Below are 57,671 nucleotides of genomic sequence, written 5' to 3'. Positions count from 1 at the left end.
GCGGTAGTCGATGCGTGCGATTTCAGCGTAGGCGCCGCCGCCTACCACGCCCATGACCCGATCCCCGATGCGGTAGCCGACCACGTCGGCACCGGTGGCGATGACTTCGCCGGCGATCTCGAGGCCGATGATCGGCGAGTCGCCAAAGTCAGGCCGGCCGTAACCGCCGGTGCGGTGCGTGAGGTCGGCGCGGTTCACGCCCGCCGCATGCACGCGTACCAATAGATCGGTGGGGCGAACGTGTGGGGTGGGAACCTCGCCCAATTGCATGACGTCGGGGTTGCCGAAGGTGTCGAGAGTGATGGCTTTCATGGGTATATGTCCTTAAACCTGGCTGATGAATTTGTTCGTCAAGTAATGCTCGATGCCTTCAATGCCGCCCTCGGAACCGTGGCCGCTTTCCTTCATGCCGCCGAAGGGCAATTCGGTGGCGACGATGCGGTACTGGTTGATCCCGATCATGCCGGCTTCGAAACCGTCGGCCACATCGATGGCGGTGCGTGCATTGGAGGTGAACGCGTAGGCCGAGAGCGCGTAGGGCAGGCGATTGGCCTCCTTGAGGCCGTCGGCCAGGCCGTTGAATGGCATCAACACGGCGATGGGGCCAAAGGGTTCTTCATGCATGACCCGGGCATGCATCGGTACATCCACCAGCACCGTGGGGGCGAAAAAGTACCCCTGGCCCGGCAGGCGTTCGCCACCGGTCAGCACCCGCGCGCCTTTGTCGACGGCGTCGGCCACCAGTTCTTCCATCTTGGCCAACTGCCGTGGGTTGGCGAGCGGTCCGACCTGGGTGTGCGGGTGCAGCCCATTGCCGATGCGCAGGGCCTGGGTGGCGGCGACAAACTGCGTCACGAAGGCGTCGTAGACGCCGCGTTGGATCAGAAAGCGGGTGGACGAAATGCACACCTGGCCCGTGCCCCTGAAGCGGTTTGCGGCGCCCTCTACCGCAGCTTTCTCGACATCACCGTCGTCAAACACCAGCACCGGCCCGTGCCCGCCCAGTTCCAGGGTGATGGGTTTGACGCCCTCGGCTGCACGCGCTGAAAGCAACCGTCCAATCGGGACCGAACCGGTAAAGGTCACTTTGCGAATGATCGGCGAGGCAATGAGGTGACTGGAGACTTGGTCCGGTACACCGAACACCACCTGCAGCACACCTTTTGGCAGGCCCGCATCATCCAGCGCACGGGCCAGCGCCAGGGCGGTGGAGGGGCTCTCTTCGCCAGGCTTGAGAATCACGCTGCAGCCTGCCGCCAGTGCGGCCGAGAGCTTGCGCGCCGGGGTAATCGCAGGGAAATTCCACGGTGTAAAGGCCGCCACCGGGCCGATCGCCTGGCGCTTGACCAGTTGCAGCACGCCCGGACGGTTGGCTGGCACCACGCGCCCGTCGATACGCCGTGCGCTTTCGGCAAACCACTCGAAATATTCAGCGGCGCGGCACACTTCATCGAGGCTTTCACCCAGGGGCTTGCCTTCTTCCAGGGTCATTTGCGCGGCAATCTGCGGGGCGCGCTCCAGGATCAGGTCGGCGGCACGCTTGAGGATCTTGGCGCGCTGGTCCGGCACGGTGCGCCGCCAGGTGTCGAATGCCACGTGTGCAACGCCGAGGGCGTGATCAAGGTCGGCGGCGGTGGCCAGGGGCACCCGGCCGAGTTCACGTTCGGTGGCCGGGTTGACCACGGCGGCGGTGGCACGCCCTTCAGCGCTGATCCATTCGCCTGCGATGACAGGTAAAGCGGATCGTAGGAAACATTCATGGGTAAGGCCCTCGTAGCGTTTAAGGAAGTGGCTGAACCGGGGCCAAGTCTAGGGAGGGCAGGGCGATTGATTTAGCCGCACGCGAGGGAATGATTGTTGTGTGGGACAGCAAAATCCCTGGCTTGCGCGCACTGCCGGCAGCGGCGATCATGCGACCTGCTTTGGCTCAGGCCTTATGGACGGTAGTGATGGATAAACTTTCGAACATGTCGGTGTACGTGCGAGTCGTGGAGATGGGCAGTTTCACGGCAGTCGCCAACCATCTCGATTCAACCGTCGGCAACGTTTCCCGGGCCGTCTCCGCCCTTGAAAAAAACCTCGATGCGCGCTTGCTCCAGCGCTCTACCCGGCGGCTGTCGGTGACTGACGCGGGTCGGCGTTTTTACGAGCGCTGCAAGACCATCCTGGCTGACCTGGAAAGCGCCGAAGCCGAGGCCAGCGACGCACTGCTGGCGCCGCGCGGCACGTTGCGCGTGCATTGCGTTCCCGGCCTGGCACGCCAGTTGGTGACCTGCGCCGTGCTTGAGTACCGCCGGCAATTCCCGGACGTCACCGTGGACCTGATGCTGTCCCAGCGCATGCCGAACCTGCTCGAAGACCAGTTGGACGTGTCGATCCTGATTGCCAGGACCCTGCCGGATTCAGCCTATGTCAGCCAGAAAATCGGTGTCAGCCATTGTGTGCTGGTCGCCTCCCCGGAGTACCTTGCACAACACGCCGCACCGTTGGAGCCCGAGGACCTGCGCGACCATCAGTGCCTGTTGCTGGGCACGGTCGATTACGTTCGGGATGAGTGGCAGCTCAAAAGCGCCAAAGGCGATGCCACCTTTGTGCCGACGGGTCCGAGTTTCAGCGTGAATGACATGGAGGCCATGGCCGTGGCGATCAAGGCAGGCGCCGGTATCGGCCTGCTCGCCGGGTTCTCGGCGCTCGACGACCTGCGCTGCGGCAAGCTGGTGCGAGTGTTGCCGGACTATCACACCTACGAGCGCAACGTGTACGCGGTGTACACGTCGCGCCAGTTTGTCGATGCCAAGATCACGCGCTTCATCGACACCCTGAAGGCGCAGGTGGGCAGCCAGTTGGAAGCGACTGCCCGGGAGCTGATCAGCGGTTGAACCGCTCCACCAGCGCGTACTGCGTCGACGCCGTGTTGGTCAGTTCCTTGCTCAGGTCGGTGGACTGGTGGGCCTGCAGGGACGTTTGATCGGCCAGCTCGGCGATGGTGGTGATGTTGCGGCTGATCTCCTCGGCGACCGCGCTTTGCTCCTCGGTGGCGGCGGCGATCTGGGTGGTCATGTCGGTGATATGGGACACGGCCTCGCTGATGCCCACCAATGCCTGGTCGGCTTCCAGCACCCAGGCCACGCCTTCCTGCGCCTGGCGCTGGCCATGTTCCATGCTGTGCACGGCGTTGGTGCTGGAGGCTTGCAGTTTGGTGATCAGCGCGTGGATCTGGGTGGTGGACTGGGAGGTGCGCTGGGCCAACTGGCGGACTTCGTCGGCGACTACCGCAAAGCCCCGGCCTTGTTCGCCGGCTCGCGCGGCTTCGATGGCGGCGTTTAGGGCGAGGAGGTTGGTCTGGTCGGCGATGCCTTTGATCACGTCGACCACGCTGCCGATTTCGTCGCTGTCGCGGGCGAGTTGGGCCACGGTGACCCCGGTCTCCCCGACGACTGCCGACAGACGCTCGATTGCTTCACGCGTGTCCCGCGCCACTTCACGGCCCCGGCCGGTCAGCACGTTGGCCTGCTGCGTGGCGTCGGCGGTGCGTTGTACGTGGCTGGCGACCTCCTGGGTGGTGGCGGCCATCTGATTGACGGCGGCCGAGACCTGCTCGGTTTCGACACGCTGGCGGTCCAGGCCCTTGGAGCTGGCGGTGGCCAACTGATCGGACTGGCCAGCCAGCGTACTCAGCTGTTCGGCGCTGTCCTGCAGGCGCGTAAGGCACGTCTTGAGGCGCGCGGCCTGACTGACGAACGCGGTTTCCAGGCGCGCCTGGGGGCCCTTGGCATCGCTGTACATCTGGGCGATCAAGGCGTCGGATGTCGACGGTTCCACCCCGGCGAGCAAGCGCAGGGTGTTGCCCTGGCGCAGGCGGGCGCACAGCAGGCCGACGGGAATCGCCACTGCCACAGCCACCGCAAGGGCTGCCGGTGCGCTGAGTGCCAGCCCGGCAAGGCTGCCGGCCACGCCGGTGGCTACGTATGGCACGCAGCTGAGCACGGCAGGCAGCCACGCATCCTGGCGCGGCACCGCCGGTTTGCCTTGGCTGATGCGTCGGTACAACGCCTCGGCGCGACGGATCTCATCGGCCGTGGGCTTGACCCGCACGGACTCGAAGCCCACTACCTGGCTGCCGTCGAAAATCGGCGTGACGTAGGCGTTGACCCAATAATGGTCGCCATTTTTCGAGCGGTTCTTGACGATGCCCATCCACGGCAGGCCTTGCTTCAAGGCGCTCCACATATGGGCAAACACGGCGGGAGGCACATCGGGGTGACGCACGATGTTCTGCGGCGCACCGATCAAGTCAGCGCGGTTGAAACCGCTGATCTCCACGAAGGCGTCGTTACAGTAGGTAATCACGCCCCGGGTATCGGTGGCGGAAATAAGTTTTTGCTGAGGCGCGAGGGAAATCTCGCGCTGTGTTACAGGCTGGTTGTTGCGCATTCCGACTACTCCCTGGTTGCACTCAGTCCATCGGCCCCAACTGCCAAAAGGTTAATGCACATTGGCCATTTCGCCAGCCGCTGGTCAAAAGCCTGAAACTTCGCGATGAAACCCCTCATAATGGCGGCCATTTTTGTTTAGCCGTCTTCTGGTGTACCCGCATGGAAATCAAGGTCAACTTTCTCGACAACCTTCGACTTGAAGCCAAGTTCGACGACTTCACGGTGATCGCCGACCAGCCCATCCGCTACAAGGGCGATGGTTCGGCGCCGGGGCCGTTCGATTACTTCCTGGCGTCGTCGGCGTTGTGTGCGGCGTACTTTGTGAAGCTGTACTGCCAGACGCGCAACATTCCCACGGACAATATCCGTCTGTCGCAGAACAACATCGTCGACCCGGAGAACCGCTACAACCAGATCTTCAAGATCCAGGTGGAGTTGCCGGCGGACATTTCCGACAAAGACCGCCAGGGCATCCTGCGCTCCATCGACCGCTGCACCGTGAAGAAAGTGGTGCAGGCCGGGCCGGAATTCGTCATTGAAGAAGTCGAGAACCTGGACGCGGATGCCCAGGCGCTGTTGATGCCCAGCTCGATGTCCGACGGCGGTACCTACATCGCGGGCAAGGACCTGCCGCTGGAGCAGACCATCGCCAACATGTCCGGGATTCTTGCGCGCCTGGGCATGAAGATCGAGATCGCGTCGTGGCGCAATATCGTGCCCAACGTGTGGTCGTTGCACATCCGCGATGCCCATTCGCCGATGTGCTTCACCAACGGCAAGGGCGCAACCAAGGAAGGCGCGCTGGCGTCGGCGTTGGGCGAGTTCATCGAGCGGCTCAATTGCAACTTCTTCTACAACGACCAGTTCTGGGGCGAGGAGCTGGCCAATGCGCCGTTCGTGCATTACCCGGATGAGCGTTGGTTCCAGCCGGGCCCGAACGACGAATTGCCGAGCGAGATCCTGGACGCCTACTGCCTCAAGGTCTACAACCGCGAGGGCGAACTGCGCGGCTCGCACCTGTTCGACACCAACTCCGGCAACGAAGAGCGCGGCATCGTTTCGCTGCCGTTCGTGCGCCAGTCCGATGGCGAGGTGGTGTATTTCCCGTCCAACCTGATCGAAAACCTCTACCTGAGCAACGGCATGAGCGCCGGCAACACCCTGGCGGAAGCGCAGGTGCAGTGCCTGTCGGAAATCTTCGAGCGGGCGGTGAAGCGCGAGATCATCGAAGGCGAATTCGCCTTGCCGGATGTACCCGCCGAAGTCATCGCCAAATACCCAGGCATTCTCGCCGGTATTCAGGGCCTGGAAGCCCAGGGTTTCCCGGTGCTGGTGAAGGATGCGTCCCTGGGCGGTGAATTCCCGGTGATGTGCGTGACCCTGATGAACCCCCGCACTGGTGGCGTGTTCGCGTCGTTCGGCGCCCACCCGAGCCTGGAAGTGGCGTTGGAGCGCAGCCTGACCGAACTGCTGCAAGGCCGCAGCTTCGAAGGCCTCAACGACCTGCCGCAGCCGACCTTCGAAGCCCAGGCGGTGACCGAGCCGAACAACTTCGTCGAGCACTTCATCGACTCCAGCGGCGTGGTGTCGTGGCGCTTCTTCAGTGCCCAGTCGGACTACGACTTTGTCGAATGGGACTTCAGTGGCGAAGGCGAAGACTCCAACGCCCAGGAGGCCGCGACGTTATTCGCTATCCTGGAAGGCATGGGCAAAGAGTCCTACATGGCGGTGTACGAACACCTGGGCGCCACGGCGTGCCGCATCCTGGTGCCGGACTACTCGGAAATCTACCCGGTGGATGACCTGATCTGGGACAACACCAACAAGGCGCTGTTCTTCCGCGAAGACATCCTCAACCTGCACAGCCTCGACGAAGAAGCGCTGCAGGCGTTGCTTGAGCGCCTGATCGAAAGCGAGTTGGACGACTACACCGACATCACCACCCTGATCGGCATCGAGTTCGACGACAACACGGCCTGGGGCCAGTTGACCATCCTCGAGCTGAAGCTGCTGATCTTCCTGGCCCTGAAGCAATATGAAGAGGCCAAGGAGTGTGTAGAGATGTTCCTGCAGTACAACGACAACACTGCCGACCGTGGCCTGTTCTATCAGGCGATGAACGCGGTGCTGGAAATGGAACTGGACGAGGACCTGGAACTGGCCGATTACGAAGCCAACTTCCGCCGCATGTTCGGCAATGAACGGATGGATGCGGTGATGGGTTCGGTGAATGGCGACGTGCGTTTCCATGGCCTGACCCCGACCAGCATGAAGCTCGAAGGCCTGGACCGGCATTTGCGCTTGATCGACAGCTACAAGAAGCTGCATGCGGCGCGGGCCACCATCACCTCCGCCTGATACTAACGACTGTGGGAGTGGGCGTGCCTGCGAAAGCGGTGGGTCAGTCGATCAATGAATGACTGATACACCGCCTTCGCGGGCAAGCCAGCGCCCACATTTGATCGATTTCTGTCGTTAGATCTTCGCCAGGGCGTTTGCCAAATCCGCCCTCAGGTCCTCCACGTCCTCAACCCCTACCGACAACCGCACCAACCCATCCCCAATCCCCAGCTGCGCACGCGTGGCTGCCGGGATGCTGGCGTGGGTCATGATGGCTGGGTGTTCGATCAGGCTCTCCACACCGCCGAGGCTTTCGGCGAGCGCGAAGATCTCCACGTTTTCCAGGAAGCGCCGGGCCCCGGCGAGGTCGCTGTTCAGGTCGATTGAAATCATCCCGCCAAACCCGTGCATCTGCCGTCGGGCCAGTGCATGTTGCGGATGGGACGGGAGCCCTGGGTAATACACCCGCGCCACTTGCGGTTGTTGCTCCAGCCAAGTGGCCAGGTCCAGGGCGTTGCTGCAATGGCGCTCCATGCGCAAGGCCAGGGTTTTGACGCCGCGCAGGGTGAGGAACGCGTCGAACGGCCCGGCGATCGCGCCCACCGAGTTTTGCAGGAAACCCAGGCGCTCCGCCAATGCCGGGTTGTCGCCGACTATGGCAATCCCGCCGATCACATCCGAGTGCCCATTGAGGTATTTGGTCGTGGAATGCACCACCACATCAAAGCCCAGCTCCAGCGGCCGCTGGATCCACGGGCTGGCGAAGGTGTTATCGGCCACGCAGAGGATCCCGCGAGCCTTGCACAGGCGGGCGATGGCGCTCAGGTCGGTGAGGCTCAGCAGCGGATTGCTCGGCGTTTCGACCCAGACCATCCGCGTGTCATCTTGCAAGCTCGCTTCAAACGCCGACAGGTCACTCAAGTCCACAAAGCTGAACCGATGCCCTGCGCTGCGTTGGCGCACCTTGTCGAACAGCCTGAACGTGCCGCCATACAAGTCATTGCCGGAGACGACATGCGCGCCCGCGTCCAACAACTCCAGCACGGTCGAAATCGCTGCCAGCCCTGATGCAAAGGCAAATGCCTGGCTGCCACCTTCCAGGTCTGCGACGCAACGCTCCAGGGCGAAGCGCGTGGGGTTGTGGGAGCGGCCGTAGTCGAAACCCTTGTGCACGCCGGGGCTGTCTTGCAGGTAAGTGGAGTTGGCGTAGATCGGCGGCATCAGCGCGCCGGTGGTTGGGTCGGGGGATTGCCCGGCGTGGATCACACGGGTGGCGAAGGCGCTTTTATCGGGCTGACTCATGCAAGGGATCTCCGTAGGTGATTGAGCAGGTCGACGCGGGTGATCAAGCCGTAGAAGCCAGTGGCGTCGGCGATGATGGCCACCAGGCCGCGATCGAGTTCTTCCTGCAACTCCGCGAGGCTGGCGCTGGGCGCCAGGGTTTCCAGGCTATCGGTCATGGCACTCGCCACCACCATCTGGAAATCCGCAGCGTCATGGTGCAGGCCCAGCAGGATGTCGGATTCGTCGATCACGCCCACCAGTTCACGGCCGTCCACCAGCACCGGCAGTTGGGAGACATCGGCCAGGCGCATGCGCTTGAACGCGGTGAGCAGGGTGTCGTCGGGGCTCACGCTGATCACACGGCCGTCCTCGAAGCGACGGGCGATCAGGTCGCGCAGGTCGCCGTAGTGTTTGTAGTGGAGCAGGCCGGCATCGTTCATCCATTGGTCGTTGTAGATCTTCGACAGGTAGCGCGTACCGGTGTCGCAGACGAAGGTGACCACGCGTTTGGGCACCGTCTGTTCACGGCAGTAGCGCAAGGCGGCGGCGAGCAGGGTGCCGGTGGATGAGCCGCCCAGAATGCCTTCGGCCTTGAGCAACTGGCGCGCGTGGTCGAAGCTTTCCTCGTCGCTGATGGAATAGGCGTGGCGCACGCTGGAAAGGTCGGTGATCGACGGTATGAAGTCTTCGCCGATGCCTTCCACTGCCCACGAGCCCGGTGTGCCCAGCACGCCGCTGCGGCTGTATTCGGCCATCACTGAGCCCACCGGATCCGCCAGCACCATCGCCAGTTCGGGTTGCACGCGCTGAAAGAACCGCGTCAGGCCAGTGAGGGTGCCGGCCGAGCCGACGCCCACCACAATGGCGTCCACATCGTGCTGGGTTTGCGCCCAGATTTCCGGCGCGGTGCTGGTCTCGTGGGCGAGGGGGTTGGCGGGGTTGTTGAACTGGTCGGCGAAGAATGAACCGGGAATGTCCCTGGCCAGGCGGGCGGCCACGTCCTGGTAGTACTCGGGATGGCCCTTGCCCACGTCGGAACGGGTGATATGCACCTCGGCGCCCATGGCCTTGAGGTGCAGCACTTTTTCCGTGGACATCTTGTCGGGCACCACCAGCACCACCCGATAGCCTTTGGCCCGGCCGACCAGCGCCAGGCCCAGGCCAGTATTGCCGGCGGTGGCTTCGACAATGGTACCGCCGGCCTGCAGGCGGCCATCGCGCTCGGCGGCGTCGATCATCGCCAGGCCGATGCGGTCCTTGATGGAGCCGCCGGGGTTCTGGCATTCAAGTTTGAGGAACAGCGTGCAGAGGCCGGTATCGAAACGGCTGACCTTGACCAGCGGCGTATTGCCGATCAGTTCAAGCACGGCGGGGCGAGATTGTGCGGGCATGTCGTCACCTGTAGTCGAGGGGGGACAGCAAAATGCAGGGCATGGTTTGGACCATAGGCCGGGATCGGGCCGGTCGCAACCGCACGGTCCGATGAATGTCATTTTTTGGCGCATGGACGCAGGGGCGCGTGGCCACCTGCAGGCGCCACCCACCCCCTGTGGGAGAGGTCGAGCTTCAGCGAGGCTTCGAAGACGCCAGCGTTGTTGCCAGGCGGCCCACCAGGTCCGGGCTGGCCGACTGCATCGGCGCCCTCAGCTCGCTGCCGATCAACCCTTGCAGCGCCAACGCGGCTTTGACTGGCGCGGGATTGGGCTCCATGAACAGCGTATTGATCAACGGCACCAGTTGAAAAAACGTCTCGCGAGCCTCCGCCAACTGGTTAGCGCGCACCTGTTGCCACAGCGCCACAAAGCGCTCGGTGTGCACGTGGGCCGAGGCCGCAATCGCCCCGGATGCGCCCAGGCACAGCGCGTTGAACAGTTGCAGGTCCTCGCCGCACAACACGTCGACTTCGCCACTGGCCAGCAGCGCCAGGGTGTTGCCCAGGTTGCCGCCACAGTCCTTGACCGCCAGGATGCGCTCATGGGCGACGATGTTCAGCAGGGTGGCCTGTTCGAAGGTCGCGCCGGTACGGTAGGGAATGTCATACAGAATGATCGGCACGCTGGAGGCATCGGCGACGGTCCGGAAGAACGCCTCAAGGCCGGCCTGGGACGGGCGGATGTAACTCGGCGCCGGCACCAGCAGCCCGGCGACCGGGCGTTGCAGCACGTCGCGCTGGAATTGCAGCAATTCAATCTGGTTGCCGCCCGCCAGGCCCATCACCACGCGGTTCGCGGGGACCCACTGCAGCACCGCATCCAGCACCGCCAGTTGCTCCGCACGGCTCAGCGCAGAAGCCTCACCAGTGGTGGTGCAGACCATGATCCCGGCCACGTGGTTTGCCAGCAGATGTTCGATGAGCCGACGCAGGCCGACACAATCAATGGCACCGTCCTGAAACGGTGTGACCACGGGAACCCAGATACCTTGAAACGCTGACATGCACTTTCTCCTGATGATTGACCGCTTGAGTCACCGTCAGAAGGCCAGGGGAGATTGTGCAAAGGGGGGAGACCGTCGCGCTCAATGTCCTGTCAGCTCATCTGACGGGACAGCGCGCCCCGGTCACATGAGCGACTGTTTCTTCGATTTGAGGGCGTGCGCAACGCGGCCTTGCGCCTTGGCAATCAAGCCAATGGTGCGAAGGTTGACGGAGGCGCTTGTGGACATACGTTGACACACCCTGAATAAGGCCCCCATCTTCATGGAAGATGGCGAGCTGTGTCAACGGCGTCGTCAGACGCTGTACTTGGGCTGGCGTAGACTGAGTGATCGTCGTCGAGAGTCGACTCAGGATACTGATAAATAAACTGATGCCCGATGATGTAAGAGCCAATCCTGTTGGTGCGCGCCGTCACCCGGACAGCAGTCATGCCTCGCTGTATCTGACGGTCCAGGTCAGCTTTGTTTGTGCACAGTTGAAGGCGTCGCCCAGTGTTTGGATCCTCGATCCACAGGCCCGCTTCGCAACGGCTGGTTCTACCGAGGGCGGGTCCTGGGTAGGTGATTTCATACGTGGAATCGTATTCAACCGTTTCGCCAGGCAGCAGGTAGGCGCCCACGTCATAGCTATTCAAGACGCAAACGAAACCGATGCACAGGCCGCTTGAAAAAGCACTGGCAATGCGTTTGAGGGTTCTTTCGACCGGGAGACGGCACAGCGCCCTGCCCGCAAAGATGAGCCCGAACAGAATGCTGACTGCAATGTAGGTGGTCCACGCCGGGATGTAGGGCATCAAAATGGTCTGCCTGGCAATGCCGGCGGCCCATTGCAGGTAGAACATGAGTGCTCCAATCACTGAAAGCGCAGTGATCACAATGGCTGCTTTTTTCAGTGTGCCCTTGGGGTGAGTGAACGTCATGAGGTGCGGGCTCTGAAGGTGGTTGGCGATGTTTCGCCGGCAGACCGGCTGCTACAGTGTGGGTATTGCTCGATTACAAGGAACGGTATGTTACGGAAAACCCAGCTCATTGCCTTCCCCGGCCTCATCGCATCGGTACTGTTACTCACCGGTTGCCCGCCGCCCGCTGAGTTCACGCAGTGGCAACGCACGGCCACTTCGGTGGACGGTGTGAAGTTGGCGATGGCCGAATGTGGCGAACCCGTGGGAGGTTCGCTGACCCGCTATCCGATCAACGTCCGGGTGCTTCATTTCCAATGCATGCAACGGCTTGGATTCAAACGTAAAGACCGGTTCAAATTTTGCGAAGTCATGAAGAATGTTCCAGCCTGCGTCGAAGAACGCCAGGGTCATCCACTCAGCCTGTCCCAACTGGAAGCCTTGCCGTTTACTGCCGATGACGGTTTCTATCCGATCAAGCCAAATTCGGGTCGGTTTGAGAGCATGCAGGTCTCCTGGCGCAAAGTGGGCGCGTCAAAGCATTTCTCCGTGCAGATCGCCAACGACCACGAAGCGCTGCCGGTCATGTACGCCTGCGGCTATCCGAAGCCACTGGGGTCCAATCTTGAGATCGGCAGCATCGGCGCTACCGCCAAGGCGCAACGCTGCATGATTGATCATGGCTTTGAACCCAAGAACGCGTTGATGCTGGTGTGCCTGCCTTATCCAACCGTGACCGGCTGCCAAGGCACGGTTGCGGAAACTAAAGGGGCTGCGACCTCCACATCAGCAGCTCCTCCTCCAGCCCCAAGAGATCGTTGATATCGCGCAACGGCGCCTGTTCACGCACGCTGGCCAATTCGATGCGGCTGACCTTTTGGTGCCCCAGTTTCTTTGGGGGGGATCCCACTTCGTAAACGTTCCGGCCGTGCTTGTCGAAGAAGTAATAGCGCAACTGCGGGGCATTTTTGTTCTTGAAGTTGATCAACACGTAGACGAATTCAGCCTTCACCTCACCCAGCCTTGGTTCCAACGGTGCCGCGGCAACTTTGCCCCAGCACAGGCGCTGGAACAGCTGTTCGGGTTTGACTAGCTGGTGCTTGATCACGCTGAGCGAGGGGGCTTGGAACAGTTGCTGGGACAGGGCTTTGAAGGCTGTGAGGCAATCGTAGGGTTGTGCCCGTTTGTTGAGGCTGTTGGCCGAACGCATGCGATGCAGGGGGGTGAGGCTTTGCGGTGTCAGATTTTGCGCGACCTGCAGGGGGTCGACCGCAGGGGCGTCGAACCATTGGGTGGTGAAGCCTTCAAGGTCTTTGAAGGGCGCAAGCGTGGTGGGATTATCGCTGACGATGGTGCAGGTGATGACGTGATCCGGAAACAACTGGCGCAAGAGCGCATGTTTTTTCAAGGCTTCGGTCTTGAGTGTGCGCAGGTTTTCGGGTCGTTGCGTGAGCGTGCATTCGAAGAACTGCAAGCTGCGGTCGCAGAGCGTCATGGCGTCGAACTCGGCAATCGAGAAGCCATGGCTGTTGTAGATGCACCGACCTTTGCCATCACAGAAAAAACCGTCCTGTAGGAATGTATTGGTTTTAGGGGTGTAGATGCCTTTGGCGACCAGCGTCAGGCGCGGGTTGGCGTGCTCGGCAATAGTGGCCGCCCACTGTTCGTAGAAGGCCGCTTCGTAGAGTTCGCCACGAAAATTCGATAAGCGCACGTGACTGTTCTGCTGCTTCAGGAAGCTGGCAGCGTGGCTGTAGCGGTATTTATGGAGATTTTCCCGGCAGTCGGTGGCTGTGGGCAGGGCGTGCTGATTCTGCAGCGGCATGATTACGTCCTTGTAAGCGCGCGGGTGGCATGTAAAGGGCACAACGGCGCCAATCCGCGATGCTGGCAATATAGCATTGCTGATGGCGCCAGGATGTAATCAACAGCGGCTGCCCGTAGGGCAGCCGCATGGGCCTTGTCGTTTAGAAGCTGTACTTGGCCGTCAGCATCATGTTGCGTGGGTTGCCGTAGGCGTCACCGCCGTAGCTGGCGGAGTTGGCAATGGAAGAGTAGTAGCGACGGTCGAAGATGTTGTTGGCGTTGAGCTGCAGGTCCAAGTGCTGGTTGACCTTGTAGCCGGCCATCAGGTCGGTGACTGCGTATGCGCCTTGTTGCAGGCGATAGGTGCTGCCGTTGGTCAACGCAATGTCGTTGTACATGCGGCTCTGCCAGGAGAGGTTACCGCCCACTCGCAGTTTTTCCAGCGGGCCCTGGAAGTTATAGCGGGTGGTGACCTTGAACAGGCGCTCCGGGGTGTCGGTGTCGTATTGCTTGTTGACCTTGGCCGGGCTGGCCGGGTCTTTCACGGTGTGGGTGCGCGCGTAGGTAAAGCCACCGCCGACCTGCCAGTTTTCGGTGAGCGCACCTTGCAGTTCGAAGTCGATGCCCTGGCTGCGGATCTCGCCCGACGCTTCGTAGCAGGAGGTCTGCGGGCAATTTTGGACGTAGACCTGGGAGGCACGGTTTTCCTGGTCGACGCGGAACAGTGCCACGCTGGCATTCAGCGCGCCGTCCAGGTATTCACCCTTGATGCCCACCTCGTAGTTCTTGCCGACAATCGGCTTGACCGGCGTACCCGAGACATCCTTGGAGCTTTGCGGGGTGAAGATGTCGCTGTAGCTGACGTAGACCGAGTGATGGTCGTCCAGCTCGTAGATCAGGCCGGCGTAGCGCGTGAGGTTGCGGGTGACCTTGTAGTCGCCATCGCTGCTGTCATGGGCATCGTAGTCATACCAGTCCAGGCGCGCGCCGAGGATCAATTTCAACGGGTCGGCCAGGCTCAGGCGCGAGGTCAGGTAGAAACCATCCTGGGTGGTGACTTCGCGGGTGTCGGTGGTGTTGACGAAATTCGGCTTGCCCGCCGTCAACGGCCAGTTGGTGTTGTAGGGGCTGTAGTCGTGGGAGTTCATGTCGTAGATGCGTCGGCTGGCGCCCACGACCAGTTCGTGGGTACGCCCGAACGCTTCGAAGGGGCCGCTGGCGAAGGCGTCGATACCGGCCTGGTTTTCGTCGTAGGCGGCCTGGTACACGGTGCGCGCCGGGGTGTTGGCGGTCCAGCGGGACTGGTAGGAACCCGAGAACAGCGCGTTCTGTTCGGCGTAGTTGGCGTTGACCTGCAGGTTCCAGTCATACCCCAGGCGCTGGCGCAGTTCGGCGAATACCGTGTTGATCTCCTGGTCCTTGTTTTCCCAGTCGGTACCGGGGTTGTAGGAGCGGGGCAGGTTCAAGTGGTGGCCGTCCTGGCCGACCATCGACGAACCCCAGAAGTAGTTGGTCTTGTCCTTCTGGTTCGAGAAGCCCAGGGTCAGGGTCGTGTCTTCGCTCAGGTCGGCTTCGGTGACCGCGTAGAACAGGCCGTGGTATTCCTCGGCATTGTCGATGAAGCTGTTGGCATCGCGATAAGAGGTGACGACCCGGCCACGCCAGGTGCCGCTGTCGTTGAGCGGGCTGGAGGCGTCCAGTTCGCCACGGTAGTCGTCCCAGCTGCCGGCGGCGCCGGTGAGGGTGACTTTCTGCTCGTCGAGCGGGCGCTTGCGGATCATGTTGATGGCCGCCGACGGGTTGCCTGAGCCGGTCACCAGGCCGGTGGCGCCGCGAACGACTTCAACGCGATCGAACATTGCCAGGTTCGGCTGGGCGCCTACGGATACACCGTTGTAACCGCTCGGAATGCCGTCATACATGAGGTTGTCGATGTCGAAACCCCGGGATGTGTAGGACTGTCGACCAGGGCCGTTGGAGAAGTTGAGGAACAACCCCGGCGTGTTCCTGACCACGTCGTTGATGCTGGTCATGGCCTGGTCATCCATGCGCTGGCGTGTAATCACGGTGACGGCTTGCGGGGTTTCACGCAGGGTGAGGGGGAGTTTGGTAGCCGTCGACATCGAGCCTGTGGTGTAGGACTCAGAACCTTCGGTGGTCGCGCCCAGCACCGGCTGCTGGCCGGAAATCTCGGTGGCCCCCAGTTCCAGGGTTGTCGCAGGTGCTTCTGCCTCAGCTGCAAACGCCACCTGGGACGTCGCAAGACAGATCGCCATGGCCATCAGACTGGGTGAAAAACCTTTGCCGCCGTGTTGTTGCACAGACATGGAACGTACTCTCCCCGAGTCGCCGTCCCTAGCGAATAATAAAAGTGTTGATAATTATTCGCATCAGTGTGACAGAACATTTCATTACAAAAAAGCCTTTGGGAATAATTGGTTAACGAAACTTTCACATCCTCAATGATGGCTTTTCGCCAAGATCCTGGCGGGGCGCACGTCGTTATTGGCTCTCGCGCCCGCCAGACCGTCGTCGGTATTTCAAAGATGATCCGCGTCAATCACCGCCTTGGCGAAGGCCTCGGGTGCTTCCTGTGGCAAGTTGTGACCGATACCGCCGCTGATCAGCCGGAACGCGTAAGGGCCAGTGAAACGCTTGGCATAATCCTCGGCTGCCGGGTGCGGTGCGCCGTTGGCATCGCCTTCCAACGTGATGGTGGGTACACCAATGGAAGGGTTTTGGGCGGCAAGGGCTGTTGGCCTGCTGCCTGGTTGCCGATCAGGTAGCCACTGACCGACACCAGCGCCTTGACTCGCTCAGGCCACAATGCCGCGACAATATCCGCCCAGCGCGCGCCCCAGTCGTAGCCGCCCAGTACCGCTTGCTGAATGTGCAACGCATCCATGAAGTCGATGACGTCGCTGGCCAGTGCCGCAGGCTGGGCTTGAGGGCACCCAGCGTCGATTGACTGAAGGTTACGGAAGGGTTGAGCACGGCTGGCCTGTTTCAGGAAACCTGCGGGAGTAAACGCTGTGTATCGCAGGGGCCTTTGGACACACTGCGATACACGGCGGCGGTCAGAAATCCAACCTCGCGCCGACCGTGAGTTGACGACCGTTGAACGCGTTGCTGTCCAGGCTGCGCCCGTAACCCAGTTCGCTGTACACACTGAGGTCATCGGCGATACGCAATGAGGCGCCCATGCTCAGGTCCATCGTGGTGGATTTCTTCTCAGTGTCGATGTCGTACACACCGTTGAAGACCACGGTGTCGCGGCCTGCATTGTTGTGCCACACGTTGACCCTGGCATAGGGCTCGAAAGGCATGCCTTGAACCAGATAGTCGCCGCGTACACGGACACCCAAGCGCGTGGTGAGGTTGGTCGGTGACTTGAATGTCACGTCCGAAACCCCATCATTCTGGCGGTCCAGCTTGGTCTTGCTGACGATCAGCTGGACTTGAGGTTCCACCACCCAATTACGGGCCAGTTGCAGGGGGACGCCGGCCTCAGCCGACGCGGTCACGTCATGACCCCGGGCATCCATCTTGCCCCCTCGGTACGATTCATTATTGCCGTTGAAGCGGGTGCCCATCAGCACCAGGTCCAGGTAAGCCTGGTTTGCGCCGATGAGTGTCCAGTAGACCCCCAGGCTGTCGCTGCGCAGGGTTGTCTTGCCCGCTTCCTTGTCTTGCCAGCCGCCGTTGAAACCCTTCACGTCGCCTTTGAGCCGGCTGTGCCCGACAAACACGCCCGCACGCTGGGTGGTGCCATCGGCATCGGTACTGGCAACCACATCCGTGCCGACCTGAAAGCCCCTGACCGAGCTGTCCAGCGTCGGGTTGACCGTGCCCTCGAAACGCTGACGGCTGCTGCTGCCGTAGACACGTCCCCAGCCGGCCGGCAGTGTGCCGAGTTGCCGTTGTTGGGTCTGCTCGCCCATGCGCTGATGGAAGGTGCCAAGCATGCCGCGGACCAATTGCCGGGTGGCGGGAAAGAGCGCGGCATGCAGCGATACCTCGGGGCGATAGAGGGGGATTTCCTTGTCGCCCGGCTCAGGCAGCGGATCGCCGGGGCCGGGTGTTGGCAGCGGCGCAATGATCACCGGTCCAGGGTCCACGACCGGAATGGTCGAGCGCAAGTAGTAGTTGTCTGCTGTACCGGCCGTCACGCCACCTTTGAACAGACGATAGTCAAACGCGCCGGCGGAAATCGCGCCGCCCTGGGTGAAGGCCGTGCCTGCACCGGTAGCACCATTGAGGGCTTCCACCACCAGGATACCGTTCTGTTGCGTGGCCGCACCGGCGCCATTCAGGTTGGTGACAAACAGGCTGGTGGTGCCCTGGAGCGCACCGGCGCTAACCACCAGTTTGTCGCTGGCGGAGCTGTCGTCGCCCAATACCGATTGCAGCTTGAGTTGGCCGCCGGTGCCGTTGTAGTTGCCATTGATTCTGAGGGTGTCGGTAGCGGTGGTGCTGTTGGTGATCATGTCAATCACCCCGCGATTGTTCAACGTCACCCGTTGGGCCGGATCAAAGGATGTAATCACCCCGGTGCTGACCAACAGTGAACTGCTGCCATTGAGGTTCATGACACCGGTGCCCGTGCCGGAATCTCCAAGCGTGAAGGTGCCGCCGAGCCTCAGCGTTGCATTGCTGTCCAGATTCACCGTTTCAAAATTCGTGTACCGCTCTGGCGTGGCCAGTTGGCTGTTATCGAGGGTCAGCGTATCGACGCCCAGACCACCATCCAAGATGGGGGTAGTGGCAACGTTTGCTTCCACCAGGTTCTGTAACAGCGCGACGTCGTTATCACCCCCTAACTGGATGAAACCGTTGACTTGTCCCCCTCCGATCCACTCGAATCGATCATTGCCCACGCTCGTCAGAATCTGCCCATTCACCGTGCCACCGGTGATGCGGACGAGATCGGTACCGCCGCTGACGCTGATGTTGCCGCCGATGTAGCTGGTGCCTGAGACCAGGATGGTGTCATTGCCAAAGCCGGTCACGAGGTTATTGATGATCGTGCCGCCTTGCATATCGAACAGGTTGTCATCGAGCAGCATATTGACTCGACCAATGCTGCCGCCGGTCATTTTCGCGCGGTCGCCTGAAAGAAACGCTCCCGTAATGACCCCGGCATTCATGACGAAATCGTCCAGGCCGTCACCCTGGTCTACATCGCCCAGGATCAACCCGCCACTCATGGCAAAGCTGTCCACGCCAGCACCCTGAAGTACCGCGCCAATTGTGCCGCCGCTGAACTGCACGATATCCCGGCCAGTACCCTGTATCACCGAACCGGTGATGGTTCCGTTGTTCATCTGGAAAATGTTGTCGCCGTCGCCCTGATTGAGGGAGCCGTTAATCTGCATGCCCGTACTGCCGGCGTCGAGCAACGTGACGATGTCGATACCCGATCCAAAGGTGACATTTCCTGCGATGTTGCCGGTTGCGCTCAGATTCAACGTGTTGTTGCCACCCGTGTCGACAAACCCCGCTGCGATACCGCTGTCGCAGGTGTAGGTGTCATCGCCTGCCGTGGGGACGATGACACAGGCGCCGTAGGTGACTGACGGGCAGGTGATCAGGGCTGTGGTGCAAGCGATGCTGAAGTACAGCGGGGCAATTGTGCGTGCGCGCATAATCCGTCCTCATCGAGCGGAAGGGTGCCCCCACCCCTGCGAGGGCAGGCGCGGGCCAGACCATGACAACGTGACGCGCGATACGGACCAGGAACTGCGCTTTACCCGTCCTCAAAACACCGGCCAATGCAAAGGGTTGGCATGGCTTTCTCGACTGCACATCAACCGGTGCAGTGACTTTTCAACCTTAGACTATGCACCGCGGGACGCCACTGTGAGAAATAACAGGTACAGACGAGTCCACTCACACCAGCACGATTTCATAGGGTTCGCGCATTCGCTCGAGCAGCACCTGCGCCAACATCGGCGCCAGACCGATCTGCGGGTCCCCCGCCAACTGGCTGGCGAACGCATGGGCGGCATGCAGTTTGCGCGCGACGTTCCAGGCATCCAGCGGCACCTTGCGTGCCCGCTGCCACGGGAACACGGCGCCTTCGCGGGCGGGCCAGTGCCACGCCCAGATCGGCAATTCATACAGGTGCGCCCCCACCACGTTGCACGCCACGGCGCTGGCGCGGCCGACCGCGTCGTGGTCGTCGTTGCCGTCGTTGCGCCATGTGCTGAACACCACGTCGCCGGGTTGCAGATAACGTGCGATGAATTGGCTCAACTGAGGCTCGCGGGCTGCCAGGCCGTTGTCGCAAAAACCACCGCGAATCCACTTCAACAGGTGCAGCGGCATGCCCAGGCGCCGCAGCGCCTCGGCGCTTTCCTGAGGGCGCACGACACTCAAGCGGGCGGCGGGCCAGAGTTGTGAACCGGGGTGGCTGGCGCTGCCGTCGGTGATCGAGATCAATTGCAAGGGGTGTTCGAGGTCGCTCAACAGTTGCAGCAAGCCGCCACACGCCAGCACTTCATCACCTGGGTGAGGGGCGACGATCACCACGCGGGCGCCGCTGGGCACCAGTGAGTTCACGTGGCGTGTTGGGATTTGCGCCATCTGCGGCGCGCTGTTCCAGATTTGCGCCGGGCCACGGCGGCCGTCGTTCGAGGAAGCTGGTTTCATGGGGGTCACATCCGTGTCGATCAATGCGGGGGCGTGCTATGGCCTGGCTTCCAACCATGGAATGCCAGGGCGTCCTCAGCATAGACAAGGATCGGCGGCCTTTCTGTCGTGATCTTTCGATTTTTCAGGTGGCGTGTACCAGCCCCTTCAAATAGTCGCCGAAACCACCCCGAGCGCGGGCGTCCAGGCGCGCACTGGTGATGACTTGCGGTGAATGGCTCCAGGCGATGGACGCACCGCAGCGCTCCAGGTCGCGCACCAATTGCACATCTTCGTGGCAGGCCAGGGGCTCGAACCCGCCAGCCCGAACATAGGCGCCGGCACTGATGCCCAGGTTGGCGCCGTGAATATGGCGATGCCCGTCGCACGCCTGATAAGCCTGCTGGTAGCGGATCTGCGCCTCCGGGTCGAAGCCTTCGCTCCAGGCGTCCACCGTGACCGTGCCGCACACGGCGTCGACGCCCAGCGCGAGCTGCGCCACCAGCCAGTCGGGCGCGACACGGCTGTCGGCATCCGTGCAAGAGATCCAGCGCGCGCCCTGGTTGAGCAAATGCCGCGCACCCACACCGCGTACGTGCCCGACGTTGCGCGCCTGCACTTCCACGCAGTGCACCGCGAACCCCTCGGCAATCCGGGCGCTGGCGTCGCTGCAACTGTCGAGCAACACCAGCACCTGCACGTCCTCGCCCAGCAGTCCCGGGTGGTTGGCGGCGACCAACGCGGCGTGCAGGCAGTCGCCGAGCAACAGCTCCTCGTTGTGCACCGGAATCAGCACGCCAATCATCGCAAGCCCTCCAGGCTGGCTACCGAAGTCGCGTCGCGGCCCCACAGGTCGAGCAGAAAGTCAGGTTCGTGGTGGCTGGCGACCACCGGCATGTCCAGCCGCTCGTGGAGTAGGCCATGCACCTGTTCGGCGGTTTGCGGGCAACCTTCGATGGGCGGGCGCCAATGACAGGCGAGCAACTGGCCGTCCGGGGTCAGTGAGGCGAGGGCGAGCTTGATCAGACGGCCCAAATCATCCGCATCCAGGTAGTAACCCAGTTCACTCAATACGATCAGGTCGAAACGCCCTGCCGGCCATTGACCGGGCAGGCGGCTCTGCTGAACGTGAGCGTGCGGGAAACCCAGTAAGCGGTTGCGTGCCAGGCCCACGGCTGCTTCAGCAGTGTCGCAACTGAGCAGGCGGTCACATCGCGGGGCCAACTCGAAGCTCAATTCGCCATTGGCACAGCCAGGCTCGAAGATCGAGCCATACCGCGGGCGCGTCAGCAGCGCCAGGGTCAGTGCGCGCTTGCGCCGCTCGTACCAGCGCTGGCGGAAGGCCCAGGGATCATCGTTATCGGCAAACAGTTGATCGAAATACGGCGTGGTTACGCTCATACAAATACCACCTCAAAGGGCTGTAGCAGGCGCTCGACCACGTAGGGCGCCAATACCGGCGGCAGTCCGATCAGCGGGTCGCCTTCCAACTGGCTGGCAAAGGCGTGGATGGCATGGCGTTTGCGCGCCACCGCTTCGCAACTCAGCGGGATCTTGCGCGCGCGGTGCCAGGGCACCTGGCTGTCCTCGGGGGTCGCCCAGTGCCAGGTCCACACGGGCAGTTCATACAAGGTTGCACCGACGGCCGAGGCGGCACCGGCACTGGCACGGCCTACAGCTTCGTGATCGCAGTGGCCATCTTCACGCCAGGTGGTGAATACCACGTCTGTCGGTTTGAGGTGGCGCTGGATGAACTGCATCAGCTCGGTCTCACGGGCAGCCACCTGACTGTCGGCAAAGCCTGCGCGCAACCATTTGAGGCTGTGCAACGGCAAGCCCAACCGGTGAAGGGCCTGCGCCGATTCCTGGGGGCGCACCACGCTCAGGCGCTCCACCGGCCAACGGCGGGAGCCCGGATGACTGGCGCTGCCGTCGGTCACGGAGATGAGCTGGATCGGCCGCCCCAGCGATGCCAACCCTTGCAACAACCCGCCACATCCCAGCACTTCATCGTCGGGGTGCGGAGCAATGACCACCGCGCGATGGCCTTCGGGTACCAGCGCCTCAATGCTGACGTGCGGCAACTGCGCGATGTGCGCCGAACTTTGCCAACGATGCAGCGGCGTGCCTTGGCCAACGATGGGGTTGGGTCTCATAGCTGCCACCTCCCTGTGGAGTCTTCTGTGACGCCTTCACCGAGTGCCGCCAAATCGCGTTCGGCATGGCTCTGGCGCAGATACACCGGCAGGTCGGCCATTAATTGGGCGAAATGCGCGTCCTTGCAGTACGGGCCTGCGCCCACGGCACGGCCGACGTGATGGATCACTTGCTCGACAGTGTCTTCAATGGCGGCGCGCGCTTGCTGGGCCCATTGCCGGGCATCGGCACGCGGTGCGCGGTCCACCTGTTCGGCACTGGCACGCAGCACGCAGGCGGCACTGTTCAGGGCACTGTCGACGGCGCCCAAGTGGGCGAGGGCGTGCGGCTCGGGCCGCTGACGGCATTGCTCGCGCAGGAACTCCGCCAGGCGTTGCGCCCCACCGTACCAGCAGGCGGCAATGCCGATGCCGCCGTGCCAGAACCCCGGCCGAGTGAGGTAATCGCCGGGACCGCCCACGGCCACCCCGGCGACATTGTCGAATACCACCTCAACACTGCCGGTGGCCGCCATGCCCACCGCATTCCAGCCCTCGGTCGTCACGCAAACCCTCGGCTGATCCATCTGGACCGCCACGAGTTGCTGGCGGTCCAGCTCGTCCCAGGCCGTCAAGAGCCCGTGACTGACCACGGCCGCCCCCGAACACCAGGCCTTGCGGCCCTCGACGACCAGGCGCTGGCCCTCACGGCGCACGCGCACCTTTGCCGACGGCGGCTCCGCCGCCCACATGCCCCAGGTACTGCCCAGAGGCGGTAGCGGGCTGCGCAGTTCCGCGATGATGGCAAGGGCATCGGTATGCCCTTCGAACAATTTGCACAGACGCAGGTCATGCCCGGCCACCTGGGCCAGGCGGCTGAAGCGTTCGAGTGTCTGGCCGCCGCCGGGCAGCGGCAGTTGGTCCAGGCCTTCTTCCTGAAGCGCCTTCAGGGCTTCGCCGAGGGCGTGCGTGTCCGCATACCCCCGGTAGCCTTGAAGGAATCCATGCAGTGCCATGTCACACCTCGTCGTCGCGCTGAAGCTCGAACAACAGCAAAGAACGCCCGGTCACCGCGTATTCGTGATCGAACTCGAAACGTTCCTGACCGCGAATGGCCGGGTCATTGGTGTCCAGCATGCAGGTCCACGACTGACCTTCCGGCACCTCCGGCAAACGGAAGTTGACCAGGTCATGGTGGGCGTTGACCACCAGCAGCAACGTGGCGTCAGCACCCGGCCGGCGTATCCCGGTCTCCTGGGCGCGACCATCCATCAGCATGCCGAGGCAGCGACCGTGACTGTCTTCCCACTGCTCGATGCTCATTTCATTGCCATCCGGCGCCAGCCAGGTGACATCCTTGACGCCGATGTCTTCGTTGTAATCGCCGACTAGGAAACGGCCGCGACGCAGGATCGGGTAAGTCAGGCGCAACTTGATCAGGCGCTTGACGAACTTGAGCAGCGCCTTGCCGTCGTCATCCAGGTCCCAGTTGACCCAGCCAATTTCACTGTCCTGGCAGTAGGCGTTGTTGTTGCCGTGTTGGGTGCGGGCGAACTCATCCCCCGCAACGATCATCGGCGTGCCCTGGGCCAACAGCAGGGTGGCGAAGAAGTTGCGCATCTGGCGCAAGCGCAGCGCGTTGATTTCCGGGTCGTCGGTAGGCCCTTCGACGCCGTGGTTCCAGGACAGGTTGTTGTTGCTGCCGTCCTGGTTGTTTTCATCGTTGGCTTCGTTGTGCTTGTCGTTGTAGGACACCAGGTCGTGCAGGGTAAAGCCATCGTGGGCGGTGATGAAGTTCACCGAGCTGTAAGGCCGGCGACCACGGTGGTTGAACATTTCTCCCGACGCCGTCATGCGCGCGGCGAAGTCGGCCAACTGGCCGTCGTCGCCTTTCCAGAACGCGCGCACGGTGTCGCGGAAGCGATCGTTCCATTCCACCCAGCCTGGCGGGAAGTTGCCTACCTGGTAACCGCCAGGGCCGCAATCCCAAGGCTCGGCAATAAGTTTGAGCTGGCGCAATACCGGGTCCTGGCGACACGCGACGAGGAAGCTGTGACGCTCGTCGAAGCCGTCGCGATAACGCCCGAGGATGGTGGCAAGGTCGAAGCGGAAGCCGTCGACGTGCATCTCGTTGGCCCAGTAGCGCAGCGAGTCGGTGACCATCTGCAGCACGCAGGGGTGGCTGAGGTCGAGGGTGTTGCCGGTGCCGGAATCGTTGATGTAGAAGCGCTTGTCATCCGGCATCAGGCGGTAGTACGAGGCATTGTCGATGCCGCGCATCGACAGGGTCGGACCGCGCTCGTTGCCCTCGGCGGTATGGTTGTAGACCACGTCGAGGATCACTTCGAGCTTCTGCTCGTGCAGGTGCGCAACCATCTCCTTGAACTCGGCGATCTTGCCGCTGGCCAGGTAACGTGGATCGGGGGCAAAAAACGCAATGCTGTTGTAGCCCCAGTAGTTGGTCATGCCCTTTTCCAGCAGGTGCTGGTCGTTGACGAAGGCGTGTACCGGCAGCAGCTCAACCGAGGAAATACCCAATTGGCGAATGTGTTTGAGCACATCGTCTTCCATCAGCCCGGCGCAGGTGCCGCGCACCGATTCACCCACCGAAGGGTGGCGCATGCTGATGCCGCGCAAATGGGTCTCATAGATGATGGTGCGGTCCCACGGCACGCGCACCGGCTGGTCGTTGCCCCAGGTGTGGGCGGGGTCGATCACCTTGCACTTGGGCACGAAGGGCGCACTGTCGCGTTCGTCGAAACTGAGGTCGTCGTCCGGATGGCCGATGGTGTAGCCGAACAGCGCTTCGGACCATTTGAGCTCGCCCACCAACTGTTTGGCGTAGGGGTCGATCAGCAGTTTGTTGTGGTTGAACCGGTGGCCGTTGGCCGGGTCGTAGGCGCCGTATACACGGTAGCCATAGATCAGCCCGGGGTGGGCGTCAGGCAGGTAGCCGTGGAAGGTTTCGTCGGTGTATTCAGGCAGTTCGATGCGTTCCAGCTCGACTTCGCCGGTGTCGTCGAACAGGCACAGCTCGACTTTGGTGGCGTTGGCCGAGAACAGCGCGAAATTGACGCCCAGACCATCCCAGGTGGCGCCGAGGGGGAAGGGCAAACCTTCACGAATCCGCGACGGCTCGCTGCCCGGCGTAGAAGGGGTCTTATGGGGTTTGCTCATGGTGTTGCTCCTGCAAGGGTATTTTTTCTAGGCGAACGCGGCCGTGCTGACTGGGCGTCAGGCAGAACAGTGATTGGGGGTGCAATACCTCTGTGGGGGGGGCAACCCCCCGCCCACAGAGGTCCGAGGTTCAGCTGGCGGGCTTGCGCGGTGCCTTGGGTTTTTTCTCGGCCGGTGGCTTGGCCGCGGGTGCTGGCGCAGGCTTTGGCTTGGCAGCGGCCTTTGGTTTGGCGGCTGGCTTGGGCTTGGCCTTTGAGGGCGTCAGCGCTTCGGCCTCGGCCAATTTGCGTGCCATGTCCCAGTGACGCGCGTCCTGGCCATGGGGTTTGCCTTCCGATTCCCAGATCTGATGCGCCAATTCGCGGATACGTTTGTCTTCAGTACTCATCACAATGCTCCTCACAGAAAATTTTCAGCTTTCTTGATCATCAGGATTGATAAAGACATTGACCGGGAAATCCCCCAGGGCAGCGCTGATCAACAGCTCCTTGTCTGGTGTGACTGCGCCTGTTTGAAAAAGTCCCTTCCAGTTTAATGTTGGCACGGCGAACGGTAATTTCACCCGCGTATCGCCCCAAACCTGAGCACTGATGCGCGGTTTTACACTCTTTTCCAGCAACAGGTGGGGCCAGCGCGGCACCACCACTATCAGCCGCTTGCCCTGATGTTCACGCATGAACGCCACCACCCGTTCGGCATGCTTGCCGACCACTTCAAGGGGCACATAACTGCCCTGGCGCAACAACGCCGGGTAGGCCTTGCGCAACCCGAGCGCCTGGGCAATCAGGGCCTGCTTGATACGGCCATCTCGCCAGTTGAACAACAACTCACCCATATCCTCCTGGTTGGCCAATGCGCGTTGACGCGCGGCGTAGTCCACCGGGCGCCGGTTGTCCGGGTCCACCAGGCTGAAGTCCCAGAACTCATCGCCCTGGTACAGGTCTGGCACGCCCGGCACGGTGATGCGAAGCAAGGATTGCGCCAGCCCATTGAGGGCGCCGGCCGGAGCAATGGCCTGCGCGGCAGCGGCGATGGACGTGCGCAGCGGCAAGCCTTCAGCACTCAATAGCAGGCGCGACAGGAACTTCTCCACGCTGTGTTCATAGGCCTCGTTGGGTGCACTCCAACTGCTCTGCAATTTGGCTTCACGCAGCGCTTTTTGTTGCCATTGCCACACGCGCTGTTGGTAGGCTTCCAGGTCTGGCTTGGCGTCCAGCGGCCAGCTGCCCAGCAACGCCTGATACAGGATCAGCTCATCACCCGCCGACGGCGCAGTGTCGTCGTCGCGCAACGGTTGCGCCAGCGTGCGCCAGTGCTCCACCTGCTCGGCGTACCAAGGTGCGCACTCACTGAGCACGGCCAGGCGTGCGCGGGTGTCTTCGCCCCGTTTGTGGTCATGGGTGGCAGTGGCCAGCAGGTTGTCCGGGAAAGCCTGCAGGCGCTGCTGATTGACGGCGTGGAAGTCCACCAGCGGCGCGCTGAATTGCTCGGTACTGAAGCCGACATCGTTGCGCGACAGCAGCACCGCCGAACGATAGAACGCCGTGTCTTCGACTGCCTTGGCGGCGGCGGGCGAGGTCAGTTGCTGGAAGCGCACGCAGGCGTGCTTGAGGATCTTGCGCTCGCGGCCCACCGGCCGATTGCGCCAGGGCTGGCCGCCTAGCCATTTTTCCAGGTGCTCCAGCACCGGCCAGTCGCCTTCGCCCAAGGTACTGCGCGCGCCATCCATGGCCTGCTGGAACACGGTGTCGTCGGCGGCGCTGCGGCCACGGGCGCTGATGTAGGTGCGGTACACCGGGAAATGCACGATCAGCTCCTGCAACGCGCGGCGGATCGCGCCCAAGGTCAGGTCGCGGGTCATCACATCGTCGCGCGCCACCTGCAGCAGGGCCTGGGCGACACTTTCAAAATCGCCGCCGAGGGAACCGTTCAGAATCTGCTGGCGCGCCAACCGGGCTTCTTCGATAAAGGCTGACGGGCGCTCGCTGTGGCGTGCCCACAGGGAAGCCAGCGGTTCAAAACCGTCCGGGTGATGTTGCAGCAACGACAGCTGGTTCATGAATTCATAGCCGGTGGTGCCGTCTACCTGCCAGTCTTCGCGCAGGGTTTCACCTTCTCCGAGGATCTTTTCGACAAAGATCGGCAAATGCCGACCAGGCGCAAGCGCGTCCACGCGGCGCCGCAGTTTGCGGCAATACCCGCGCGGGTCGGCCAGGCCGTCGATATGGTCGATGCGCAGGCCATCCACCAGGCCCTGACTGATCAGGTCGAAGATCTTGCCGTGGGTGGCTTCGAACACTGCGCTGCGTTCGACCCGCAGGCCGCCGAGCTCATTGACGTCGAAGAAGCGCCGCCAATTGATATCGTCTGCCGCGGTGCGCCAACTGGCGAGGCGATAGGTCTGCTGCTCCAACAGGTGGTGCAGGCGGTCGAAATCGAATGCGGCCAGTTGCTCCTCGATGGCGCGCCGAACCGTCGGTTCGGTGGCGCGTTCCGCCAGGGCCTGTTTGAGCCAGGCAGCCTCGTGATAGGCGTCGTCTTGATGGGCGAGGGCGTTGAAGCGCTCGGACAACGGTTCGAGCTGCGCATCGTGGCCCAGGATCAGGGCGTAGTCCCGTGGGCAGATGGGAAAGCGATGTTCGTAATGCTCGACGTAGAACGCGCCGTGTTCGGCATCGAATTGCAGGGTCAGCGTGCCGCTCTGCAAGGCTTCGCCGTAGTCGCTGCCCAGGAACGGCATCAGCAGTTGGCCTTTGAGCAGCGGGTCTGGGGAGTGCCACTGGATATCGAAAAATTCGCTGTAGGGACTCAAGCGGCCCCATTCCAGCAAGTCCAGCCACCAAGGGTTATCGGCGCCGCCCACGGCCATGTGGTTGGAGACGATGTCGAGGATCAGCCCCATGTCGTGCTCACGCAGCGCCGCGACCAGCCGCTGCAGTGCGGCTTCACCGCCTAGCTCGGGGTTGACGCGAGTCGGGTCGACCACGTCGTAACCGTGCATGGAACCCGCGCGGGCGCTGAGCAATGGCGAGGCGTACAGATGACTGATTCCCAGCCTGGCAAAATACGGCACCAGCGGCACCGCGTCATCCAGGGTGAAGCCCTTGTGAAATTGCAGGCGTTGGGTGGCGCGCAGCGGCAGGGCGATCATCGGTCACGCTCAAAGGCCTGATTGCGCGCCACCGCCAGGAGTTCAAGGCGGCGGGCAGCGTTGTCGTTGTCGAGCAGCGCAGAGGCTTCCCCCGTCAAACGACGGCGCCAGTTGGGGTGGGTGTCGATGGTACCGGGCAGGTTGGCCTGCTCCTCGACGCCGAGGGCGTCTTCCAGCGGCAACAACACCAGCGGTGCACGGGTGTGGCCCAGGTAACGCACACTGGCGTCGATCATATGGTCGGTCTCGTTGCGGATTTCGTCGACAAAGTTCTGTGGGTCCTGGCTCAACGCCTGGCGCAGTGCCTGGCGTTCGCGCAGGCGGTGTTCGCTCCATTGCTCCACGGTGGGTGCATCGATCAGGCCCAGCTGGATATTCCAGTCGATATCGCGGCTGTGCCACCAACCGTTGAGCGTCGGCAAGTCGTGGGTGCTGGTGGTGGCGAGGGCGTTGTCCGGCCAGTCGAGGATCGGTTTGAAGTGACCGTCGTGACCTTGCTCGAACAGCAACACGCGCATGCCCAGGATCGAGCGGCCGCTGAGTTTTTCGCGCAGGCCGTCAGGCACGGTACCGAGGTCTTCGCCAAGCACGATGGCCTGGTGGCGGTGGGATTCGAGCGCGAGCAAGCGCAGCAGGTCATCCACTGGGTAATACAGGTAGGCGCCTTGTTTGGGCGAGGCGTCCATGGGGATTACCCATAGGCGTTGCAGGCCCATGACGTGGTCGATACGCAGGCCGCCGGCGTGGGCAAAATTGGCCCGCAGCATTTCAATAAAGGCGCGAAAGCCATTGCGCTTGAGGCCTTCCGGCGAGAACGCGGAAATCCCCCAACCCTGGCCGGCACGGTTGAGAATATCCGGCGGCGCGCCCACGGTAAGGTCGGCGAGCAGCTCATCCTGACGGCTCCAGGCCTGGCTGCCACCGCCGTCGGCGCCCACCGCCAGGTCGGCGATCAAGCCGACGCCCATGCCACTGCCACGCGCGGCTTGTTGCGCACGTTCGAGGCAGCGAGCAATCAGCCACTGGCCGAAGGCGTAGTAGCCGATCTCGTCAGCGTGGGTTTCGGCAAAGTGCACCAGTGCCGGGCTTTGCGGGCTACGCCATTCTTGCGGCCAGTGGCGCCAGTCGAGGTCTTCACCGGCCAAGGCGCGTTCGGCCTGCACCGCTTCGAAGCGACAGTGGTTTTCCAGGGCCTCACCGCCGGCCTGGCGGAAGCTCAGGAAGTCGGCGTATTGCGGGTGCTGGCCTCGGCGAAAGTCTTCGTAAAGCGCGCGAAGCAGGCGTTGCTTGGCCTTGGCGGCAGCGGGCCAGTCGATCAGGCCCACTTGTTCCAGATCGCGAAGCTCGTCCTGGAGCCCCAGGTCCTCGATGGCGTTGCGCACTTCGCGCTCGCCAAGGATGCAGCTCGGCGAGGCATACAGGCTATTGAGAAAGAGCCGGCTGGACGGCGAATACGGGCTGTAGCGACCGGTGTCGGCACTGAACATCGCATGCATCGGGCTGATCGCCAGCGCATCGGCACCGCGTTCGGCGGCCGAGCGCGCCAGGTGTTCCAGTGCCAAGGTATCGCCGAAGCCGCCATCGCCGAGGCGGCGCAGGGCATAGAGCTGGGCACTGAGGCCCCAGGCGCGGGCGGGCTGGCTGCCGACCGCTTCGGCGACGCTGTAGCAATGGGTGGGGGCGACGGCGAGGGTGAACGTCTGGTCGCCGATGTGCACCTGGTGATAACCCAGGGCAATCACTCCGGGCAGCACGGCATCGCCGTCGAGGCGCAGTTCCAGGGTTTCGCCGTCTTCAAGGCTGACCCGGCACAGGGTGTCGGCTTCGAAGTAGCGGGCCAGGTCCAGGCCGTCGCCACTGTCGATGGTCATCAGCTGTGGCAGGTGCTTGTCTTGTTGGGCCTGTTCCAGTTCCTGCAGGCTGATGTTGATCTGTTCATCAGTGTCGGCCGGGTGGCCCAGGCCCTTGAGCACGGCGCGCAGGGCGTCGGGGGCTACACGTTGCGGGCGGCCGTTGGCGTCGATCCAGTCAACGGCCAGGCCCGCGCGGCTGGCGAGGATTTCCAGGTTCGCTTCACTCAAGGTTGCTCTCCAACAGGGGATAGGGTGACGCGTGCGCTGAAAGGCGGCAGTTGCGCACCTTGTTCGGCAGGCGTTTGGAACAGGACGTGGGCGCTGGCGGGAAGATCGAGGGCGGTAGCACCCAGGTTCAGGTCGATCTGCAGCAGGCTGCCATCGCCCAGGCGCCAGCGCGCGGACACCGCACCGTCGGCCAGCACCTGGGCGCCCAGCGCGAGACTGCCGGGCAAGTGCGGCACCAGATGGCGGTGGCGCAGGCTGAGCAATTGGCGATACAGCCGGCTATGCGGATGATCGGTAAACGCAGGGCTCGAGTGTTCGAAGGTCGCTGGCGCGTTGGGGTCCGGGATGCGTTCGCGGCGCTCGGGGTCCTGGAACGCGGCGAAGTCGGCGAACTCACTGCGCCGACCTTCACGCACCGCCTCAGCCAGCTCGCCGTGGTGGTCGGTGAAGAACAGGAACGGCTCGCTGGCATTGACTTCATCGCCCATGAACATCAACGGGATCATCGGTGACATCAGCAACAACGTGGTCGCGGCCTCCAGTGCCTGAGGCGAACACAGCTGATGCAGGCGCTCGCCCAGCGCACGGTTGCCGATCTGGTCGTGGTTCTGCAAAAACAGCACAAAGGCGCTCGGCGGCAGGTGGCCGCTGGGCTCGCCGCGGGTATGGCCATGTCGGGTGATATCGCCCTGATAGATGAAGCCTTCACTCAGGCAGCGTGCCAATTTGGCGGTGGTGTCTTTGGCGAAGTCGCTGTAGTACGCGTCGGATTCACCGGTGAGCAATACATGCAACGCGTTGTGGCCGTCGTCATTCCACTGGGCATCGAAATCCTGTTCCAGCAGGTTGGCCTGGTTGAATTCATTCTCCAGCACCAGCCAGACGTGGCGTCCCGTGTTCACTTGTTCGCGCACGCGTTGCGCCAGCTCCTTGAGGAACCCCGGGTTGTCGATGGCGTGCACGGCGTCCATGCGCAGGCCGTCAAAGCGGTACTCCAGCAGCCACATCAGTGCGTTGTCGAGGAAGAAATCCCGCACTTCACGGCGATCGAAGTCAATGCCAGCACCCCACGGGGTGTGCACGTCTTCACGGAAGAAACCCTGGGCGTACTGGCCGAGGTAGTTGCCGTCCGGGCCGAAGTGGTTGTAGACCACGTCGAGGATCACCGCCAGGCCATGCTCGTGAGCGCTGTCGATCAGGTGCTTGAGCTGTTCAGGCGTGCCGTAGGAGGAGTGGGGTGCGTAGGGCAAGACCCCGTCGTAGCCCCAGTTGCGTTCACCGGGAAATTGCGCCAAGGGCATGAATTCGATGGCGGTGATGCCGAGCTCAGCCAGGCGTGGCAGGTGTTTCTCGACGCCGGCATAACCGCCCATGGCGCCGACATGCAGTTCGTAGATCACCGCCTCGTGCCACGGGCGGCCTTGCCAATGGCTGTGTCGCCATTGATAGGCGAGCGGGTCGACTACCAGGCTCCAGCCATGCACGTCCGAGGCCTGGGCCCGGGACGCCGGATCGGGGACATCCCGTTCCCCGTCGATATTGAAGCGGTAGAGCGTGCCCGCCGGGCACGCTATTTCAGTTTCGAACCAGCCGTCTGCCTGGGGCAGCATGGCTACGGGCTTGCGGTGTTCCAATTCAACGCTGACGTAATACGCGTCTGGCGCCCACAGGGCAAAACGCGTGTGTTGCGCGTCCAGCATAATTGCGCCGTGGGGCCAGGTTTCCAGAGTCCGTGACGGCATCTACAAAAACCTCCCTTGATTATTTAGCGGATTTCCCCAGGGCCTTGGCCACAAGTTGTTCGTACAGTTCGGCGTAGGGTTCCACCGCCTGACACCAGTTGAAGGGCTGGGTCATGGCGCGGCAACGCATGGCGTTGAGCAGGGCGGGAAAGGCGAACACCTTGAAGGCGCGGCTCAGGGCTTCTTCGTAACTCTCGACGGTGGATTCATTGAACAGGAAGCCAGTGACGCCGTTCTCGATGGTGTCCGCCAGGCCACCCGTATTCCGGGCAACGGGCAACGAGCCGAAGCGCTGGGCATACATCTGGCTGAGGCCGCACGGCTCGTAGCGCGATGGCATCAGCAGGAAATCGCTGCCGGCGAACATGCGGCGCGCGTCGGTTTCGTTGAAGCCGATCCGTACACCCACCTGACCCGGGAAGCGCAGGGCCAACTCGCGCATGGCCTGCTCTTCTTCCGGCTCGCCACGGCCGATGATCGCGATCTGGCCGCCGTTCTCGACAATAAAGCTGGCCACCGCTTCAGTGAGGTCCAGGCCTTTCTGGTAGACCAGGCGCGAGACTACGGCGAACAGCGGGCCCTTGGACGCATCCAGGCCGAACAGTTCACGCACGTGCCCGGCGTTGATCGCCTTGCCGTCCCAGTCGCCAATATTGAAGTTGTGTTGCAGGTGCGTATCGGTGGAGGTTTCCCAGCTTTCATCGATGCCGTTCGGAATACCGCTGAGCAGACCCTGCTGGGTCTTGCTGGCAAGGAAGCCATCCAGGCCGCAGCCGAATTCGGGGGTGGTGATTTCCTGGGCGTAGGTGGCGCTCACCGTGGTGATGTGGCTCGAATACGCCATACCGGCCTTGAGGAACGACATTTTGCCGTAGAACTCCATGCCCTCCTGTTGCAGGGCGTGGGGCGGGATTCCCAGCTCCGGCGTGGAGGCCAGGCTGACCACGCCTTGATAGGCCAGGTTATGAATGGTGAACAGCGTCGGGGTGCGTGACCCACGCCAGTGCATATAGGCCGGCGCCAGGCCGGCGGGCCAGTCGTGGGCGTGCACCAGGTCCGGGCACCAGTGAATCTGCGCCAGGTTCGCAGCGATGTCGGCGGCCGCCAAACCCAGCCGGGCGAAACGGATATGGTTATCCGGCCAGTCGCGGCCATTGTTGGCGCCGTAGGGGGTACCTTCACGCTCGTAGAGCTCGGGGCAGATCAGTACATAGATGACCAGGCCGTCCTTGAGGTCCATGCGTCCGATCTTGCACGGCGGCAGCGCCGCGTGGCCACCCAGCTCACCAATGATGTGGATCGGGTTGTCGCTTTCCATGACCTGCGGGTACCCGGGGATCAATACCCGCACATCGTGCAAGTGCGCCATGGCGCGGGGCAGGGCAGCGGAAACGTCGCCAAGGCCGCCGGTTTTGACCAGATCGGCAAATTCCGATGTGACAAACAGCACTTTTTTGCGATTTGGGTTCTGACTCACGATCGGCCGCACAGTGTTCGGCAGGTCGGCCAACGAGGTCGGACCCCCTACCGGCTGACTGAAGCGCTCTCCCTGAGTATCTACTGCGGCACTGATCATAATTCTCTCCCACATATTGGTAGGCTGATGGCCCGCTGCCACCAGCTCCGATGACCGCATCCTGCGGTCAGGCGCACAAGCACTGTACAAACTGGCAAGGCGTATGCCAGTTGCACGGATTGCGAAAAAAGATTGGATGGACGGGCATTTGCCGTCATATACCGGCGCATGCCTTACCTTAAAACTGGACCTACGGCAGGGTTGTAAAGTTTAGATTTTTTGCGGGGTTTTTGTTTTGGATCGGACCCATCGGTCATGAGTCTAGGACAGATCCTAGAGCCTGTAGGGTTTGTGAGAGGATTTTGTAGGACAAAAAACTTGTAACCTTATGCAGCTCTGGCAAATCGCTAAACGTTGCTGCTTGCGTGTGGGCAAGGTGCTTGCTCCGGCTGGGGCCGGTAGCGGCCCCAAAACAGGTCTGATGCGCAGCCCAAGGGGAGCAGGCTCCCCCGCCACAAGAAGGCGTTCGCCCCGGTTTGGTGCATTAGCCCAGCACGCGAATGGGCGCGCCGTTCGACCAGGCCACGATGTCTTCGAGCATCTGCTGGTAGAACTGCCGGTAATTCTGCTCGCTCACATAGCCTACGTGCGGGGTCGCCAGCACATTGGGCAGGCGTCGGAACGGGTGATCCAGCGGCAACGGCTCCTCGGCAAACACATCCAGGGCCGCGCCGGCCAGGCGACCGTTCTCCAGTGCCTGTACCAAGGCTTGCTCGTCCACGATTGGCCCCCTTGCCGTATTGACCAGGCGCGCCGTAGGTTTCATCCAGCTCAGCGCCTCGGCATCCACCAGCCCGCGACTGCGCTCGCTGAGCACCAGGTGCACGGTAAGAATGTCGGACTGTTCGAACAGTGCCCGCTTGCTGACCCAGGTCACGCCGGTTTCGGCGGCGCGCTCCGGCGTGAGGTTTTCACTCCAGGCGATCACCCGCATGCCAAACACGTGGGCGAACTGTGCAACCTTTTGGCCGATGCTGCCCAGTCCCAGAATGCCCAGGGTCTTGCCATGCAGGTCGCCGCCGAGGCCGATCTGCCATCCGCCCGCTCTCAGGGAGTTGGCTTGCGCCAGCAGGTCGCGGGTGGACGCCATGATCAACGCCCAGGTAAGTTCCGGTGCGGCCTGTTTGTAGCTGTCGGTACCGCACACTTGGATGCCCAGGGCCTTCGCGGCGGGAATGTCGATGGCGGCATTGCGCATGCCGCCGGTCACCAGCAATTTGAGCTTGGGCAGACCGTGCAGCAGCGCCTTGTCGAACGTGGAGCGCTCGCGCATCACGCAAATCACGTCGAACTCGCGCAAACGCTCGATCATCGTCGCGGTACCCGCCGGGTAATCGTGCAGGAAATGCAACTGGCCGACAGCCTCCAGGGCTGACCAGTCCACCACGCCACGCGCCACCCGCTGCCAATCATCGATGACTGCAATCTGTACCGACATTCACGCGAACCTCAAAAAGGGTTGGACTAAAGGGCGTTCAGGCCCTGTAACAGCGCTTGGTGAAACTTGGCCGGTTCTTCCATCTGCGGCGCATGCCCCAATCCCGGGAATTCCACCAGGGTGGCGTGCGGAATCAGTTTGGCCACGTGTTTGCCCAGCACCTGATAGTCGCCCAGCTTCGCCTTCACGGCGGGCGGCGCGAGGTCTTTGCCGATGGCCGTGTTATCGGACGTACCGATCAACAGCAGCGTCGGCATTGGCAGGTGCTTGAACTCGTAGTAGACCGGCTGGGTGAAGATCATGTCGTAAATCAACGCTGAGTTCCAGGCGACCCGTTTATGGCCCGGGCCGTTGCTGAGGCCCGCGTACATGTCCACCCAGCGCTCGTACTCCGGCTTCCAGCGCCCGACGTAATAGGTATTGAGCTGGTATTTGCGGATCCCGTCGGCATTCACCTTCAGTTCACGCGCATACCATTGGTCGACGGTGAGGGAGGGCACACCCAACGCCTTCCAGTCTTCCAGACCGATAGGGTTGACCAGCGCAAGTTGCTCGGTTTGTGCCGGGTACATCAGGGCGTAACGGGTGGCGAGCATGCCGCCGGTGGAGTGGCCTAGGAGCGTGGCCTTTTGGACACCAAGTTTTTCCAGCAACTGGTGGGTGTTGGTTGCCAGCTGCTGGAAGCTGTACTGGTAATGCTCAGGCTTGCTGGAGCTGCAGAAGCCGATCTGGTCCGGTGCAATCACGCGGTAGCCGGCCTCGGTGAGCGCTTTGATCGAACCCTCCCAGGTGGCGCCGCAGAAGTTCTTGCCGTGCATCAGCACCACGCTGCGGCCGTTGGCCTGACCGCTGGGCGGGACGTCCATATAGCCCATCTGCAACGTTTCACCCTGGGATGTGAATTCAAAATGCTTCAGCGGATAGGGGTATGCGAAGCCCTGCAGTTCGGGGCCGTAGCTGGCGGCCAGCACAGGGGTGACGCTGGCTGTGAACAAGCCAGCGGTACAAAAAGCGCGGAACAGAGACATGGGCGGGGCTCCTGAGTCAGTGCCCGGATGCTGTTGCGAGGGGATTAAGTGGGGATTAACACCCACTGCAAGGTCACCGCAGCGAGCACCCCATAGCGCGCACTTTTGGCCAGCGTCACCAACAGCAGAAACCGCCAGAAAGGCTCGCGCATGACCCCAGCCACCAGCGTCAACGGGTCGCCAATGATCGGCACCCAACTCAGCAACAAGGTCCAATGCCCCCAGCGCGCGTAATGTTGGCGGGCTTTTTCCAACTGCCGGTCATTGACCGGAAACCAGCGCCGCGCCTTGAAATGCTCGACCCAGCGCCCGAGCCACCAATTCACGACCGAGCCGAGTACATTGCCCAGGGTGGCAACACCCAGCAACCACCACAGGCTGTAATGCCCGCTGAGCAACAGGCCCACCAGCACGGCTTCCGATTGCAGCGGCAGCAAGGTCGCGGCGCCAAACGCCGCGAAGAATAACCCCAGGTAACCCGCGATCATTGCGCCGGGTATTCAGCCACCACCACGTCCTTGCCTTCCCGGGTCAGGCCGATGACTTGATAGGCCTCGCTGTGCCCGTCGACTTCCATGCCCGGCGAACCCATCGGCATGCCCGGTGCAGCGATGCCCAGCAGGTCGTCGCGCTTGCGCAGCGCCAGTACCTGATCGGCAGGTACGTGGCCTTCGACGAACTTGCCGTCGATCACGGCGGTATGGCATGAGCCCAGGCGCGGGGCGACACCGAGGCGTTGCTTGACCGCACTCATGTCCGCTTCCACATGGTCGTTGACCTTGAAACCATTGCTTTCCAGGTGGCTGATCCATTTTTTGCAGCAGCCACAGTTGGCGTCGCGGTGTACGTCGATGGGGATCAGGTCGGCAGCCTGGGCCAGTGTGGTGGTGAGGAGGGTAGCCAGCAAGGCGACGCGCAGAGGGGTTTTCATGAAGGGCTCCGGTGCAGGAGAAGGCTTGGGATGGCGGCGATCATGACGACGTCATCGCAGGCAAGCCAGCCCCTGCAGGATCGGAGTGTTTCCAAATTATACGAAGGCGGGGTTCTCGAGGCGGTGCTTGAGCTGGTCAAGGGCAATGCCCGAGAGTTCGATCATGCGCTCGTGCAAGGTCACTAATTGCAATTCGGTTTCATAGATCAGGATGCGTTTGAACAGGGTGCCGTTATTGAAGGGGCGCAGGAAATAATGAATCGAGCCGTCAACGGCCAGGGAGGTGAAGACGGTCTTGAATTCACTCGGGCGCCGGGTGATCTGTACGCGGTAGCTCATGGGCATGCGCACGCCGAGCAAGTCGACCATCTCGGTGAACCGCGCTCCGGCGGTGACTGATCCCGTGGTGCCGGTGTCGGCGCTGAGGGATGTGGGATGCCATTCGTGCCAGCGATCCGGTTGGGTGACGTAGTCGTAGACGGTTTCGATGGGGGCCTGGATAAAACGTTCCTGACTGATCCGCTCCAAGCGGATCGACTGCTCGGCAGCGCGCATGGCACACCTCCTGTGCGACTTGGAACTGTCAGAATAGTCCGACTCCCGCGCTTTGCACGGGAGCAGCCGATCAAGTGATCAACGGACTTTGAAGCGTCCCATCAGCGCAATTACCCGGCCATTGGCGTCCAGCAGGCTTTGCGTATTGGTTTCGGTGGCCTGGCCGCTTTGCACCAACTCTTCGACCATTTGTCGGATTTGCACCATGCTGCGGTTGATCTCCTCGGTCACCGCGCTCTGCTGTTCGGCGGCCGTGGCGATCTGGGTGCTGAGGTTGTTGATGTGGCTGACCGAGCCCGCCATCTCATCCAGCCCGGTGTTGACCCGCGCCGTGGCATCCGCCGCCGATTGGCAGCTGGCCTGGGTATTTTCCATGGCCGCCACCGATGAACTTACGCCGCTGGTCAGGCGTGCGAGCATTTCGTTGATCTGCGAGGTGCTGGCCTGGGTGCGGGCGGCGAGGGCGCGGACCTCATCGGCCACCACCGCAAAGCCGCGGCCCTGTTCGCCTGCGCGCGCGGCTTCGATGGCGGCGTTGAGGGCCAGCAAGTTGGTCTGGCCGGCAATCGCGCCGATCACCCCAAGGGTTTCAGTGATACGCGCAGCGTCCTGGCGCATGTTTTCCACACTGTGAGTGGCGCTGGACACTTCGCCGATCAAGGCGCTGACGCTGCTGGACGCTTCGCCCACCACCACCCGGGAACGGTCGGCATGTTCATTGGCGCGCTGGGTGAACGCGGCGGTTTCGGCAGCGTTTTGCGCGACGGTGTCGGCGGTGGAACTCATCTCGGTGATGGCCGTGACGGTCTGGTCGGTTTCCGAGGCATGCCGCACCAGGATGCGGTTGGTCTGGGCCGACGCCTGTTGCAGTTGCTCAAGGCCCGAGGCCATGGCGCCGGTGGCCTGGGTCACCTCGCCGATCATGTTCTGCAGGTAGACGATAAAGCGGTTCACCGAATGGCCGATGGCGCCCAGTTCGTCCTCGGCGCGAATGGTGATGCGTCGCGTCAGGTCGGCATCGCCGGTGGAGAGCGCGTCGATATTGGTCTTGAGCGACTTCATGCGCTGCACCAGTTGGCGGATCGCATAGGCGGCGAGCAGTACCAGCAGCACTACCATGGGGATTTGCAGCAGGGCCAGTGTGCCGAGCACATCATCGCGCTGGGCGGTAATCAGCGACGTCGGCAGGGCGGTGGCGAGCAACCACGGCGTGCCTTCGATTGGGCGCAGGTAGAAGGTGCTGGCCACGCCGCTGTTGTCGAACTCGCTGCGCTGCAACCCCTGGTTGCGCTGGGTCAGGGCCTTGCTGACCTGGGCGGCAAACGCTGAGGTCGAGGCCAGCTCGCTGATGTTTTTCAACACCACCGGGCCGCTGATGCGCGAGCTGTTGCTGATGATCTTGCCGTCGGCTTCGACGATCAGCATCTGGCTGCCGATGTCTTTTTCCTTGCTGGCCACCAGGTCATTGAAGAAACCCAGGGTCACGTCGATGGTGGCAACGCCGTAGGCGGCACCGTCGCGTTGGATCGCCATGGCGCAGTTGGTGCGGGGTTCCTGGCTTGCGTCATCCTTGTAGGCGGCCGCCCAGGCGCACTGGCCGCGTGGCGAGGCGAGGCCGCCCTTGTACCAGCTCTGGTCGTAGTAGTTGGGGGCGGGGTCGCTGTTCCAGAACGTGTTCACGGTGAGCTTGCCCGAGGCGTCGCGGTGCCAGAAGGTGCTGTGTTTATTGCGCCCCGGGGTACGCTGGTTGGGCAACGGCCAGATGCCGCCGCCGAAGACTTTCAGCTCGCCATATTGATCGACCAGGCCAGGCAGGACCTTGTCGATAGCGTCGCTGTCCAGCAGAGGGACGGTCTGGGTGATGCTGCGTTGTTGGGCCTGAACCTTGTTCAGCTCGCCCTGGATCTGCTCGGCGACCTCGCTGACGCGGTTGAGCACCACCTGTTCTTCCGTGTGACGCAGCGTGGGGGCAACCAATTGGCCGATGCCGACCACCGTCAAGACGAATAAAACCAGGACGAACAGCACCAGGAACAGGGTATAGCGGGTTTGGATGGAGCGCAGTGGGGGCATGGGGCCGTCCTTACGAAGCGTTTATTATCGACGCGGCTTTGTTAGAGCTTCGTAGGGCTATCGGCGTGGGGAGCGGGAGCTTTAGGTACGATCGTGCAAGAAACGGCGCGACGAGTGAGGCCGCGCCACTTCAATACCAGGCGTGGTTTACACCCCATCACCCTGGGGGCTGACATTTAGAACATAGGATTGCCTGAGCGGCTTGCCCATCTCTGCGTTCAGCGCGTTCTCCGTGAAGGGGTAAGGGTTGACGGTGGCGGCGGGTGTCGAGGGGTCGTCGTCGAAATCGTAGGGTTGGGCGCCGTTTGGCAGGCCAATGGTTTGACGCTCAAGGTGCGGCACATCGTGCCCGTCTTCGTGATTGAACCCTCGGACGAATGTGCCCGTCGCGCCGTTGTAGGCGTGGACCATTTCGTGGAACAGGGCCGTCACTGGAACCAGCGTGTTGGTCCGTTCCCTGTTTTCCAGTATCGACGGGGAGTCGTAATGGATCTCGGCAAGATCGCCTCGGGAACCCGGCACACCGTTTTGTAGGAATCCATTGGTCGCGGGCTTGAGGTGTTCAGGTGCATCAGCCGGCAAGGCATCCAGCTCATTGCTGTAGAAGCGGTATTCGCTGCCTCCGAAGCTGATTGGCCATATGGGCAGCTTGTTGCCATTGATAAAGGCCAGCGCGTCCATGTGTTCCAGCGCCTGCTGTCCTGCGGGAGAACTGCGCAGGAACTCGAAGTCATCAGCCACGCGCTGCTGGAAATCCGGTTCGCCCTGGATGCTGAATGCGAAATCACCCGCGTCGCTGTGCGCCATTGCGGCCCAGGCAGCGCCCTCGGGAAGGTTGAAACGGTCGCTGGCTTTGGCATATATCAAATCATCGGCCTTGTTTCGCCACAGTGTGTCCTGACCCTTGCCCGTGTAAAACGCCGTGCTGTCGTGCCCGATCAGGTGGTCGGTGCCTTTACCGCCATGCAGCACCGTGTGCCCGTTGCCCGCGTACAAATCGTCGTCACCGTCGCCGCCATCCAGGTAGCTTTGCTTGGTGGATGCCCCCGCACCGGCATACAGGCGGTCATGGCCGTTGTTGCCATACATCACGTTATTGCCGCGTCCGCCCATGATCACGTCGTCGCCGTCGTTGCCCTCGGCATACCCCAGGCCCCGGCCGAGTTGTATCACGTCGTTACCCCGGCCGCCGTAGAGGCGAGTGCGTCCGCCACCGGCGATCAAGTGATCATCACCGTCGTCGCCGTCGACATCGACGCGGATGTCCACATCGTCATCGATCCGGACCTGATCATCGCCGCCGTTGGTCTTGATCCACAGGCCTTGAGAGGGGCCTTGAGTGGATTCGGCGTCGAACAGATAGGGTTTGTCGTTGACGATGATCTGCAACCGGCTGCCGGGCCAGCGGCGCACGTGAATCGTGTCGCTGGCGTCGCCGGTTTCCACCACCAGGCGGTTCGACATGAGGGTGGGGTTGTCCGGGTCTGCGGGGTTCCACACCATTTCTCGATGGATGCGCACATCGCCGTCACTGTACAGCGCGTGCCGCTTGACGTTGAGTACGCCAGGGGTGAGGGCGGCCGGTGGATCGTAGGGTGAGGGGGGCGCTGGTGGAGCGACTTTGGCGGGAATCGTTTGCAGAGGGTAGTGGCCGTTGCCACCAGTGGGCGTGATCATTCGCGATTCCTTCACTCGAGAGTGCGTTGAAACCTGGCGTCCATCGCCAGGACCGCTCTGTGGGTGGAAGGTCGCGTGGGAACGTTCCCCGATCTCGCCTGGGGATTGTTGTCGTCATATATCAAGCGCCGCTTGCCGCGCTGGACAAGCCAAAGCCTTTGATCGTCTGTAACATAGGCGGCCTGCCACGCAACGGGCTCGACGCCTGGCAGTTGTTGGCGACACGCCGTGCATATATTTTTCAGGTTCAGGAACCCGTCATGACGCAAAAGCAACGTTTGAAATATTCGATTCTGATTGCCTTGGCCGTTCTGGCATCGATGTTTGGCTTGTCCTACTTGCAAAACATCGGGGTGATCAGCGAGAAAACCTTCCAGACCATCGCCATTGCCATCGCCGTGGTGGTCGTTGTGATCAACGGTATCATGCGGCGCAAGGTCAAGCTCTGAGTCATTCGCGGCCTTCGAGCACCTTGGCAGCCTCCGCATGGAGGCTGTAGCTTTTGTCGGCGTTGAGCGTGATCACGCCCTCGCTGCACAGGCGCTTGAGCACTTCGCGCACGCTCAGGAATGACAGCGGAATGCCCAGCTCCAGCATGTGGCTGTGCACACCGCGCACACCGAGGGTGCGCCCGTGCTCGGCGGCGCTGAGCAGGGCGTCGATGACCTTCAGCCGGATCAGGCTGGTGCGCAGGCCGAAACATTTGAGCAGGTGGCGAATCCGTTGATTGCCGTGCTCCGGCGTCTTGCCGAAGGCGAGGGTCCCACTGTCGAAGTGGCTGTCGGCGGCCGATGAATGTCCATCCGTGGGCACTTGCGGGTTGTACATGCAAAAACTCCTTATCAGAGCCTGATCAGGAAAAAATGAGCGCTCTTAGGTAATAAGACGAACGAGCGGGCAGAATCATGAAGTTTTCAATGTAGAAATTTTGTCGGTATCGGTTTTGTCACAGTCGCACCGCCTCGAATAAACCTCCCTCCGCGCTAAATTACTTCGGGCTTTTTGCGTCCTTACGGTGGGGTAGTTGCCCCTTGTGAGGGTGTCCAATTTGACTGTGGAGTCGGCGTGATTATTTTCAACGGGTTGTCCAGGGTGTGCGTGGCAGGGGTGTTGCTGGGATTGAGCTTGGCCGCCTCCGCGCGGGAATCGGCAGCGCAGGCGTCGGCGGAGGTTCGGCGCACCAGTTTCGGCGTTCCGCACATCCGCGCCAGTGACGAGCGTGGCCTGGGCTTTGGCATTGGTTACGCCTACGCCCAGGACAACCTGTGCCTGTTGGCCAATGAAGTGGTCACGGTGAGAGGTGAACGCGCGAGGTTTTTCGGCCCTGAACAGGAAACACCCGAAGCGCGCAACAACCTGGCCAGTGACGTGTTTTTCACCTGGCTCAACCGCCCGGACGCCGTTGCCGCGTTCTGGAAAGCGCAGACGCCGCAGATCCGCCAGCGTATCGAAGGCTATGTGGCGGGCTACAACCGTTACCTGAAAGAGCAGGGCGCGCCTGTCCAGTGCCGGGCCGCTTGGGTACGGCCGTTGGTGGCTGAAGACTTGATCAAGTTGACCCGCAGGCTGTTGGTAGAAGGCGGCGTCGGCCAATTCGCCGAAGCGTTGGTGGGCGCGACACCGCCACAGGCCACCGCCAGCGCGTCCAGCAATGCCCGGGGCTTTGAGCTGGCCGCCGCGCGCCAGCAGCGCTTCAGTTTCGACCGTGGCAGTAACGCCGTCGCCGTGGGGCGTGACCGCTCATTCAATGGCCGGGGCATGTTGCTGGCCAACCCACATTTCCCGTGGGTGGGCGGCATGCGTTTCTACCAGATGCACCTGACCATCCCGGGCCAGTTGGACGTGATGGGTGCTGCGCTGCCGGGCTTGCCGGTGATCAACATCGGCTTCAACCAGCATGTGGCCTGGACGCACACGGTGGACACCTCCAAACACTTCACCCTGTATCGCCTGACTCTGGACCCGAAGGACTCCACGCGCTATCTGCTGGACGGCAAGTCCCTGCCGCTGGATAAAGCGGTGGTGAACGTCCAGGTCAAGCAAGCGGATGGCAGCCTCAAAAGCCAAACTCACACGGTCTACAGTTCGCAGTTCGGCCCGGTGGTGCAATGGCCTGGCAAGCTGGATTGGGACAATCACCATGCGTTCAGCCTGCGCGACGCCAACCTCGGTAACGACCGCGTGCTGCAACAGTGGTATGCGATGAACCGCGCCAGCAACCTCAAGGAACTGCAAACGTCGGTGCACACCCTGCAAGGCATCCCGTGGGTCAACACCCTGGCGGCCGATGACCAGGGCCAGAGCCTGTACATGAACCAGTCGGTGGTGCCCAACGTCAGCGAGGCCAAGCTTGCGCACTGCAGCGACCCGCGCGCCGGCCTGCAGATGATCATGCTCGACGGCGCCCGCAGCGCCTGCGCCTGGGACGTAGACCCGCGCGCCGCCCAGCCCGGCATTTTCTCGGCCGACCAGCTGCCGCAACTTGAACGCCGCGACTATGTGCAGCACGCCAATGATTCTGCATGGATGGCCAACCCCAAGGCGCCGCTGACCGGGTTCTCCCCGGTGATCAGCCAGGACCACATCGGCCTCGGCCCACGGGCACGCTTCGCCCTGCAACGCTTGCAGTCCCTGGAGCAACAACCGATCACCGTTGCCGACTTGCAAAACATGGTCATGGACAACGAGGTGTACCTGGCCGGCCAGGTCATGCCCGACCTGCTGGCGTTCTGCGCTGAGTCCCTCGGCCCCGACGCCGCCGCCCTGCAACCCCTGTGTGCCAGCCTGAAAGCTTGGGACCGCCGCGCCAACCTCGACAGCGGCCTGGGCCTGGTGCACTTCATCAATCTGGTCGAACATCTGGCGCAAATCCCCGACGCCTGGCGCGTGGCCTTCGACCCGGACCAACCCTTGACCACCCCGCGTGGCCTGGCGATCGACCGCGAACCCGTCGCCAAGGCCCTGCGCGACGCCATGCTGGCCTCGACGGCGGCGGTGGCCAAACTCGGCTTGACGGCCAACAGCCAATGGGGCGACGTACAGCGCTCTGGCCAAATCCCCATCCACGGCGGTCCACAGGAACTGGGCATCTACAACGCCATGCAAACCGTGCCCCGTGCGGATGGCAAACGTGAAGTGGTCAGTGGCAGCAGCTACCTGCAAATCGTCACGTTCGATGACAAGGGCCCCCATGCTGAAGGCGTGCTGGCGTTTTCCCAGTCCAGTAACCCTGCATCGCCCCACGCCAAGGACCAGACCCAGGCGTTCTCCGAGAAAAAACTCAGCCCGCTGCCTTTTACCGAAGCCCAGATAACGGCCGATCCGCAGTACCAGGTACAACGGATCAAGGAGTAGGGCGCGCACGCAACCCCTTGATACCACGGCGAAATATTTTTGAAATCAAGGGGTTGCACGGGTTGGCAAATACGTACATAATGGCGCCCATCGAACGCAATGAGGCATTAAAAACCTCAATGTATTCAATGAGTTAGAGTAGAGGCAGGGCTTTCAAGTCCACTCAAGTTTTTACACGGTGAGTGTTGGTTGTGTTGACACTGATCGTTTGAGGCCGAGTAGCAAAATGGTTATGCAGCGGATTGCAAATCCGCCTACGCCGGTTCGATTCCGACCTCGGCCTCCACTCTTGAAAACCCCGTAGATTAACGTCTACGGGGTTTTTTATTGTCTGTGGTTTGGGTGCATGAGTGCGCGCCCAGCCTTCAAATCAGCCAGCCCCTCCTGATGTATCACCACGCATACAAGCCCTACCAACGCGTTACACGATAACCGTGACGCATCGGCCGCCACGCTGTCCTATCCAGCGAGAAGTTAATCTCGTTAAGTAGAGAGCGTTGTCATGAAGTTGAATTACCTTACCAAGGCGGCCGTGGTGGTTGCGTTGTTGTCGACCCTGTCTGGTTGCTGGATGTTCATGCCGCCAGGGGGTGGCCATGGCGGTGGTGGTGGCCACGGTGGCGGGCATGGCCAAGGTGGCGGTCCTGGCTTTGGCGGCGGCGGTGGCCCTGGTGGCGGCCCGCGCTGAGCCACACACAATGAGGCAAGCCAATGGCTTGCCTTTTTTGTGCCCGCACCAAATGCCGGACAAAGAAAAGCCCGCGATGGGGGCACGGGCTTAAAAGGTTTTCATTAGGAGCTGGGACTACCCTAATGCTTCGCTTGTGAAAGGTTTGTGAAAGAACTGTCAGACCGATCTGAAAAGTGTACGCCTGCATCTGCGCGTGGCTGTACGGGGCGCGGGGCTGCATAACCCTCTACTGTCGACGCACTATCACCTCGCTTGGATGCCGCGTCATGTTCATGTCTACCAGCTTGCTCTCAGCCTTCGTGCTGTTCGCCTTCGTGTCTTCGATCACTCCGGGACCCAATAACACCATGTTGCTCGCATCGGGTGTGAATTTCGGCTTCCGTCGTTCCATGCCGCACGCGCTGGGGATCAGCATCGGCTTCATGCTGCTGGTGATTGCGGTCGGGCTGGGGCTGGGGGAGGTGTTCAAGGTGTTCCCGTGGGCCTACACGGCGTTGCGTTATGTCGGCGCGGCGTACTTGCTGTACCTGGCGTGGAAGATCGCGACGGCGGGCGGCATGTCCGACAGCAATAATGACAGGGGCAAGCCGATGACTTTCCTCGGCGCGGCGGCCTTCCAGTGGGTGAACCCCAAGGCCTGGATCATGGCGCTCGGGGCCATCACCACCTACACGCCGGCCGAAGGGTATGTCACCAATGTGCTGGTGATTGCGCTGGTGTTCGCCATCGTCAACCTGCCCAGTGTGTGCGTGTGGGTCGGCTGTGGCAGTGGCTTGCGCAATGTGCTGCGCGAACCGCGCTGGTTGCGGTTGTTCAATGGCTCGATGGCCGCGTTGCTGGTGCTGTCGCTGTACCCGATGCTGTTCGCCGGCTGAGGCTTACACCGGCGAAATGGTCGCCAGCAAGCCAATGCCGATGGTCAATACCAAAAAGCCGAACAGGAAAATTGCCATCTTGGTCATGGGGCCTCCGAAGGGAAGGGAGTGGGATTGACGCCATTGTCCACTTTGGGGGCATTTCGATACAGATTCAGATGGCAAAGAAAAAACCGTATCAGATGCCGTCGCGGCTGTTCTGCCACGGGCTTTGCCGGGCGCGGTACAAATCCAGATCAGTGCCTGAGACAGCCACCGCATTTCCCCCTAAGATGGCGCCCATTGCATCAACAATAAGAGTGGGCCAACCCTCGATGGAAAGACGTCAATTCAGCGGTGGCATGAAAGGCAAGAACCTGCGCTACCTCAACGAAACTTCTCAGCCGGCGTCGGTCACCCGCGTCGGCTTTCTGCTGCTCGAACATTTTTCCCTGCCGGCCTTCACCCAGACGCTCGATACCTTCGTCACCGCCAACCTGCTGCGTCCCGACCTGTTCGCCGCGCGCACCTATGGTTGCGGCGATGGGGAAGTCGTCAGCGACCTCGGGCTGGTCATCCGCCCGGATGCGCGCTTCGATATGGCGGCGCTGCAGGAGCTGGACCTGCTGGTGATCTGCGGTGGTTTTCGCACCGAACTCAAGGCCGGTGAAGACTTTATCCAACTGCTGCACAGTGCGGCCGAACGCGGTGTCACCCTTGCCGGATTGTGGAATGGCGCCTGGTTTCTCGGGCGTGCCGGCCTGCTGCAAGACTACCGATGCGCCATCCATCCCGAACATCGCCCGGCACTGGCGGAAGTCTCCAAGGCCAGCCAAGTAACCAGCGAACCTTACGTGATCGACCGCGACCGCCTCACGGCGTCCAGCCCCTCCGGTGCGTTCCACATGGCCCTGGACTGGATCAAGCAGCTGCACGGCAAGGCACTGGTGGAAGGCATCGAAGACATCCTGTCCTTCGAGGAATCCCGCTACCGTCGTATCAAGCCCACCGAAAACATCAGCGTCAGCGCGCCGTTGCGCGAAGTGGTCAAGCTGATGGACGCCAACCTCGAAGAGCCCCTGGAACTCGACCAACTCGCCATCTACGCCGGCCGTTCCCGTCGCCAGCTGGAGCGCCTGTTCAAGGAGCAACTCGGCACCACGCCCCAACGCTACTACATGGAATTGCGCGTGACCGAGGCGCGCCGCTTGCTGCAGCACACCGAGCTGTCACAGGTTGAAGTGCTGGTAGCCTGCGGGTTTGTATCGCCGAGCCATTTCAGCAAGTGCTACAGCTCGTATTTCGGATATCGCCCCTCGAAGGAGAAGCGGTTGGTTAAATAGAGCTGCAAGCGCTTGCCTGTGTGCGTTGAACATCATGGCGGCTTCAAAATCTGTTGAGCCGGTAAGGGTTGGCGCCCGAGCTGTCCGTGTCCAGCCGACCAACCATCTCCGCCGTCACCGCTGCCTGCGTCAGCCCCAAATGTTGATGCCCGAACGCCAGCAGCACCTTGCCGTCACACACGCGATCAATGACCGGCAGCGAATCCGGCAGCGACGGACGGAAGCCCATCCATGGCGTGGCGTCTTGTGGTGTCAGGTCTTCGCGGAACAGTCCCTTGCTCAGCCGGTGCAACTGCCAGGCACGCTCCATGTTCGCCGGTCGTTCCAGCCCGGCGAACTCCACTGTGCCGGCCAGGCGCAGGCCACCGGTCATGGGGGTCATGATGAATTTGCGCTCCAGTGAGGTCACGGCGAACGGCAGGCGATGGTGTTCGTGGGGCAGCATCAGGTGATAGCCGCGTTCGGTGTCCAGCGGGATTTTCACGCCTGTGAGGGCTTGTGTGAGTGCGGCGGAGTGGGCGCCGCAGGCGATCAGCACCTGATGGGCGTCCACGGGGCCTTGGTCGGTCGTCAGCGCTACGCCGTGATCGGTCAGCCGCCCATCCAGCACGCGTCGTTGCAGGAACTGCACGCCGTTGGCCTTGGCCGCTTGGACCAGCTCATCGACCACGTGGTAGGGGTCGAGAAAATGCCCGGTCGCCGGGAAAAACAGGCCGCCCTGGATGGACTCACTCAACTGTGGCGCAACCTTGCGGATTGCCTCGCCAGACCAGTACGCCACCGGCACTTGTTGCTGCTGCATGCGCTGTTGCAATCCATCCAGTGCCGCGCGGGATCCAGGCCGTTCGAACACCAGCAGCGAGCCTTCCTCACGCAGCAATTCCCGCCGACCGAGGCTGCCCAGCAAACGCTGCCACGCCCCCAGGCTGCCTTCATTGAGCGCACGAATGCCGGCCACCGTGCGCCGGTAAGGCGCCGGCCGCAGGTTGAGCAGCAGGCGCATGAACCAGGGCAGGGCGCGGGGCAGGTATTTCCAGTCCAGGCGCAGTGGGCCCATGGGGTCCATCAACATGGCCGGCAGGCGCTTGAGGATCGACGCGTCGGCAATGGGAAACACCTGCTCGGTCGCCAAGTGACCGGCGTTGCCATAGGACGCCCCCATGCCCGGCGCCTGCGGGTCGAGCACCCACACGCGTTTACCCTGGCGGGCCAGCTCCAGGGCACAGGCCACGCCCACGATGCCGGCACCCACCACTACGATATCGGGATCGGACATGGGTCAGGCCTCTCTCTGGCCGTCGAGCAAACGTCGCAGCGACAAGGGATTGCCGTGTTGCAGCGCTTCGGGCAGCAACCCGTCCGGGAAATCCTGATAGCACACCGGTCGCAGGAAACGGTGGATTGCGGCGGTGCCCACCGAGGTGCTGCGCGGGTCCGAGGTCGCGGGGAAGGGGCCGCCGTGGACCATGGCATCACAGACTTCCACCCCAGTCGGCCAGCCGTTGACCAGCAGGCGACCGGCCTTGCGTTCCAGTACCGGCAGCAGCGACCTGGCGTTGGTCAGGTCGGCTTCGTCCAGATGCAAGGTGGCGGTCAGTTGACCGTCCAGGTGCTCGCTCACCTCGCGTACTTCAGCGGCATCGCTGCACACCACCACCAAGGACGCCGAGCCGAACACCTCGGCTTGCAACTGCTCATGGGTCAAGAAGGCCTTGGCCTCGGTCACGAACAGATGCGCCCGGCCCTGGTTCGGGCCCTGCGCCGCCTGGCCTGTGGCCGCGACCTGCGCGTACTGGCTCAACGCGCTGACGCCAGCGTCATACGCCTTGTAGATACCCGGCGTGAGCATGGTCTGCGCGGCACACGCGGGCAGGTGCGTGCTGGCCTCGCTGATAAACCGGTCCAGCGCCGCGCCTTTGACCGCAATCACCAGCCCAGGATTGGTACAGAACTGCCCCGCGCCCTGGGTCAACGATGCGACAAATCCTTGGGCCAAGGCTTCTGCACGCGCTTCGAGCGCCGCCGGAAACAGATACACCGGGTTGATCGAACTCATCTCCGCGTACACCGGGATCGGCTCCGGGCGAGCCTGCGCCGCCTTGGTCAGCGCGATACCGCCGCTGCGTGAGCCGGTAAAACCGACTGCCTTGATTCGCGGGTCGGTGACCAGGGCAATGCCGACTTCCTGACCCGAACCGTACAACAGCGAGAACACACCCTCAGGCAGCCCGCAGTCCTTGACTGCCCGCGCCACCGCGCGTCCGACCAGTTCACTGGTGCCGGGGTGGGCGCCGTGCGCTTTTACCACCACCGGGCAACCGGCGGCCAATGCGGAGGCGGTATCGCCGCCGGCGACGGAAAAGGCCAGGGGGAAATTACTCGCCCCGAACACCGCCACCGGGCCCAGCGCGATATGGCGCTGACGCAAGTCCGGGCGCGGCATGGGTTGGCGTTGTGGTTGTGCGCTGTCGACACGCACGTCCAGCCATTCACCGGCACGCACGGTGCGGGCGAAGGTGCGCAATTGCCCGCAGGTGCGGCCGCGCTCACCCTGGATGCGCGCCTGCGGCAGGCCGGTCTCTTCGACGGCGCGTTCGATCAGTTCGTCGCCCAATGCTTCGATGTGCGTGGCGATGCTTTCAAGGAAGGTCGCGCGCGTCTCCAGTGTCGTTTCGCGATACCCGTCAAACGCCGCCCAGGCCAGGGCGCAGGCGTGGTCGACGTGTTCCGCGCTGCCGCCCGCATAAGCGGGCTCCAATGCAGTATCGGTGGCGGGATTGATGGCCCGGATCGCTTCGCGATTACCGGAAAGGGATTGCTGACCGATCAGCATCTTGCCCGTCAGAGTCATGGGATCGTCCTGGAAAAAGGGGTTGGCCGCTGCGCAAGGCACAGCGGCACGCTCGGCATCAGTCGACGTTCTGCTCGGCCGACCAGTTGGCGTACCACTGGCGGAACAGCGCGTACTGGTGTTCGGCGTAACGACGCTGCGCATCGCTGAGCACGTCGGTTTCGTTGAAGTGCAGCGCATAGCCCTGGTCGCCGTTGAGTACCATCAGGTGCTTGTAGTACAGCACCAGGTCGCAGCCTTCGTCGAAGGACGACAGCACCGCCAGCGCAGCTTCCAGTTCACGGGCCTGGCGGCGGGCCTTGGCATCGCCCTTGGCGGCTTTTTTGCTCAGGGCCACCAGTTGCAGGACTTCGCGGGGCAAGGCGTTGCCGATGCCGGTGATGGCGCCGGTGGCGTTGCAGTTGACGAAACCGTGCACCACCTGGGTATCGACGCCCACCATCAGGGTCACGTTGTCGTCCTGGGACGTGATGTGTTCGGCGGCGTAGCGCAGGTCGGCGCCGCCGCCGAACTCCTTGAAGCCGATCAGGTTCGGGTGCTCGCGGCGCAGTTCGAAGAACAGCTCGGCGCGGGTGGCGAAGCCGTAGTAGGGGCTGTTGTAGATCACCGCCGGCAAGTTCGGCGCGGCCTTGAGGATGGCCGAGAAGTGCGCCTTTTGCGCGGTGGCGGAGGCGCCTCGGGACAGCACGCGCGGAATCACCATCAGGCCATGCGCACCGACTTTGGCCGCGTGGGCCGCATGGGCCACTGCCTCACGGCTGTTCACCGCGCCGGTGCCGACGATGGTCGGCACGCCAGCGGCGACCAGGCGGGCCACGCCTTCCTGGCGCTCGGCATCGGTGAGCAACGGCCAGTCGCCCATGGAACCGCAATACACCACAGCGCTCATGCCTGCATCGATCAGTTCGCGACCCTTGGCCACCAGCGCGTCGAAGTCCGGCTTGCGCTCGGGGGTGCACGGGGTCATCAGGGCCGGGATGCAGCCGGTAAAGATGTTGTCGCTCATTGTTCTAACTCCTTGGAACGTTCAATGGGTTGAGGCTCAGATGCCCCAGGCGAAGGGGTCCTGCTCGTCGATCAGCAGGGTGCTGTCGGCGGTCATGTAGGCGCGGCCAGTGATGAAAGGGCGGACGCGTTCACCGTCCCATTCATAGCGGCCTTCGAACTGGCTGCCGGTGATGCTGGCTTGAATCCAGGGTGCACCGGGCGCCAGTTTTCCATCGGCGGCCAGGCAGGCGAGTTTGGCGCTGGTGCCGGTGCCGCAGGGTGAACGGTCGTAGGCCTTGCCGGGGCACATCACGAAGTTGCGGCTGTCGGCGTGGGCGTCGTCGGCGAACAGCTCGACATGGTCGATCACCGCCCCGTCGGCGCCGCGAATGCCCTGGTCTTCCAGGGCCTTGAGCATCGCCCAGGTGTAGTCGGTGAGGGTGTCGACGTTGTCCATGTCCAGGCGCTGGCCGTGCTCGGACACCAGGAAGAACCAGTTGCCGCCCCAGGCGATATCACCGTGCACCCCGCCATGCCCCGGAACCTCGACCGACACCTGTTGGCGATAGCGATAGGAGGGCACGTTGCCCAGGGTGACGGCGCCGTCCTCATGCAAGGTCGCGACGACAGCGCCTACGGGCGTGTCAAACGTGTGATCACCCGGCGCGATGCGGCCCAGGTGGTGCAACGATGCGACGAGGCCAATGGTGCCGTGGCCGCACATACCCAGGTAACCGGCGTTGTTGAAGAAGATCACGCCGCAGGTCGCGCCCGGGGTGACGGGCGGGCAGTACAGCGCGCCCACCAGCACATCGTTGCCGCGCGGTTCGAGCAGGCAGGCGCGGCGCCAGTGGTCATGGTCGGTGCGCAGGCTGTGCAGTTGGTCGGCGAGGGTCGCGCCGGTCAGCGCGGGGAAGCCATCGAGCACCAGGCGCGTCGGTTCGCCGCCGGTGTGGGAGTCGATCACATGCAATCGCTTCATAAAGGGCTCCAATCAGTTTGTGGCTGGGGTGAGCGGGGCGGTGAAGCGCGGTTCGGCGATCGCTTCGCTTTCGTCGTCTTCGTTTTCCAGGCGCACCAAATGGGCCGGCACGCCGGTAGCGGCGCCCCAGTAGTAGATGCCCAGTGCACAGGCGGCGACCACCAGGGTGTCGAACGGATGGCTGATCACGCCGATGCCACCGAAACTGCCGAGCTTGGACAGCAGGATCGTCACCGCGTAGAAGCCGATCAGCCAGGCCGACGAGCGCACCTGCTGCTTGAGGTTCAGGTGCGCGGTCGGCACCCAGCGGGCGCACAGCAGGTACACCCCGAACATCAGGATCTGCAGGCCGAGCAGCCAGGACACGGTGTTCCAGCCTGACCAGTACACGATCAGCGCCGCGATGATGAACGACAGCGGGCCCAGCACCGCCATGCCCTTGACCCGGAACGGCCGCGCCATGTCCGGTGCATTGCGGCGCAGCGCGGCGACGGTGACCGGGGCGACGGCGTAGCTGAGGATCAGCGCAGCAGACACCACATTGATCAGCGCTTCCCAGGACGGGAACGGCAGCGTCCAGAACACCGACAGGGCAAACGTCAGCCACAGGGCAGGGCGCGGGATGCCGGACTTCTCGTCGATGCGCGTGAAGATCTTGAAGAACGTACCGGTCTGCGCCCAGCCGTACACCACCCGGGGCGTGGCGTTCATGTAGATGTTGCCGCAGCCGCTGGGGGAGATCACCGCATCGGCCACTACCAGGTACGCCAGCCAGCCGACGCCCAGCGCCAGGGCGATATCGCGATAGGGCAGCGCCAACTCCTTGCTGATGCCGGCCCAGCCGTTGGCGAGCATTTCGGTGGGGACGCCGCCGAGGAACGCCGTTTGCAGCAGCACATAGATGGCGGTAGAGAGCAGCACCGAAAGGATCAATGCGATGGGAATGGTGCGTTGCGGGTTCTTCACCTCACTGGCCACCGAGATGATCGGCGTGAGGCCCAGGTAAGCGAAGATCACGCCACCGGCCGAAACTGCCATCTCGATGCCCGACAGGCCGAACGGGGCGAAGCCGTGGACCTGGAAGTTTGCCGGTTTGAAGAAGGTGAACAGCACGCCGATCACCAGCAACGGCACGATGAATTTGAACACGCTCACCAGGTTGTTGGCGATGGCGAAGGTCTTCACGCTGCGGTAATTGAGCACGAAAAACAGGCACAGCAGGGCGAATTGCACCAGCCAGCCAAGGACCGTGGGGTCGCTGGAGCCGACCTTGGTCAGCTCGGGAAACCAGGCCGCTGCGTATTGACGCGAGGCGACCACCTCGATGGCCACCAGGCTGGAAAACGCGATCAGCGTGATGAAGCCCATCAAGTAGCCCAACAGCGGGCCGTGGGAGTACACCGGGTAACGCACCACACCGCCGGCACGTGGTAACGCGGCACCGAGCTCGCAGTACACGATGCCCAAGAGCAGCACTGCGAAACCGCCGAGCAACCAGGAAAAAATCCCTGCGGGGCCGGCAATCGCCGACACGTGGCTGGCCGCGAACAACCAGCCGGAACCGAAGATGGCGCCCAGGCCGATAAACGTAAGGTCCATCAGTGAGAGCTGTTTCTTGAACTTGCCTTGACCTGACATAGCGTCGCCTTCTTGTGAGTTATTGGGTAGGCATGCAGTGGCGATACAGTGAACCCATGGGCGGCGCGGCGATTGATGTTTTTTGCCGGCTTCGATGACGAAATCAGCACAGTTTGCGTCGCTCGACAGCGGTTGCGGCATGGTGCAATCTGCTACGCGTCCGAGCGCTCAAGAGGGGAAAAACACCATGATGCACAGCGCGTTTGCGACCCTTTGCCAAGGGAGCGAGGCGAGTCGGCCCCACAGCATCGAGCAGGTGCTGGTGGGCGTCATGCAGTTGCTGCCGATGCTGGATGTGATCCCCAATGCGGCGATTTTCATCAAGGACCTGCACGCCCGCTACGTGCTGGCCAACCGCACGTTGGTGCAACGGTGCGGCCTCAAGCAGTTGCAACCGCTGCTGGGCAAGACCAGTGCCGAAGTGTTCCCCGCCCAGTTGGGCCCGGGCTACACCGAACAGGACCGGCGCGTGCTGGAGGAGGGATTGGTGCTGGAGGATCAGCTTAAACTGCACCTCTACGGCACCCGCGAGCCCGGTTGGTGCCTGACCCACAAATGGCCGCTGTACGACCACAATGGTGCAATCATTGGGCTGGCCGGCATCTCGGTAGACCTGCAAACCGCCAGCGAGTCGCACCCGGCCTACCAACGCCTGGCGGCGGTGGACACACACATCCGCACGCACTTCCACCGGCGCGTGACACTGGGGGAATTGACCCGGATCGCGGGGATTTCCGTGGCGCAACTGGAGCGCTACTGCAAGCGCGTATTCCACCTGACGCCCCGGCAGATGATCCAGAAGGTGCGCCTCGAACACGCGCACCGGTTATTGCAGACTGACCTTGCGATCACCGACGTTGCCCTGCAATGCGGCTACACCGACCACAGCGCCTTCACCCGCCAGTTCAAGGCCTCCACGGGTTTCACCCCGCGCCACTATCGTGAAGCCCACCACTGACGTGTATACCGGCCGATATATGGACCCTTTGGCCCCCCTCGTTTAGCTTCCCTTCCGGGGTTTACCTGGCTTATCAACGAGGAGCGACACATGGGACGATTACAGGGCAAGGTGGCATTGGTCAGCGGCGGGGCAGGCGGTTGTGGCCTGGCGGTGTCCCAGCTGTTTGCGCAGGAAGGGGCCAAGGTGGCAATTCTGGACCTGCCCACCAGCGACGGCGAAGCGGTGGCCGCGCGGATCAATGCCGAGGGTGGCAGTGCGTATTTCCTGCCCACCGATGTGTCAGTGGCCGATCAGGTGCACCGCTCGGTCAGGTTGGCCGAACAGCGCTTTGGCGCTATCACGGTGCTGATGAACCACGCCGGCACCATTGCTGCCGGGCCGTTCCTGGAAACCGCCGAGTCGGACTGGGATCGCCTGATGAGCATCAACGTCAAGAGCATGTTCCTCGTCACCAAGGCCGTGCTGCCCGGCATGATCGAGGCGGGTGGGGGCAGTGTCATTTCTACGTCGTCCATTTCCGCCGTGGTCGGCACGCCGATGGAAGTGCTGTATTGCACCACCAAAGGCGCGTGCCACATGTTCGCGCGGGCCATCGCGGTGGAGTTTCGTGATCGCAACATCCGCAGCAACGCCCTTTGCCCGGGCTTCATCGCCACCGCGCACGGCCAGCGGGAGTTGGACCTGCTGCGCGGCCTGGGTGTGGACGCCTCCGACGAGGCCATCAGCGCCATGCAAGGACGCCTGTGCGAACCGTCCGAAGTCGCCAAGGCCGCACTGTTCCTGGCCAGTGATGACGCCAGCTTCGTCAATGGCACCCACCTGTTCGTCGACAACGGCTACACCGCACTCTGAGTCAGACAACTGACCGCCAATAAGAACACCTTCTGCAACTCCAATCTGCCAACAATAACTTTCTAAATAGCAGAGGCTGCAATGGAACATATAGGCACGTATGTCATTTACGTCATCATGGTGTGCGCCGTCATCGGCGGACTCGCATCAGTGTTCAGCGCCGAATCCGAGCTGGCCAAAGAGTTCAATGCCGGCATCCACAGCATCGGCCCGATCTTCCTCCCCGTCGCCGGCATCATGGCCGCCATCCCGTTCATCACCAGCTTCATTACCCAACTGTTAGCGCCGATGTTCCTGGCCATGGGCTCGGACGCCGGGATCGCCGGGCCGATCTTCATTGCGGCCGACCTGGGCGGCTACCAATTGGCCCACGCGCTGTCGCAAAGTCCGGAAGGCTGGATACTTGGCCTGATCACCGGCTTCCAGTCTGGCTCCACGGTGATCTTCGTGATTCCAGTGGGCCTGGCGATGCTGGCCAAGGCCGACCACAAGTACATGGCGCTGGGCATCATGGCCGGGCTGCTGAGCATCCCGATCAGCATCATCATGATTGCGATGGCCATCGAATACCTTGGCATCGGCGTGCGCCCGGACATCTCCACGTTCGGTGCGGCTACCCAGGCGCTGCATTTCGACCTGGGCATGCTGGTGCGCAACCTGATGCCGCTGATCCTGTTCTGCTTTGCCCTGGCGGCGGCCCTGCGTTACCTGCCGAACCTGATGGTGGCGGTGTTCCTGCGCCTCGGCCAGGTAGTGTATGGCGCGGTAACACTGGTGCTGGTCGCGTCCATCGTCGAGTACTTCACCCAGTTCTTCAGCACGGTGTTCGGCACCTGGGGTTTTGCGCCGATCATCGCCGACAAGGAAGACCAGTTCCGCGCGCTGGAAATCGCTGGCTATGTGGGCATCATGCTGTGCGGTGCGTTCCCGATGGTGTACTTGATCAAGCGCTACCTGTCGCGGCCTATCGAAAAGGCGGCGGCGCTGCTCGGGCTGTCTGCGGTGGGCGCTGCGGGCCTGTTGGCGGCCTCGGCGAACATCCTTGCGATGTTCCGCCTGGTGGCCGACATGCCGCCCAAGGACAAGGTGCTGGTCATCGCGTTTTCGGTGTGCGCAGCCTTTACGTTTGGCGATCACCTGGCCTATTCGGCCAACTTCCAGCCTTCGCTGATCCTGCCGCTGATTATCGGTAAACTCGGTGGCGGTCTGCTCGGCATGGCACTTGCTTACTGGTTGGCCGTGCCCAAGGCCCTCGAACTCGGGGAACAAGACCGCCAGCAGCGGTTGCCAGTGGGCACGCCCGAATTGACCTGACCAGAAGTGTGCACACCATGAGAGACGCAGACGCGCAGATGCTCTCGACCCTGATCGGTGCCGTGGGCACCGATCGCCTGGGGGCGAGTATCGATTCCGCGCTTCGAGCCACCTTGGGTTTCGAGATGAGTTGCGGTTACCTGTTCCGCTTCAACCAGTCGCCCTTGCTGTTCCACAACGGCTACAACAAGTCGGTGCCGGACAAGACCCTCAGCGCCTACATCCGGGGCGGGTACTTGCTTGACCCGTTCTACGTGGCCTGCATCAACGACCACCCGGCCGGGGTATGGCGCATGAGTGACCTGGCGCCGGACTGCTTCTTTTCCTCGGGGTTTTCCATTTCCCAGGACCTGCACCCCTGCGTGTCGTCCGAGCACGGCACGCAGATCGAGGAGATCGGCTTTATCGTGCCGGTACAGCCACGCGTGGCGATTGTGTATTCGCTGATG

General features: G+C 62.5%; 44 protein-coding genes, 1 tRNA gene and 4 pseudogenes (2 of these 49 running past the window's edge). 13 read left to right on the top strand and 36 right to left on the bottom strand.

Going from position 1 to position 57,671, the window contains the following annotated elements:
• Both CQ041_RS07155 and CQ041_RS07150 read right to left on the bottom strand, forming a co-directional pair.
• A protein-coding gene (locus CQ041_RS07155) for an NAD(P)H-quinone oxidoreductase (RefSeq protein WP_105521755.1) crosses the window boundary here: on the bottom strand, positions 1-312 show its 5' end (the start). It extends 678 nt beyond the left edge of the window; the window shows 312 of its 990 coding nt (coding positions 1-312); it begins with the start codon at positions 310-312; the stop codon falls past the left edge of the window.
• A 12-nt stretch (positions 313-324) separates the two neighbouring features.
• Positions 325-1,760: pseudogene (locus CQ041_RS07150) on the bottom strand (NAD-dependent succinate-semialdehyde dehydrogenase).
• Between the two features lie 189 nt (positions 1,761-1,949).
• Here CQ041_RS07150 and CQ041_RS07145 point away from each other — a divergent pair.
• Positions 1,950-2,879, top strand: coding sequence for a LysR family transcriptional regulator (locus CQ041_RS07145; protein ID WP_105521754.1), 930 nt, complete (start codon positions 1,950-1,952; stop codon positions 2,877-2,879).
• On the opposite strand, the gene CQ041_RS07140 is transcribed toward CQ041_RS07145, so the two are convergent.
• Entirely contained in the window at positions 2,869-4,434 is a 1,566-nt protein-coding gene (locus CQ041_RS07140) for a PAS domain-containing methyl-accepting chemotaxis protein (RefSeq protein WP_105521753.1), read from the bottom strand. The two genes, CQ041_RS07145 and CQ041_RS07140, sit on opposite strands and share 11 nt — an antisense overlap.
• A gap of 161 nt (positions 4,435-4,595) precedes the next feature.
• Here CQ041_RS07140 and CQ041_RS07135 point away from each other — a divergent pair, with 161 nt between their 5' ends.
• Positions 4,596-6,794 carry an OsmC domain/YcaO domain-containing protein gene (locus tag CQ041_RS07135; protein ID WP_105521752.1) on the top strand — a complete coding sequence of 733 codons (2,199 nt, stop codon included), beginning with the start codon at positions 4,596-4,598 and terminating at the stop codon, positions 6,792-6,794.
• Positions 6,795-6,911: 117 nt separating this feature from the next.
• Here CQ041_RS07135 and CQ041_RS07130 read toward each other — a convergent pair whose 3' ends face one another.
• The 4 genes from CQ041_RS07130 to CQ041_RS07115 all read right to left on the bottom strand — a co-directional run bounded on the left by CQ041_RS07130 (position 6,912) and on the right by CQ041_RS07115 (position 11,416).
• A complete protein-coding gene (locus CQ041_RS07130; RefSeq protein WP_105521751.1) occupies positions 6,912-8,078 on the bottom strand; it encodes a cystathionine gamma-synthase in 1,167 nt (388 codons plus the stop codon).
• Positions 8,075-9,451, bottom strand: coding sequence for a cystathionine beta-synthase (locus CQ041_RS07125; protein WP_105521750.1), 1,377 nt, complete (start codon positions 9,449-9,451; stop codon positions 8,075-8,077). Before CQ041_RS07125 ends, CQ041_RS07130 begins: the two co-directional genes overlap by 4 nt.
• Positions 9,452-9,626: 175 nt before the next feature.
• Positions 9,627-10,496, bottom strand: a complete 870-nt coding sequence (dapA, locus tag CQ041_RS07120) for a 4-hydroxy-tetrahydrodipicolinate synthase (protein WP_105521749.1) — start codon at positions 10,494-10,496, stop codon at positions 9,627-9,629.
• Between the two features lie 260 nt (positions 10,497-10,756).
• Positions 10,757-11,416, bottom strand: a complete 660-nt coding sequence (locus tag CQ041_RS07115; protein WP_177429362.1) for a hypothetical protein — start codon at positions 11,414-11,416, stop codon at positions 10,757-10,759.
• Positions 11,417-11,503: 87 nt separating this feature from the next.
• Here CQ041_RS07115 and CQ041_RS07110 point away from each other — a divergent pair, with 87 nt between their 5' ends.
• Positions 11,504-12,217, top strand: coding sequence for a hypothetical protein (locus CQ041_RS07110; protein ID WP_105521748.1), 714 nt, complete (start codon positions 11,504-11,506; stop codon positions 12,215-12,217).
• On the opposite strand, the gene CQ041_RS07105 is transcribed toward CQ041_RS07110, so the two are convergent.
• The 23 genes and pseudogenes from CQ041_RS07105 to CQ041_RS07000 form a co-directional block, all read right to left on the bottom strand.
• Positions 12,159-13,220: a hypothetical protein gene (locus tag CQ041_RS07105; protein WP_105521747.1), complete on the bottom strand. Its 1,062-nt coding sequence runs from the start codon at positions 13,218-13,220 to the stop codon at positions 12,159-12,161. The two genes, CQ041_RS07110 and CQ041_RS07105, sit on opposite strands and share 59 nt — an antisense overlap.
• Before the next feature lie 142 nt (positions 13,221-13,362).
• The gene (locus CQ041_RS07100) at positions 13,363-15,528 is read right to left on the bottom strand and encodes a TonB-dependent siderophore receptor (RefSeq protein WP_105521746.1); all 2,166 of its coding nucleotides are present in this window, start codon (positions 15,526-15,528) and stop codon (positions 13,363-13,365) included.
• Positions 15,529-15,741: 213 nt separating this feature from the next.
• A pseudogene (locus tag CQ041_RS07095) lies at positions 15,742-16,142 on the bottom strand (alpha/beta fold hydrolase); the annotation flags it as partial.
• A 136-nt stretch (positions 16,143-16,278) separates the two neighbouring features.
• Positions 16,279-18,846 carry an autotransporter outer membrane beta-barrel domain-containing protein gene (locus CQ041_RS07090; RefSeq protein WP_105521745.1) on the bottom strand — a complete coding sequence of 856 codons (2,568 nt, stop codon included), beginning with the start codon at positions 18,844-18,846 and terminating at the stop codon, positions 16,279-16,281.
• A gap of 244 nt (positions 18,847-19,090) precedes the next feature.
• Positions 19,091-19,852 carry a PIG-L deacetylase family protein gene (locus CQ041_RS07085; RefSeq protein WP_105521744.1) on the bottom strand — a complete coding sequence of 254 codons (762 nt, stop codon included), beginning with the start codon at positions 19,850-19,852 and terminating at the stop codon, positions 19,091-19,093.
• 124 nt (positions 19,853-19,976) lie between these two features.
• Positions 19,977-20,636 (bottom strand): glycosyltransferase family 2 protein, encoded by a 660-nt coding sequence (locus tag CQ041_RS07080; RefSeq protein WP_105521743.1) that lies wholly within the window; start codon positions 20,634-20,636, stop codon positions 19,977-19,979.
• Positions 20,633-21,232 carry an SAM-dependent methyltransferase gene (locus CQ041_RS07075; RefSeq protein ID WP_105521742.1) on the bottom strand — a complete coding sequence of 200 codons (600 nt, stop codon included), beginning with the start codon at positions 21,230-21,232 and terminating at the stop codon, positions 20,633-20,635. The genes CQ041_RS07080 and CQ041_RS07075 overlap by 4 nt, the downstream gene beginning before the upstream one ends.
• Positions 21,229-21,987: a PIG-L deacetylase family protein gene (locus CQ041_RS07070; protein ID WP_105521741.1), complete on the bottom strand. Its 759-nt coding sequence runs from the start codon at positions 21,985-21,987 to the stop codon at positions 21,229-21,231. Before CQ041_RS07070 ends, CQ041_RS07075 begins: the two co-directional genes overlap by 4 nt.
• Positions 21,984-22,982, bottom strand: coding sequence for an acyl-CoA dehydrogenase (locus CQ041_RS07065; protein ID WP_105521740.1), 999 nt, complete (start codon positions 22,980-22,982; stop codon positions 21,984-21,986). The genes CQ041_RS07070 and CQ041_RS07065 overlap by 4 nt, the downstream gene beginning before the upstream one ends.
• A gap of 1 nt (position 22,983) precedes the next feature.
• Positions 22,984-25,143, bottom strand: a complete 2,160-nt coding sequence (gene glgX, locus CQ041_RS07060) for a glycogen debranching protein GlgX (protein WP_105521739.1) — start codon at positions 25,141-25,143, stop codon at positions 22,984-22,986.
• 130 nt (positions 25,144-25,273) lie between these two features.
• A complete protein-coding gene (locus CQ041_RS07055; RefSeq protein ID WP_105521738.1) occupies positions 25,274-25,531 on the bottom strand; it encodes a DUF2934 domain-containing protein in 258 nt (85 codons plus the stop codon).
• A gap of 24 nt (positions 25,532-25,555) precedes the next feature.
• On the bottom strand, positions 25,556-28,294 hold the full coding sequence (locus CQ041_RS07050; RefSeq protein ID WP_105521737.1) for a malto-oligosyltrehalose synthase: 2,739 nt from the start codon (positions 28,292-28,294) through the stop codon (positions 25,556-25,558).
• Positions 28,291-30,375 carry a 4-alpha-glucanotransferase gene (gene malQ, locus CQ041_RS07045; RefSeq protein WP_105521736.1) on the bottom strand — a complete coding sequence of 695 codons (2,085 nt, stop codon included), beginning with the start codon at positions 30,373-30,375 and terminating at the stop codon, positions 28,291-28,293. Before malQ ends, CQ041_RS07050 begins: the two co-directional genes overlap by 4 nt.
• Positions 30,372-32,117 carry a malto-oligosyltrehalose trehalohydrolase gene (gene treZ / locus CQ041_RS07040; RefSeq protein ID WP_105521735.1) on the bottom strand — a complete coding sequence of 582 codons (1,746 nt, stop codon included), beginning with the start codon at positions 32,115-32,117 and terminating at the stop codon, positions 30,372-30,374. The genes malQ and treZ overlap by 4 nt, the downstream gene beginning before the upstream one ends.
• A 19-nt stretch (positions 32,118-32,136) precedes the next feature.
• On the bottom strand, positions 32,137-33,693 hold the full coding sequence (gene glgA / locus CQ041_RS07035; protein ID WP_105521734.1) for a glycogen synthase GlgA: 1,557 nt from the start codon (positions 33,691-33,693) through the stop codon (positions 32,137-32,139).
• Positions 33,694-34,177: 484 nt separating this feature from the next.
• Positions 34,178-35,131: a D-2-hydroxyacid dehydrogenase family protein gene (locus CQ041_RS07030; RefSeq protein WP_105521733.1), complete on the bottom strand. Its 954-nt coding sequence runs from the start codon at positions 35,129-35,131 to the stop codon at positions 34,178-34,180.
• Positions 35,132-35,157: 26 nt separating this feature from the next.
• On the bottom strand, positions 35,158-36,159 hold the full coding sequence (locus CQ041_RS07025) for an alpha/beta fold hydrolase (RefSeq protein ID WP_105521732.1): 1,002 nt from the start codon (positions 36,157-36,159) through the stop codon (positions 35,158-35,160).
• 44 nt (positions 36,160-36,203) lie between these two features.
• Positions 36,204-36,647 (bottom strand): YqaA family protein, encoded by a 444-nt coding sequence (locus tag CQ041_RS07020; protein ID WP_105521731.1) that lies wholly within the window; start codon positions 36,645-36,647, stop codon positions 36,204-36,206.
• On the bottom strand, positions 36,644-37,090 hold the full coding sequence (locus CQ041_RS07015) for a DUF411 domain-containing protein (RefSeq protein WP_105521730.1): 447 nt from the start codon (positions 37,088-37,090) through the stop codon (positions 36,644-36,646). The genes CQ041_RS07020 and CQ041_RS07015 overlap by 4 nt, the downstream gene beginning before the upstream one ends.
• 96 nt (positions 37,091-37,186) lie before the next feature.
• A complete protein-coding gene (locus CQ041_RS07010; RefSeq protein WP_105521729.1) occupies positions 37,187-37,645 on the bottom strand; it encodes an SRPBCC family protein in 459 nt (152 codons plus the stop codon).
• A 78-nt stretch (positions 37,646-37,723) separates the two neighbouring features.
• Positions 37,724-38,245 (bottom strand): annotated as a pseudogene (locus CQ041_RS26755) (methyl-accepting chemotaxis protein); the annotation flags it as partial.
• Positions 38,246-38,584: 339 nt separating this feature from the next.
• Positions 38,585-39,718 (bottom strand): annotated as a pseudogene (locus CQ041_RS26750) (cache domain-containing protein); the annotation flags it as partial.
• A gap of 147 nt (positions 39,719-39,865) precedes the next feature.
• Positions 39,866-41,395 (bottom strand): M91 family zinc metallopeptidase, encoded by a 1,530-nt coding sequence (locus CQ041_RS07000; protein ID WP_240995250.1) that lies wholly within the window; start codon positions 41,393-41,395, stop codon positions 39,866-39,868.
• Positions 41,396-41,655: 260 nt separating this feature from the next.
• Between CQ041_RS07000 and CQ041_RS06995 the strand changes: the two genes are divergently transcribed.
• Positions 41,656-41,844 (top strand): hypothetical protein, encoded by a 189-nt coding sequence (locus CQ041_RS06995; protein WP_105521727.1) that lies wholly within the window; start codon positions 41,656-41,658, stop codon positions 41,842-41,844.
• Between the two features lies 1 nt (position 41,845).
• On the opposite strand, the gene CQ041_RS06990 is transcribed toward CQ041_RS06995, so the two are convergent.
• Positions 41,846-42,223, bottom strand: coding sequence for a fe2+ zn2+ uptake regulation protein (locus CQ041_RS06990; RefSeq protein WP_105521726.1), 378 nt, complete (start codon positions 42,221-42,223; stop codon positions 41,846-41,848).
• A gap of 237 nt (positions 42,224-42,460) precedes the next feature.
• On the opposite strand from CQ041_RS06990, the gene CQ041_RS06985 reads away from it, so the two are divergent.
• The 5 genes from CQ041_RS06985 (at position 42,461) to CQ041_RS06965 (ending at position 47,637) form a co-directional block, all read left to right on the top strand.
• On the top strand, positions 42,461-44,749 hold the full coding sequence (locus CQ041_RS06985; protein ID WP_105521725.1) for an acylase: 2,289 nt from the start codon (positions 42,461-42,463) through the stop codon (positions 44,747-44,749).
• A gap of 212 nt (positions 44,750-44,961) precedes the next feature.
• A tRNA-Cys gene (locus tag CQ041_RS06980) sits at positions 44,962-45,035 on the top strand.
• Positions 45,036-45,251: 216 nt separating this feature from the next.
• Entirely contained in the window at positions 45,252-45,437 is a 186-nt protein-coding gene (locus CQ041_RS26370; RefSeq protein ID WP_177429361.1) for a hypothetical protein, read from the top strand.
• Positions 45,438-45,706: 269 nt separating this feature from the next.
• Entirely contained in the window at positions 45,707-46,315 is a 609-nt protein-coding gene (locus CQ041_RS06970) for a LysE family translocator (protein WP_105521724.1), read from the top strand.
• Between the two features lie 341 nt (positions 46,316-46,656).
• Positions 46,657-47,637 (top strand): GlxA family transcriptional regulator, encoded by a 981-nt coding sequence (locus CQ041_RS06965; RefSeq protein ID WP_177429368.1) that lies wholly within the window; start codon positions 46,657-46,659, stop codon positions 47,635-47,637.
• Between the two features lie 43 nt (positions 47,638-47,680).
• On the opposite strand, the gene CQ041_RS06960 is transcribed toward CQ041_RS06965, so the two are convergent.
• From CQ041_RS06960 to CQ041_RS06940, 5 genes are read right to left on the bottom strand one after another with little or no spacing between them, the layout of a single operon-like run.
• A complete protein-coding gene (locus tag CQ041_RS06960) occupies positions 47,681-48,913 on the bottom strand; it encodes an FAD-binding oxidoreductase (RefSeq protein WP_105521722.1) in 1,233 nt (410 codons plus the stop codon).
• Between the two features lie 3 nt (positions 48,914-48,916).
• Positions 48,917-50,488 (bottom strand): aldehyde dehydrogenase (NADP(+)), encoded by a 1,572-nt coding sequence (locus tag CQ041_RS06955; protein ID WP_105521721.1) that lies wholly within the window; start codon positions 50,486-50,488, stop codon positions 48,917-48,919.
• A 58-nt stretch (positions 50,489-50,546) separates the two neighbouring features.
• Positions 50,547-51,494: a dihydrodipicolinate synthase family protein gene (locus CQ041_RS06950; RefSeq protein ID WP_105521720.1), complete on the bottom strand. Its 948-nt coding sequence runs from the start codon at positions 51,492-51,494 to the stop codon at positions 50,547-50,549.
• Between the two features lie 36 nt (positions 51,495-51,530).
• On the bottom strand, positions 51,531-52,457 hold the full coding sequence (locus tag CQ041_RS06945) for a 4-hydroxyproline epimerase (protein WP_105521719.1): 927 nt from the start codon (positions 52,455-52,457) through the stop codon (positions 51,531-51,533).
• A 12-nt stretch (positions 52,458-52,469) separates the two neighbouring features.
• The gene (locus tag CQ041_RS06940) at positions 52,470-54,095 is read right to left on the bottom strand and encodes an APC family permease (RefSeq protein ID WP_105521718.1); all 1,626 of its coding nucleotides are present in this window, start codon (positions 54,093-54,095) and stop codon (positions 52,470-52,472) included.
• A 187-nt stretch (positions 54,096-54,282) separates the two neighbouring features.
• Between CQ041_RS06940 and CQ041_RS06935 the strand changes: the two genes are divergently transcribed.
• The 4 genes from CQ041_RS06935 to CQ041_RS06920 form a co-directional block, all read left to right on the top strand.
• Positions 54,283-55,053, top strand: coding sequence for an AraC family transcriptional regulator (locus CQ041_RS06935; RefSeq protein ID WP_105521717.1), 771 nt, complete (start codon positions 54,283-54,285; stop codon positions 55,051-55,053).
• A gap of 90 nt (positions 55,054-55,143) precedes the next feature.
• Positions 55,144-55,908, top strand: coding sequence for an SDR family NAD(P)-dependent oxidoreductase (locus CQ041_RS06930; protein WP_105521716.1), 765 nt, complete (start codon positions 55,144-55,146; stop codon positions 55,906-55,908).
• A gap of 81 nt (positions 55,909-55,989) precedes the next feature.
• Positions 55,990-57,222, top strand: coding sequence for an ethanolamine utilization protein EutH (gene eutH, locus CQ041_RS06925; RefSeq protein ID WP_105521715.1), 1,233 nt, complete (start codon positions 55,990-55,992; stop codon positions 57,220-57,222).
• Positions 57,223-57,239: 17 nt separating this feature from the next.
• Positions 57,240-57,671, top strand: partial view of a LuxR family transcriptional regulator gene (locus CQ041_RS06920; RefSeq protein ID WP_105521714.1) — the 5' portion only. Its footprint extends 372 nt past the window's final position; the window shows 432 of its 804 coding nt (coding positions 1-432); it begins with the start codon at positions 57,240-57,242; the stop codon falls past the right edge of the window.

It is taken from the genome of Pseudomonas sp. MYb60, from assembly GCF_002979555.1.
In the GTDB taxonomy this organism is placed as follows: Bacteria; Pseudomonadota; Gammaproteobacteria; order Pseudomonadales; family Pseudomonadaceae; genus Aquipseudomonas.
The sequence above is the reverse complement of the archived record's forward strand: the minus strand, read 5'-3'. Positions and strand labels throughout refer to the sequence as shown.

Bases quoted from the DNA above. Each gene is read 5' to 3' on its own strand.
- CQ041_RS06960 (WP_105521722.1), bottom strand. From the start codon at position 48,913: ATGTCCGATCCCGATATCGTAGTGGTGGGTGCCGGCATCGTGGGCGTG.
- CQ041_RS07085 (WP_105521744.1), bottom strand. From the start codon at position 19,852: ATGAAACCAGCTTCCTCGAACGACGGCCGCCGTGGCCCGGCGCAAATC.
- CQ041_RS07015 (WP_105521730.1), bottom strand. From the start codon at position 37,090: ATGAAAACCCCTCTGCGCGTCGCCTTGCTGGCTACCCTCCTCACCACC.
- CQ041_RS07135 (WP_105521752.1), top strand. From the start codon at position 4,596: ATGGAAATCAAGGTCAACTTTCTCGACAACCTTCGACTTGAAGCCAAG.
- glgA (WP_105521734.1), bottom strand. From the start codon at position 33,693: ATGATCAGTGCCGCAGTAGATACTCAGGGAGAGCGCTTCAGTCAGCCG.
- CQ041_RS07145 (WP_105521754.1), top strand. From the start codon at position 1,950: ATGGATAAACTTTCGAACATGTCGGTGTACGTGCGAGTCGTGGAGATG.
- CQ041_RS07055 (WP_105521738.1), bottom strand. From the start codon at position 25,531: ATGAGTACTGAAGACAAACGTATCCGCGAATTGGCGCATCAGATCTGG.
- CQ041_RS07025 (WP_105521732.1), bottom strand. From the start codon at position 36,159: ATGTCTCTGTTCCGCGCTTTTTGTACCGCTGGCTTGTTCACAGCCAGC.
- eutH (WP_105521715.1), top strand. From the start codon at position 55,990: ATGGAACATATAGGCACGTATGTCATTTACGTCATCATGGTGTGCGCC.
- CQ041_RS06935 (WP_105521717.1), top strand. From the start codon at position 54,283: ATGATGCACAGCGCGTTTGCGACCCTTTGCCAAGGGAGCGAGGCGAGT.
- CQ041_RS07130 (WP_105521751.1), bottom strand. From the start codon at position 8,078: ATGAGTCAGCCCGATAAAAGCGCCTTCGCCACCCGTGTGATCCACGCC.
- CQ041_RS07140 (WP_105521753.1), bottom strand. From the start codon at position 4,434: ATGCGCAACAACCAGCCTGTAACACAGCGCGAGATTTCCCTCGCGCCT.
- CQ041_RS06950 (WP_105521720.1), bottom strand. From the start codon at position 51,494: ATGAGCGACAACATCTTTACCGGCTGCATCCCGGCCCTGATGACCCCG.
- CQ041_RS06995 (WP_105521727.1), top strand. From the start codon at position 41,656: ATGACGCAAAAGCAACGTTTGAAATATTCGATTCTGATTGCCTTGGCC.
- CQ041_RS06930 (WP_105521716.1), top strand. From the start codon at position 55,144: ATGGGACGATTACAGGGCAAGGTGGCATTGGTCAGCGGCGGGGCAGGC.
- CQ041_RS07090 (WP_105521745.1), bottom strand. From the start codon at position 18,846: ATGCGCGCACGCACAATTGCCCCGCTGTACTTCAGCATCGCTTGCACC.
- CQ041_RS07100 (WP_105521746.1), bottom strand. From the start codon at position 15,528: ATGTCTGTGCAACAACACGGCGGCAAAGGTTTTTCACCCAGTCTGATG.
- treZ (WP_105521735.1), bottom strand. From the start codon at position 32,117: ATGCCGTCACGGACTCTGGAAACCTGGCCCCACGGCGCAATTATGCTG.
- dapA (WP_105521749.1), bottom strand. From the start codon at position 10,496: ATGTCAGCGTTTCAAGGTATCTGGGTTCCCGTGGTCACACCGTTTCAG.
- glgX (WP_105521739.1), bottom strand. From the start codon at position 25,143: ATGAGCAAACCCCATAAGACCCCTTCTACGCCGGGCAGCGAGCCGTCG.
- CQ041_RS06945 (WP_105521719.1), bottom strand. From the start codon at position 52,457: ATGAAGCGATTGCATGTGATCGACTCCCACACCGGCGGCGAACCGACG.
- CQ041_RS06970 (WP_105521724.1), top strand. From the start codon at position 45,707: ATGTTCATGTCTACCAGCTTGCTCTCAGCCTTCGTGCTGTTCGCCTTC.
- CQ041_RS07000 (WP_240995250.1), bottom strand. From the start codon at position 41,395: ATGATCACGCCCACTGGTGGCAACGGCCACTACCCTCTGCAAACGATT.
- CQ041_RS06990 (WP_105521726.1), bottom strand. From the start codon at position 42,223: ATGTACAACCCGCAAGTGCCCACGGATGGACATTCATCGGCCGCCGAC.
- CQ041_RS07010 (WP_105521729.1), bottom strand. From the start codon at position 37,645: ATGCGCGCTGCCGAGCAGTCGATCCGCTTGGAGCGGATCAGTCAGGAA.
- CQ041_RS07105 (WP_105521747.1), bottom strand. From the start codon at position 13,220: ATGCCGCTGCAGAATCAGCACGCCCTGCCCACAGCCACCGACTGCCGG.
- CQ041_RS06940 (WP_105521718.1), bottom strand. From the start codon at position 54,095: ATGTCAGGTCAAGGCAAGTTCAAGAAACAGCTCTCACTGATGGACCTT.
- CQ041_RS07115 (WP_177429362.1), bottom strand. From the start codon at position 11,416: ATGACGTTCACTCACCCCAAGGGCACACTGAAAAAAGCAGCCATTGTG.
- CQ041_RS26370 (WP_177429361.1), top strand. From the start codon at position 45,252: ATGAAGTTGAATTACCTTACCAAGGCGGCCGTGGTGGTTGCGTTGTTG.
- CQ041_RS06955 (WP_105521721.1), bottom strand. From the start codon at position 50,488: ATGACTCTGACGGGCAAGATGCTGATCGGTCAGCAATCCCTTTCCGGT.
- CQ041_RS07110 (WP_105521748.1), top strand. From the start codon at position 11,504: ATGTTACGGAAAACCCAGCTCATTGCCTTCCCCGGCCTCATCGCATCG.
- CQ041_RS07065 (WP_105521740.1), bottom strand. From the start codon at position 22,982: ATGGCACTGCATGGATTCCTTCAAGGCTACCGGGGGTATGCGGACACG.
- CQ041_RS06965 (WP_177429368.1), top strand. From the start codon at position 46,657: ATGAAAGGCAAGAACCTGCGCTACCTCAACGAAACTTCTCAGCCGGCG.
- CQ041_RS07030 (WP_105521733.1), bottom strand. From the start codon at position 35,131: ATGTCGGTACAGATTGCAGTCATCGATGATTGGCAGCGGGTGGCGCGT.
- CQ041_RS07125 (WP_105521750.1), bottom strand. From the start codon at position 9,451: ATGCCCGCACAATCTCGCCCCGCCGTGCTTGAACTGATCGGCAATACG.
- CQ041_RS07020 (WP_105521731.1), bottom strand. From the start codon at position 36,647: ATGATCGCGGGTTACCTGGGGTTATTCTTCGCGGCGTTTGGCGCCGCG.
- CQ041_RS07075 (WP_105521742.1), bottom strand. From the start codon at position 21,232: ATGAGCGTAACCACGCCGTATTTCGATCAACTGTTTGCCGATAACGAT.
- CQ041_RS07080 (WP_105521743.1), bottom strand. From the start codon at position 20,636: ATGATTGGCGTGCTGATTCCGGTGCACAACGAGGAGCTGTTGCTCGGC.
- CQ041_RS07070 (WP_105521741.1), bottom strand. From the start codon at position 21,987: ATGAGACCCAACCCCATCGTTGGCCAAGGCACGCCGCTGCATCGTTGG.
- CQ041_RS07050 (WP_105521737.1), bottom strand. From the start codon at position 28,294: ATGATCGCCCTGCCGCTGCGCGCCACCCAACGCCTGCAATTTCACAAG.